This is a genomic window from Nitrincola sp., assembly GCF_048264025.1.
In the GTDB taxonomy this organism is placed as follows: domain Bacteria; phylum Pseudomonadota; class Gammaproteobacteria; order Pseudomonadales; family Balneatricaceae; genus Nitrincola.
The window spans coordinates 55,030-104,703 of record NZ_JBLXDN010000015.1 but is presented as its reverse complement, the minus strand read 5'-3'; the positions used below and the strand labels follow the sequence as shown (position 1 = coordinate 104,703).

At 51.4% G+C, this 49,674-nt stretch carries 39 protein-coding genes and 7 pseudogenes (1 of these 46 only partly in view); 23 read left to right on the top strand and 23 right to left on the bottom strand.

Going from position 1 to position 49,674, the window contains the following annotated elements; all coding sequences use genetic code 11:
* Window positions 1-239: 239 nt before the first annotated feature.
* The 5 genes from ACN0R1_RS12685 to ACN0R1_RS12665 all read right to left on the bottom strand — a co-directional run bounded on the left by ACN0R1_RS12685 (window position 240) and on the right by ACN0R1_RS12665 (window position 4,851).
* Window positions 240-632: an antitoxin Xre/MbcA/ParS toxin-binding domain-containing protein gene (locus ACN0R1_RS12685; RefSeq protein WP_417583201.1), complete on the bottom strand. Its 393-nt coding sequence runs from the start codon at window positions 630-632 to the stop codon at window positions 240-242.
* An 845-nt stretch (window positions 633-1,477) separates the two neighbouring features.
* The gene (locus tag ACN0R1_RS12680) at window positions 1,478-2,689 is read right to left on the bottom strand and encodes a type II toxin-antitoxin system HipA family toxin (RefSeq protein WP_417583380.1); all 1,212 of its coding nucleotides are present in this window, start codon (window positions 2,687-2,689) and stop codon (window positions 1,478-1,480) included.
* Window positions 2,682-2,993 carry a helix-turn-helix domain-containing protein gene (locus ACN0R1_RS12675; protein ID WP_417583378.1) on the bottom strand — a complete coding sequence of 104 codons (312 nt, stop codon included), beginning with the start codon at window positions 2,991-2,993 and terminating at the stop codon, window positions 2,682-2,684. Before ACN0R1_RS12675 ends, ACN0R1_RS12680 begins: the two co-directional genes overlap by 8 nt.
* Before the next feature lie 1,355 nt (window positions 2,994-4,348).
* Window positions 4,349-4,618 carry a zinc ribbon domain-containing protein gene (locus ACN0R1_RS12670; protein ID WP_417583390.1) on the bottom strand — a complete coding sequence of 90 codons (270 nt, stop codon included), beginning with the start codon at window positions 4,616-4,618 and terminating at the stop codon, window positions 4,349-4,351.
* Between the two features lie 11 nt (window positions 4,619-4,629).
* Window positions 4,630-4,851 (bottom strand): transposase, encoded by a 222-nt coding sequence (locus tag ACN0R1_RS12665; RefSeq protein WP_417583376.1) that lies wholly within the window; start codon window positions 4,849-4,851, stop codon window positions 4,630-4,632.
* A 7-nt stretch (window positions 4,852-4,858) separates the two neighbouring features.
* Here ACN0R1_RS12665 and ACN0R1_RS12660 point away from each other — a divergent pair.
* The 7 genes and pseudogenes from ACN0R1_RS12660 to ACN0R1_RS12630 all read left to right on the top strand — a co-directional run.
* Window positions 4,859-5,080: pseudogene (locus ACN0R1_RS12660) on the top strand (IS30 family transposase); the annotation flags it as partial.
* Window positions 5,081-5,253: 173 nt separating this feature from the next.
* Complete coding sequence (locus ACN0R1_RS12655; RefSeq protein WP_417583374.1) at window positions 5,254-5,877, top strand: hypothetical protein; 624 nt, start codon at window positions 5,254-5,256, stop codon at window positions 5,875-5,877.
* 18 nt (window positions 5,878-5,895) lie between these two features.
* Window positions 5,896-6,150, top strand: coding sequence for a transposase (locus ACN0R1_RS12650; RefSeq protein ID WP_417583372.1), 255 nt, complete (start codon window positions 5,896-5,898; stop codon window positions 6,148-6,150).
* Between the two features lie 601 nt (window positions 6,151-6,751).
* On the top strand, window positions 6,752-7,723 hold the full coding sequence (locus tag ACN0R1_RS12645) for a hypothetical protein (RefSeq protein WP_417583370.1): 972 nt from the start codon (window positions 6,752-6,754) through the stop codon (window positions 7,721-7,723).
* Window positions 7,713-8,171 (top strand): hypothetical protein, encoded by a 459-nt coding sequence (locus tag ACN0R1_RS12640; protein ID WP_417583368.1) that lies wholly within the window; start codon window positions 7,713-7,715, stop codon window positions 8,169-8,171. The genes ACN0R1_RS12645 and ACN0R1_RS12640 overlap by 11 nt, the downstream gene beginning before the upstream one ends.
* A gap of 2,407 nt (window positions 8,172-10,578) precedes the next feature.
* Window positions 10,579-11,656: pseudogene (locus ACN0R1_RS12635) on the top strand (IS3 family transposase).
* 324 nt (window positions 11,657-11,980) lie between these two features.
* Window positions 11,981-13,318: a replication initiation protein gene (locus ACN0R1_RS12630; RefSeq protein WP_417583366.1), complete on the top strand. Its 1,338-nt coding sequence runs from the start codon at window positions 11,981-11,983 to the stop codon at window positions 13,316-13,318.
* Window positions 13,319-14,045: 727 nt separating this feature from the next.
* Here the strand turns inward: ACN0R1_RS12630 and ACN0R1_RS12625 are convergent.
* Window positions 14,046-15,205 (bottom strand): annotated as a pseudogene (locus ACN0R1_RS12625) (IS3 family transposase).
* Window positions 15,206-15,539: 334 nt separating this feature from the next.
* Here ACN0R1_RS12625 and ACN0R1_RS12620 point away from each other — a divergent pair.
* Together ACN0R1_RS12620 and ACN0R1_RS12615 are read left to right on the top strand one after the other, a co-directional pair.
* Window positions 15,540-16,331, top strand: a complete 792-nt coding sequence (locus tag ACN0R1_RS12620) for a ParA family protein (protein WP_417583364.1) — start codon at window positions 15,540-15,542, stop codon at window positions 16,329-16,331.
* Window positions 16,331-17,437 carry a hypothetical protein gene (locus ACN0R1_RS12615; protein WP_417583362.1) on the top strand — a complete coding sequence of 369 codons (1,107 nt, stop codon included), beginning with the start codon at window positions 16,331-16,333 and terminating at the stop codon, window positions 17,435-17,437. The genes ACN0R1_RS12620 and ACN0R1_RS12615 overlap by 1 nt, the downstream gene beginning before the upstream one ends.
* A 226-nt stretch (window positions 17,438-17,663) precedes the next feature.
* Here the strand turns inward: ACN0R1_RS12615 and ACN0R1_RS12610 are convergent.
* Window positions 17,664-17,979 (bottom strand): annotated as a pseudogene (locus ACN0R1_RS12610) (IS66 family transposase zinc-finger binding domain-containing protein); the annotation flags it as partial.
* Between ACN0R1_RS12610 and ACN0R1_RS12605 the strand changes: the two are divergent.
* From ACN0R1_RS12605 to ACN0R1_RS12595, 3 genes and pseudogenes are all read left to right on the top strand, one after another.
* Window positions 17,975-18,526: pseudogene (locus tag ACN0R1_RS12605) on the top strand (IS66 family transposase); the annotation flags it as partial. The pseudogenes ACN0R1_RS12610 and ACN0R1_RS12605 sit on opposite strands and share 5 nt — an antisense overlap.
* Before the next feature lie 1,260 nt (window positions 18,527-19,786).
* Window positions 19,787-21,154: a type II toxin-antitoxin system HipA family toxin gene (locus tag ACN0R1_RS12600; protein WP_417583360.1), complete on the top strand. Its 1,368-nt coding sequence runs from the start codon at window positions 19,787-19,789 to the stop codon at window positions 21,152-21,154.
* Window positions 21,139-21,459, top strand: a complete 321-nt coding sequence (locus ACN0R1_RS12595; protein WP_417583357.1) for a helix-turn-helix transcriptional regulator — start codon at window positions 21,139-21,141, stop codon at window positions 21,457-21,459. Before ACN0R1_RS12600 ends, ACN0R1_RS12595 begins: the two co-directional genes overlap by 16 nt.
* Before the next feature lie 110 nt (window positions 21,460-21,569).
* Here the strand turns inward: ACN0R1_RS12595 and ACN0R1_RS12590 are convergent, their stop codons facing one another.
* From ACN0R1_RS12590 to ACN0R1_RS12545, 10 genes and pseudogenes are all read right to left on the bottom strand, one after another.
* Window positions 21,570-21,761 carry a hypothetical protein gene (locus tag ACN0R1_RS12590; RefSeq protein WP_417583355.1) on the bottom strand — a complete coding sequence of 64 codons (192 nt, stop codon included), beginning with the start codon at window positions 21,759-21,761 and terminating at the stop codon, window positions 21,570-21,572.
* A gap of 672 nt (window positions 21,762-22,433) precedes the next feature.
* Window positions 22,434-22,631: a hypothetical protein gene (locus ACN0R1_RS12585; RefSeq protein WP_417583353.1), complete on the bottom strand. Its 198-nt coding sequence runs from the start codon at window positions 22,629-22,631 to the stop codon at window positions 22,434-22,436.
* Between the two features lie 1,099 nt (window positions 22,632-23,730).
* Complete coding sequence (locus ACN0R1_RS12580) at window positions 23,731-25,242, bottom strand: tripartite tricarboxylate transporter permease (RefSeq protein ID WP_417583351.1); 1,512 nt, start codon at window positions 25,240-25,242, stop codon at window positions 23,731-23,733.
* Window positions 25,242-25,682 carry a tripartite tricarboxylate transporter TctB family protein gene (locus ACN0R1_RS12575; protein ID WP_417583349.1) on the bottom strand — a complete coding sequence of 147 codons (441 nt, stop codon included), beginning with the start codon at window positions 25,680-25,682 and terminating at the stop codon, window positions 25,242-25,244. Before ACN0R1_RS12575 ends, ACN0R1_RS12580 begins: the two co-directional genes overlap by 1 nt.
* Window positions 25,679-26,674 carry a Bug family tripartite tricarboxylate transporter substrate binding protein gene (locus ACN0R1_RS12570; protein ID WP_417583347.1) on the bottom strand — a complete coding sequence of 332 codons (996 nt, stop codon included), beginning with the start codon at window positions 26,672-26,674 and terminating at the stop codon, window positions 25,679-25,681. Before ACN0R1_RS12570 ends, ACN0R1_RS12575 begins: the two co-directional genes overlap by 4 nt.
* Window positions 26,675-26,707: 33 nt before the next feature.
* On the bottom strand, window positions 26,708-27,841 hold the full coding sequence (gene tcuB / locus ACN0R1_RS12565) for a tricarballylate utilization 4Fe-4S protein TcuB (RefSeq protein ID WP_417583345.1): 1,134 nt from the start codon (window positions 27,839-27,841) through the stop codon (window positions 26,708-26,710).
* A gap of 33 nt (window positions 27,842-27,874) precedes the next feature.
* Complete coding sequence (gene tcuA / locus ACN0R1_RS12560) at window positions 27,875-29,308, bottom strand: FAD-dependent tricarballylate dehydrogenase TcuA (RefSeq protein WP_417583343.1); 1,434 nt, start codon at window positions 29,306-29,308, stop codon at window positions 27,875-27,877.
* Between the two features lie 130 nt (window positions 29,309-29,438).
* Window positions 29,439-30,173 (bottom strand): LysR substrate-binding domain-containing protein, encoded by a 735-nt coding sequence (locus ACN0R1_RS12555; RefSeq protein ID WP_417583388.1) that lies wholly within the window; start codon window positions 30,171-30,173, stop codon window positions 29,439-29,441.
* 21 nt (window positions 30,174-30,194) lie between these two features.
* A pseudogene (locus ACN0R1_RS12550) lies at window positions 30,195-30,365 on the bottom strand (LysR family transcriptional regulator); the annotation flags it as partial.
* A 91-nt stretch (window positions 30,366-30,456) separates the two neighbouring features.
* The gene (locus ACN0R1_RS12545; RefSeq protein WP_417583341.1) at window positions 30,457-30,681 is read right to left on the bottom strand and encodes an integrase core domain-containing protein; all 225 of its coding nucleotides are present in this window, start codon (window positions 30,679-30,681) and stop codon (window positions 30,457-30,459) included.
* 45 nt (window positions 30,682-30,726) lie between these two features.
* On the opposite strand from ACN0R1_RS12545, the gene ACN0R1_RS12540 reads away from it, so the two are divergent.
* Window positions 30,727-31,104 (top strand): LysE family translocator, encoded by a 378-nt coding sequence (locus tag ACN0R1_RS12540; protein WP_417583339.1) that lies wholly within the window; start codon window positions 30,727-30,729, stop codon window positions 31,102-31,104.
* A gap of 74 nt (window positions 31,105-31,178) precedes the next feature.
* Here ACN0R1_RS12540 and ACN0R1_RS12535 read toward each other — a convergent pair whose 3' ends face one another.
* Window positions 31,179-31,904, bottom strand: coding sequence for a sulfite exporter TauE/SafE family protein (locus tag ACN0R1_RS12535; RefSeq protein ID WP_417583337.1), 726 nt, complete (start codon window positions 31,902-31,904; stop codon window positions 31,179-31,181).
* 146 nt (window positions 31,905-32,050) lie between these two features.
* Between ACN0R1_RS12535 and ACN0R1_RS12530 the strand changes: the two genes are divergently transcribed.
* Window positions 32,051-32,932, top strand: a complete 882-nt coding sequence (locus tag ACN0R1_RS12530; protein WP_417583335.1) for a LysR family transcriptional regulator — start codon at window positions 32,051-32,053, stop codon at window positions 32,930-32,932.
* A gap of 398 nt (window positions 32,933-33,330) precedes the next feature.
* Here ACN0R1_RS12530 and ACN0R1_RS12525 read toward each other — a convergent pair whose 3' ends face one another.
* Window positions 33,331-33,717, bottom strand: a complete 387-nt coding sequence (locus ACN0R1_RS12525; protein WP_417583333.1) for a PaaI family thioesterase — start codon at window positions 33,715-33,717, stop codon at window positions 33,331-33,333.
* 153 nt (window positions 33,718-33,870) lie between these two features.
* On the opposite strand from ACN0R1_RS12525, the gene ACN0R1_RS12520 reads away from it, so the two are divergent.
* The 4 genes from ACN0R1_RS12520 to ACN0R1_RS12505 all read left to right on the top strand — a co-directional run bounded on the left by ACN0R1_RS12520 (window position 33,871) and on the right by ACN0R1_RS12505 (window position 39,092).
* On the top strand, window positions 33,871-34,254 hold the full coding sequence (locus ACN0R1_RS12520) for a hypothetical protein (RefSeq protein ID WP_417583331.1): 384 nt from the start codon (window positions 33,871-33,873) through the stop codon (window positions 34,252-34,254).
* A gap of 63 nt (window positions 34,255-34,317) precedes the next feature.
* Entirely contained in the window at window positions 34,318-36,882 is a 2,565-nt protein-coding gene (secD, locus tag ACN0R1_RS12515; protein ID WP_417583329.1) for a protein translocase subunit SecD, read from the top strand.
* Between the two features lie 129 nt (window positions 36,883-37,011).
* Window positions 37,012-38,739: a potassium/proton antiporter gene (locus tag ACN0R1_RS12510; RefSeq protein ID WP_417583327.1), complete on the top strand. Its 1,728-nt coding sequence runs from the start codon at window positions 37,012-37,014 to the stop codon at window positions 38,737-38,739.
* A 41-nt stretch (window positions 38,740-38,780) separates the two neighbouring features.
* Window positions 38,781-39,092 carry a hypothetical protein gene (locus ACN0R1_RS12505; protein ID WP_417583325.1) on the top strand — a complete coding sequence of 104 codons (312 nt, stop codon included), beginning with the start codon at window positions 38,781-38,783 and terminating at the stop codon, window positions 39,090-39,092.
* A gap of 59 nt (window positions 39,093-39,151) precedes the next feature.
* On the opposite strand, the gene ACN0R1_RS12500 is transcribed toward ACN0R1_RS12505, so the two are convergent.
* Window positions 39,152-40,321, bottom strand: a complete 1,170-nt coding sequence (locus tag ACN0R1_RS12500; protein ID WP_417583323.1) for an RNA-guided endonuclease InsQ/TnpB family protein — start codon at window positions 40,319-40,321, stop codon at window positions 39,152-39,154.
* 55 nt (window positions 40,322-40,376) lie between these two features.
* Here ACN0R1_RS12500 and tnpA point away from each other — a divergent pair, with 55 nt between their 5' ends.
* The 5 genes and pseudogenes from tnpA (at window position 40,377) to ACN0R1_RS12475 (ending at window position 47,243) form a co-directional block, all read left to right on the top strand.
* Window positions 40,377-40,805: an IS200/IS605 family transposase gene (tnpA, locus tag ACN0R1_RS12495; protein WP_417583321.1), complete on the top strand. Its 429-nt coding sequence runs from the start codon at window positions 40,377-40,379 to the stop codon at window positions 40,803-40,805.
* 1,570 nt (window positions 40,806-42,375) lie between these two features.
* Window positions 42,376-43,918 (top strand): annotated as a pseudogene (gene istA, locus ACN0R1_RS12490) (IS21 family transposase).
* 11 nt (window positions 43,919-43,929) lie between these two features.
* Window positions 43,930-44,685, top strand: coding sequence for an IS21-like element ISSpu5 family helper ATPase IstB (istB, locus tag ACN0R1_RS12485; RefSeq protein WP_417583319.1), 756 nt, complete (start codon window positions 43,930-43,932; stop codon window positions 44,683-44,685).
* A 527-nt stretch (window positions 44,686-45,212) separates the two neighbouring features.
* Window positions 45,213-45,452 (top strand): hypothetical protein, encoded by a 240-nt coding sequence (locus tag ACN0R1_RS12480; RefSeq protein WP_417583317.1) that lies wholly within the window; start codon window positions 45,213-45,215, stop codon window positions 45,450-45,452.
* 300 nt (window positions 45,453-45,752) lie between these two features.
* Window positions 45,753-47,243, top strand: coding sequence for a Fic family protein (locus ACN0R1_RS12475; protein WP_417583315.1), 1,491 nt, complete (start codon window positions 45,753-45,755; stop codon window positions 47,241-47,243).
* Between the two features lie 47 nt (window positions 47,244-47,290).
* Here ACN0R1_RS12475 and ACN0R1_RS12470 read toward each other — a convergent pair whose 3' ends face one another.
* The 3 genes from ACN0R1_RS12470 to ACN0R1_RS12460 form a co-directional block, all read right to left on the bottom strand.
* The gene (locus ACN0R1_RS12470; RefSeq protein WP_417583313.1) at window positions 47,291-47,515 is read right to left on the bottom strand and encodes a DUF4160 domain-containing protein; all 225 of its coding nucleotides are present in this window, start codon (window positions 47,513-47,515) and stop codon (window positions 47,291-47,293) included.
* A gap of 328 nt (window positions 47,516-47,843) precedes the next feature.
* Entirely contained in the window at window positions 47,844-48,872 is a 1,029-nt protein-coding gene (gene dmpG, locus ACN0R1_RS12465) for a 4-hydroxy-2-oxovalerate aldolase (RefSeq protein WP_417583311.1), read from the bottom strand.
* A gap of 14 nt (window positions 48,873-48,886) precedes the next feature.
* Window positions 48,887-49,674 carry the 3' portion of an acetaldehyde dehydrogenase (acetylating) gene (locus tag ACN0R1_RS12460; protein ID WP_417583309.1) on the bottom strand. 124 nt of this gene lie beyond the right edge of the window, so only the last 788 of its 912 coding nucleotides appear in the window; the start codon falls outside the window, past its right edge; the stop codon is at window positions 48,887-48,889.

The following is a 49,674-nucleotide window of genomic DNA, read 5'->3' as shown; positions in this document are numbered from 1 at the left end:
ATCGCTGACAGCTTCAATGGTTTGCGGGGTCATGACTTTCATAGTTGTTCTCCAGATGTATGCAGGTTGTGACCAGATCTCATTCGTTCAGGCTGCGCCGACCACCATGGCGGTCATATGTATTATTCCTTGGCTTAATACCTAGATATCACTGAAATGATGTCATAGGGGCGCAGTGCTTAGAGGATTTCCGAACTGACGCCAGGCAAGCAGAGTGGATGCCTTGAAGCCGAGATGCATTAATCTAAGCTCAATCTCTGCATTATTTCATATAGATCTGCGACTTTACCCTGAGTCATCACGTCCATAGCGCTACGGCCATCAAAGAAAGGGGCGCTGTTTGGCTTCTTTACCCACCTATAGACAGAAGCCGGATCTGAAAACTGTGTTCTCAGCAGTGCATGGATATTGAGCAGATATGAAAGTCTTTCCATGGTATCCAGTGAAATATCTATCGTAACTGGGTCGCGTAGGTAATCGTCAAATACGGCTTCGGTTTCAACTCCCAGCAGTGCCATCTGCTCCTCTGTGGTGCACCCCCATTTTTCTAATATGTTTAACACTGCTAGCAATGCGGCATGACGCTGTTGCTGGGGTATGTGGCTGTTAGCTGTAAATGTTGATTCACTCATGGCTCTTGCTCTTCAAAGTGGCCTTCCCCCTGAATTGGATCCAATCAGCTGGATGAGCCGGGTGGGAGTTCGTGAACGATGAACCAGTTTTAACTTGGTCCCGCTGCAAAGGTGTTTGGTAAGCAAGAGTCTGGTTGATATACCGAAAAAATAGGTGGAATACCTGCTTCAATGCCAACCATCCTTCTATGGCAGCAAAGTGGATTGAGCCGTGCTTAACGCTGCGCCAGACTTTGTCCCACGAATATGTTGTCATATTAGCAACCTTTGCAGATCATGGTCAGAGTTCTGTGCTCTTAGAGAGCGTTTGTAAACACCACTGTCATTTAACAGTGCGCTCTGATCAGTGTTGAAAAAGTCTGGGTTTCCGATTTTTGCTCATCACCGTGTAGGTACTTCTGACTGCCGTATGAAGTGCTGCCCTGTGCGGGGTCAAACATTGTCAAAAGCCGCAATTACATCCTTAATGTTGAGAAACATGCGGTCCTCCTCACCATCAAAGTACTGAAAACCGAACTTCTCGTAGAATGAACAACGACCGCACTCATCACTGGGCTATCAGACCCCTCTGGAGTTCGCATCTGCGTTCCGGCAGCAGGAAATAGACTCAACAACCAACAACATTACTAGAAGCCGGTTGGATTAAATGCCGAGGGCAGGTCAGGGCTACCTAGAAGTGAATCGATATGCCCGAACGGGTCTGCCATGATTTACTTGAGTCCTCGTGATTTTTTCGCTGTTCCCTGAAGCTGCATGATCGATAGTCACCCTATAGCTCATGCTGGATTTCATCCAAAGTGAGACACCCTTTTCCCCCAAATATTGCTTCCGTGCCACACTTACCTTCAAATTGGTATGCTGCGCTGGTGCCGCTCGATAGCCTCGATCATGGATTGGGTCAGGGGCAAGTGCGCTTTTTCTTTCGCCCAAACTTCATTGAAGCCTGCAACGGTTTCCTTGGCTATTTCCAACACCCACTTTTCCGGCAACATGGCTTTCGCGGCCAAGTGTGATAACTCATCTAACGTGAAGTCGCTGAACTTTTTACTGCGGCTGACCTTTAGGGCCGCGCTATCATCGGGGATATAGGGTACGGTCGAAACAAAGTCATACGCGGGGGCAATCGATGCTGTGTGCTTATCTTTGTATATCACCGACCAATTTTTCAGGTGCATATCCGCATTGCCTATGAGCGTATTGAAGACCAATCGGCGGGTAAATTCGGCAATGTCTTCATCTTGACCTTCTATGCCCAGCACCTGAGCAATATTACGCATACTGGCTTTTTGGTACTTGTCGTGAGGGTATACGCCAAACACCTGGGCAAAGTCCTCAATATGTATGGCACGGCCATCCGCACGATCAAAACGCTTGATCACAAAGGCACTTTCACCAAACTGTCCGATCCCTTCCGGGATATTGGCAATCTGATTAATCGGCAGCAGCTGGGTCTCTGGCACATCGATTCCCAGCATACGTGCCAATTCCATCATCGAATATTCATTTTCGGGTACAGCTTCGAATCGAGACGACGGCAATTTCACGATCCATGAGCCGCCCTGACCTGTTGCCGGGATCGTTAAACCACCCTTTGTCTGTTGCACGGCGGAAAATTTCAACTGCACACCCGCTAATGAAAAGCGCATGGGTGCCTCACGTTTCGGATCACCTTGCGTTTCGTTGTGATAATTTGGTGGGAGCACTTCACCATTGGCTGGCTCTACTGTGATCGCACCTGGCAAGTCTTGTCCGAGTGCCCACAATAGAAAAAATTCCCGAGCCGGGTTCACGCCTGCACGCTCTGCCAAGTAGTGGCGCATCCTTTCTTCTGGCAGTAGATTAGAGAAAAATGGAAGCAATCGGGTTTGGGTTGGTTTGAAATCAGTCAGCAAGCCGCCCAGCGAATCTTTAAAGCCAAGCCCTAACACCGGTCGCGATTCATCATTGATGTAGCCATCTGTAAAAGCAAATAGCGTTCTGTCATGACCCACGTTGGTGATCGTGCCGACAATTTCGCCGTGCAGCAAAACATTCAGAGTGGACACAAGGTTAGTCATCGTCTTCCTCATCTAAAAGGTAGGCTGGCGACACGTGCTCACCTTCAACGTGATTACCGCTACTGCTTCTAATGATCGACTGTATCGCAGGAACAGACTTTTTAGGCGCAACCAATAACTCTAGGTCGAGCACACGGGCGAGTGCAATCAAACTGGACACACGTAGATCAACACTCCCTGACTCGATTTTCGAGATATGGCTTTGTGGCACCCCCGAGCGCGCACTCAGCTCCCGTTGGCTCAACCCTTTACGTACCCGTGCTTCTCGAAGGCTCGCCACTATCGGCTCAGTTATATAGCTCATTTTGATATGCCATAACGCATCACTAATGTCATGATATATATAATAGCATATCAAATTACTTGCAGGATCTAGAAATCCTCATCCGACTGGATCAGCTGCTGGTCCTGCACAATGGACATGAACAGGTTGACGAAGGCCGGTTTTCCTTACTGGCTCTAGCAAAATCTCAGCCAGTCTCTGATCGATGTCAGCGAGTTCATCATTCACTAAGGCAATTACCTTATTGGTCTCGAAAAGTCTGTTATGAGAATCCCCGAGAGTATTCAAACAAGTCCCACACGTCCTTTAGAGCTAAGCGGGACGGTAGATTAAGCAGCTGTATATTGCGGTGGGTCGGCAATGGTTCGTGCATCGGAGGTCCGTATTTGCGGTTCCGGCAATGCAAAAAATAGCCGTACACGTCTTGAGTGAGCGAGTCCATCGATATCACCTTCAGTTCACCGACCTGGTATGTTAACAAGCATACCGAAAGGGGTTACACGGCTACGCATAGGCAGGCACGGGGTCTTTGTCGAAGGCTGGATTGAGAGGCGGTCCATTCTATTAACCACTGTGCGCTCTGTACCAATGACTTCCTCGATCTCAACAAAGTGGAGTGGATGGCGAACGAAGATCAAAGCGTAAGGCGACGATGCTGGGGACGCCTTCATCCAGAGGCGTCGACCTATGATTTGGCCCTTTCAAGGAAAGTTACTAGTAGAAGCTCAAGGCTTACCAGAAACAGGAGGATGATTAATCAAGATGCACAAAGGGCTTTCCTACGGCGATGCCCCACTGTATCAAATTGCGTCTGTGCGACAGGGAAAGCAGGTCCTGATACTTGCGTCTTTGGAATCTTCATTGAGTTTCAGACAAGCATAATAAAGGCCGGGGTTCCGCAAGAGGGTGGCATCCCATATGCATCTCTAGTTGACTGATAGACCTGCAACTACTGCTGTATATGCGCACAGTTTGGTGAAACAGAAGTGGTTTTTCATGCATACATTGAATCCAAAGACTCACAGCAGAATCCATCCACTCAGAGGCGATGGTAGGTTAATGTCTGCCGGAATACAGTCGCGGGTGAGTACCAAGGGGGAGAGCTGATAGTTGTACCACGACTTCTGGGGCACTTCGGTCCAGTTAACACCTCCGCGAGCATGGGCTTTGTCTGCCTGAACTCTTGATTGGTGCTTGTATGTTCTACAGAGTTTATTAAGTTTATCAGAAGTACATAAACTGCCTAATTTGGATAGAAATTTGACATCCTCCACCCCCTTCGCGCATCGCGCCTCAGGAGGTGGATTCCCTTTAGAGGGTGCCAACTGATTGCTCAGGTGGCAGGTTCCTACTGCTGACCGCTAATGCGGTTCACTTCACAGGCGATCCGGGCGTAGTCCCGCCCTTCCTCGGATTTCGATTCCCCGAGCCAGAATATTCAGGCTGCCAACCACATCGGCTTTGTTTTCGTACCCACAGTCGATACAGACAAACGCGGATTGCGTGAGTCGGTTCAACGGCGAAACCTTGCCACATTTTGGGCAGGTTTGACTGGTGTGATGCGCCGGTACCGCCAACACCTCTCCGCCCATCCAGAGCGATTTGTATTCCATCTGGCGCCGGAACTCGCTCCAGCCTTGATCCAGGATCGACTTGTTTAATCCCCACTTCGCCCGGACATTTTTACCCGGTGCTTCAACGCTGCCCTGGCCGATGCCGATATGTTTTTCACCTGAAGATCTTCAATCACCAACATCGCGTGGCTTTGGCAGAGTGTGGTTGAAGTCTTGTGCAGGTAGTCCTGTCGGACATTGGCAATACGGGTATGTAAGCGTTGTATCCGCGCTTTGGCTTTAAGCCAGTTAGATGAGAATCGCACCTTACGGCTCACGCCCTATGCCGACCATATACCTACAATCACGGCGGATAATGGCAGCGAGTTCCTCGAGCACAAGGCGATCGCGAAAGCACAGGGGGTAGAATTCTACTTTGCGCATCCGTCCTTGTCCTGGGAGCGTGGGCTAAACGAGAACTTCAATGGACTGCTGCGGCAGTTCATTCCGAAAGGCACAAACCTGAGGCTGATCACCGATGAGGATGTGCGTCGGGCAGCCTGTAGTCGTATTCCAAGAGTACATTCAGGCGGCATAGGTGAGTGTCTAATTTCGGAGTTGAAATCGAGCTGTACTTATATTGAGAAGTGTGAAAATATTTAAATACATATACCTGTATGGGTATAGATAAGCCAACTACATAGCTAAATTTTAAAGGTATCTTTTTGATGGAAGACGATAGTGAGGAGGTTGATGTTGCGCCAAAACCTCTTAGGATATTAAAACGAGATGACGTGCTTTCAGAGCAATTGAGTGGCCCAGCTAGACAAATCCATGTTGGTATTGTCCTGATGAGGCAAGCGCTTGAGGATCGAGTCACTGAAGTACTGGAAGATTCGTTCACCCTGCCATTCCAGCGACTGATGCGGCTCAAGCCTCGTAAGGAGTTTATTCGCCCTGTTGGATACGAGCTGCGTGTCGGAGTCCACTCAGTCGCTGTGCGATGGTATTACATGGTGCCAACAGGCGGCCGAGATGCTAACGGGAAAAAGAAGTTCATCAAAAAGCGTTTTGATGTAAAAACAGATGGGAGCCTAAAACTCCGTGGTGTTCCGAACATTACCCCGGAATTGAAAGAGATTCTGGAGGACGTTCATCAGAAAATTTTGTTTCTCAATCCTATGTCTCAGAGGCTTATCAAGCTAGGGCGATCATTGCGAGAGTGTTTGCGCACGGCTGGCAATGATGGAGCATGCCTGGAGCTGACCGATGAGGAACAGGATATTCTGAAGCACGGTTACAACCCGTTGTACGAATGTGAAGTCGCCCAGTACATAAAAGACGTAGTTTAGAACTGCCCCAACGCGCGAATGGTCGATCGGGTCAGGGGCGATCAGGCTAACCTGCTATGTGATAGCCCGTCTGACAGCAAGGTGATCAAGCGCAGCCATTGGTTACTATTGCGTAACCGAGCCAGCCTGTCTGGGGAGCAGAGCATCAAGCTGGATGAGTTTTTGGACGCTAAGGCACCACTGGCAACCGTCTATCCACTGAATACCAATCTAAAGAGCTGCGGTATGCCTCCAGTGAACTGGAGGCTCGTGAGCGCTGGGACGAGTGATTAAGCATGGCGATTCAGATTTGATCTCAAACAGCTCGGAGCCTGCGGTGTTGAAATTTCAACACACAGCTCTACTACATTGGCCCCGGCACCGTCGATCAAAGTGATCAAGCGGATGACCAGGATAACGACTGCTTCCCCCTGAAGATCAAAGCCGCATTTCCCAATGAGTCTTTTTTATTTATAAGTCAGAATCACAGAGTATATGGAGTTATTCAGACTTCTTGCGGGGGCTCTATACAGGTTCACCATTGCATAAGCTTCGTCAGTAGAAGGCGAAGGAAACCAGGGCTAACAAGGGAAATTTAAGCATGAACTCACGTCATAGGAGCCAACTATAATACGGAATAATTTATAACAGACCGGCATTAGCAAAGCTATTGAACCCAACCGGCGCTCCGTAGAGCGCAAGGCACAAGGATATCTAAGTCCATATAAGGATATGTAAGGTTATTCTACACACACGGAAAGAGACAAAAGTCGAAAAATATACGTGAAATTAAGACTTAAAAAGCGGTTAATTAGTGTCGGTCTGTTATAATTCATCCATATTCGTAACTCATCAATTCAGCTATCCCGTGTCCACGCAAGATAGGAAAACCAACATGGATATGATGTCTCCGCACGTCACACGCCTGCGGGATGCCTGTCAGGCTTTGATCGATCAGGCGGCGATCGCTAAAGATGCCATCCTCGATCACCGCCGCGATATGTGGTGCACCGTACCTTCTTTTGACACCCCGGTGGACCTGGAAGGACTTCAAAACACCGAGCCTTCATCTGAGGCCTGGTACCGGATCGCCGATGAGATCACAAATATTTGGATGGATGCTGGCAGCGCCCCTCAGAACCATGGTGTTCTGGTCTGTAACGTGACGGCCGTACTCGATGTTTTATACGCACTCAATCTCATCAAGCAAGAAGTCCAACATGCCTCTCAAGCACTTAAGGACAATTTGTATCAGTCCCGTGAACAAGAAGAGGAACTTGCTCTGGATGATGATCTTCTTGATGGGTTTGCTGTTGCCCGGGCAGAGTTCTTGAATAAAGGCCGCGATCATAGCTTTCATAGGATCTTGAGAAGCCTGCAGCTACCGTCTTTGAACTTTACCCGCGCACAGAAGAGAGTCCGCGTACTGGAAAATTCCGTGGTTCGGATCGCCTACACCTGGAACAAAACGCAGTACCGTAAGAGAGTGATCGACCGCAGGACACTGCAGGCCCTGTCTGCACACTTTGATCGAAGTGGTAACCACATGCGCGGCGTCGAGATCCGTGAGGGAATTGAAAGCTACCAGGTTGATGCCGCTCCACCCTTATATCGGCTGGTCCATACACCGCCGACGCTTCGTGCTAACTACAAATGGTGGGATGAGGAATCAAACCAGTACCAGTGGTCACACTGTCTGGCAACTGGGATTCTCGTGGTGCCGCAGAACAACCGACCAGAGGTTCGCTGGAAATCGGCACCGTCACCGGCTGAAATCGATCAAGCCAAAGCAAAGTGGCTGAAGACTGCCAAATTACAACCGGTTCAAATTGCGACCCGATTGGAGCTGTTCCGTAATGCCGGATAGAAGCAATCAGGCTCAACCCAAACTGCATATTTATGGCGGTAGCGCGGCACTGTGCCTTGAAGGGACTTTCAGAGGCAAAGGTGAACTCACCGTCAATATCGATGTAGCCCCTAAGCCAGATGGCCGGAATGTGGACTGGAGTCGGAAAATCACATTACAGCTGTCACATAACGAGCTAATCCTTGTAACCGGCATCATGCTTGGATATGCGCAGACACACCAGTGTGGTCGTCCAGATAAAGGAATCAATTTTACCCGCCAGCCAGGTAAAGTTTATGTGTCTGCCAGCGCTGGAGCAGGACAAATGTTTGGTTTGCCTCTCAATTTCGGTGATACAGCCAAAGCTGCTGATTTTCTAATAGCGAGGATTGTCTCGGGAAGCTTTACAGGTTCAGTGGATGCTTGTATCGCATCTGTGAGAGGCGCTTGTGCGCTTTTACGCTATTAAAAGTCGCTAGTGTACTGGTCAACTTATCCCGGACATGATTTTAACTTTTTCTTCCGTTGTCTGAGGACTGATACGATCATTGACCTATTGAGGCAGTTGCTAATTGTAGTAGCCGATCAGATACCGATGAGTTTCCACTGTGTCTTCAGGCAGTGAGCGGTAATGTGTTTCTGGTAGGCATACCGTTTTCAGGCTTCGGAGCAGTCGCTCCATCGGGGAGTTTTCCCAGCAATTACCCCGACGGCTCATACTCTGCAGCATTCGATAGCACTAGATATGACCAGCAAGATCCTGTCCATATATAGGTTACCTCACCACACCAAGGCTGATTGGGAGACTGGACATCAAATTCACGATTCAGACGGTTGGAGATGTCCACATGTTCTATCGTCTCTTGTACTTAGATGGCCCCGGTTGCTTGCAGGTCAGGCCGGTTTCTTCCATCAGGCGGTGTATCAAATAGCGCCCAGCTCAATACCCTCCTACGCCAGTAAATCACGGATACCACGAATTCCCAAACCACTACGGCTCAACTTGAAAGTGCAGTTCACGTGAGCTTTCAGCTCCAGTCTCCGTCGGTTGATTCTGCTTCTACCACGGCGATAGTCGAAGTAGCTGGATCGTTTAGCCTGTTAAGACTGTCTTGATGGACTTGAATTCTCTCAATTGCTCTATCAGCGTATAGGTTTGAACACAGGGTTGAGGTAATGACTTTTCTTCGTATTGAACACCTCTTTGTGGCAAGGGTACTACCTATCTGGGTTTCCGGAATCATTAGACCACTACATATTTCAGTACATGGGAGATCGTGTTACTTGCCTTTGAACTACTTACCATCTACTCACTGAACACTTGTTGTCTTGTTTGTTGTTTTACTTGTTATCACATGTTTTACATGTTGATCCTGTTATAACCTGTTAGTACTTGTTATTCTTGTTTAATATTTTTAACTTATTGATTTCTAAGAGTAAAATTCGATATTTTCTGACCTTAAGGGCTTTCATCAGACTTAAAGGTCTTTGTTCTGACTAAATGGGCAGAGCTCTGACGTTAAAGATTTTGCTCTGACCTCTAGGGCTTTCAGCTGTACTTTTAAGCCGTTATTCATACCTATCGGGCAATGAACAGCCCTTTTAGGGCTACTGATCAGACTAAAAGGGTTTATCTCTTACTTTTTAGGGCGTTCGTCAGACTCTTTGGGCAGGTTCAGCTTTGACTATTGGCCCTAAAAGTCTGAGCAATACACTTTGTTCTGACTTTTAGGGCTCAATTGATGTCTGTTCTGCCCTATTAGTCTGGTGAAGCCTGCCTTTGATCATTACCAGGAGTAATTTCTGAGCCTTAGATGCCCTTTAAGTCAGAGAAAAACACTTTCTCTGACTTAAAGGGCATCTAAGGCTCTGTTGGGGGGGATTGGCTGAGATCTGGGGAAGTGTAGAGAGTCCTAACTTGATTTCCTGCCCTTTTGGTCTGATTAACACACCTTAATCTGACTTTTAGGGCATATTTTTTGTTCAAGAATGCCCATCAGCTCCGAAAAAAAGTACTAGATCCTTCACTGGCTTATTAATTTAGCCCTTTTAGTCAGGTTAAGGGAGCTTTCTCTGACTTAAAGGGCAAATCCCTGCCCTATCAAACACCTTTTGTGTGCTAAGAGTCTGAATAGACACTGGGAAGTTTAGGTATTTCTGTCAATGTCGTCCTTTTAGTCAGAGAAACAGCTTTCCTCTGACGCTTTGGGCATCAACTAGTTAGACTAATGTCCCTTTCAGTCAGAGCAATACGCTTTCTCTGACCAAAAGGGCTCACTTACTGGTCTAATTCAGTCCCAGGACCATGCTTGTCAGCTTATAAGGACATGAATGAGGAAACTGGTCATCATTATATGCCCTAAAAGTCAGAGAAAGACGTTTATTCTGACTATTAGGGCACTTTCAAGTGTGACTTCAGCCTTTTTAGTCAGAGGAAATTATCTATTCTGACCTTTGGGGCAGCTATCTACGGCTCTGAATGCCCCAATTAGTCAGAGGAACGTATAGATGGGATACCAGGATCTAATGATCCCTAGAACATCATCGCCCTTTTGGTCAGGAAAAGCTTTTTGATCTGACTTATTGGGCAAAGTTGATGCTGTGGTGCTGACTTATTTTTTCTGATTATTCGCTAGCATTTCTTAGCTTCCTCTGCGGAAGCTAAATTTTTTGCCCAATTTGTCAGAATATGTGCTCTTCCTCTGACCTTTTGGTCCTTAGATTCAGCTAATTAGCCTTTTTTGTCAGATTAATAGCTCTTCTCTGACTTATTGGGCAGTACGGACTTTGTTTTAATGGGGTAATGTGGGACCTGCTCCCCACTTTCTAATCCACCAAGCTCTTAGTCATGTTCATCACAGAAAAGGAAGATGAACATGAAGAAGCGATTCACTGAAGAACGGATCATCCCGATCCTGCAAGAAGCGGAAGCAGGCCTGCCAGTCAAAGAGCTGTGCCGGAAGTACAGCAGCTCCGATGCCACTTTTTATACGTGGCGCAAAAAGTACGGTGGCACGGAGGCCCGTCTGCTGAAGGCACTAGAAAATGAGAATGCTCGACTAAAGAAGCTTCTGGCGGAGTCGATGCTCGATACCGAGGCCTTAAAGGCGGCGCTGAACCGACAGTATTAACCGTCGGGAACAAGCGTGAGGCCGTGCGTACGATGCGATCTGAAACAGCAATATCGGACGCCGGGCCTGTTCACTCGTCGGGTTATGCCGCGCCACACAGCGCTATGAGCCTCGCTACTCCGTCGAGAATGATGCGTTAGCCGAACGGATCCGGGAGCTCGCGTTGGAGCGACTGCGATTTGGCTATCGGCGCGTCCATCAGCTCTTACGTCGAGAAGGCAACGAAGTGAACCATAAGAAGGTCTATCGGTTATACCGGCAGGTTGGGCTAGCCGTTCGCAAGCGTAAACGCGGTAAAGGCATCATACTGGAACGTCAGCCACTGATGCTGCCTGATCGACCCAACCAGACTTGGTCTATGGATTTTGTTATGGACTCACTCTCGAATGGCCGACGCATCAAGTGTCTGACGATCGTGGATGACTTCACCAAAGAGTGCCTGGATATACCGGTTGCGCTGGGTATATCCGGCGAACAGGTCTGTCGCGCACTCGATGCTATAGCGGCTTTCAGAGGCTACCCGAAAGCTGTCAGAACGGACCAATGGCCGGCTTTACAGGCAAAGCACTGGACCAGTGGGCCTATGAGAATAAGGTGGAACTGAAGCTTTAATGGCAAGTTCTGGGATGAATGCCTGAATGAGCATTGGTTTGGGGATTTGGCTCAGGCCCGGCAGCTCATCAGTGAATGGCGAGTCGATTATAATGAACAACGACCGCATTCATCACTGGGCTACCAGACCCCGCTGGAGTTCGCATCTGCGTTCCGGCAGCAGGAAATAGACTCAACAACCAACAACATTACTAGAAGCCGGTTGGATTAAATGTCGGGGCAGGTCAAAGTGTGAGATACGTCTCGCTTGTGGTCGATAGATATCTAGTTGACGCGCTCTTTGTCTCCAAGCTTATGGCTAGTGGTCTCTGAAAGACGCTGTACTCCCTTATGGCTAGAGGGCCGAGTTAGGAGCTGGAGTTCAAGACAACTTCCCTTTTTGTCAGAGCAAGATACCCAATCTGACTTTTTGGGCAGGTGTGGAAATGTTTCTCTGACTTTTTGGGCTTAGCTCTGTACAAGACTCTTTCGAGCCAGTAATTTCACACTTTATTTGCTCTGACTTTTTGGGCTAATCAACAAGGATACGCCGGACATGCAGGATCTAGACGCAGATCAACTTCCTTCTGGAGACAACACCCCTACCCTAGATCCCAGTCTGGTTCCTTACACTAACCCTGGCGTGATTACCCTGTCCAGGAACGCCGATACTGACCGGATGCGGGTTACCAAGTCTAATCGCTTGGTCGACGCTCTAATCCGTTTGGGCGCGCGTGAGCAAAAGGTCCTTGCTGCGTGCATTGCTGTTATCAACCCAGCTGGGCATTACCCAAATGGGTTGAAGGTCCAGCTTACGGATGAGCAGCTTCAGGGACTTACGGGAATAGAGAAACGCCACCTGTACCGTTTTATGGATGAAGCTGCACGCAAATACCACTCTGTCCCTATTGAAGCGCCTGGAAAAAAGAAAGGTACAGTCGACTATATCAACATCGCTCATCGGTCTGTCTATGACCCCGAAGAGCGAGTATTCACTATCACCTTCCACTCCGATATGGAGGAAGAGCTCCTTAAACTGCAGATCTATACGTCATATACATTGTCGCAATTGACACGAATGACATCTAAGTACTCGATGCGGCTGTTTGAGCAGTTTGAGAAACTCTATAACGATAAGCGTGGAGGGATGCAGCATTTTAAAGTGCCGCTGGAGGAGCTCTACTTCCCCCTTGGACTCAAGGACTCAAAAGGAACTGTGCTGGTTCCTAGCTATATCGCGGACTATGCCTCTTTCCGCAGAAAGTGTCTCGAGCCTGCAGTATCCGAAATCAATGAGAAGACGGACTTTGATGTTGAATTTGCCCCTTACAAGGTTGGTAAAAGCTATCGGGGTCTAAATATTTCATTACGGCGTACGTCGAAGCAACTAAAAATTGGTCGGTTAGATGGCGAGCGACAAGTGCCGCTGGAAGAGCGACTACTCAATGTTATGCCCAACAAGCGCATTGCTGATCGTGTGTTCCAGGACTATGGGGCAGAAGTTGTCGAGGCGAATTTGGATTATATGCAGCGAATCGTTGAGAATGGAGCAGACATCCGTTCTCCAGCTGCTTACCTGATCAATCTGTTGAAGTACAACATCGCGGGCCTGCCACCCGTCGCCAATCCTTACAGTGATCGCTACGACAGGCTATATGTGGTCAAATCTTTTGTGTACCACATACTTATGCCATCCTGGTGGCGCCTGAATGACGATCAGCGGGATCTGATCCAACGATTTGATGACATCACTTCCAACCCGCTCACTGCAGATACTTATGCTTACTTTGCGCAGTTAGTTAGAGATGGCTCATCGGCTGAAGAAGCTGTGATGTTTATGGATCTTGATGACTTTCTTGTTGAAGTTGATTTGAAAGAGAAAGGTCTAAAGTGACTATCTTCGGGATGGGCTTTGCCCTCCCCTTCTTTTCCTTACTGTCTATTTTAATGTTTGTATGCACTTACAAACATTTGGTTTTCGTTTATTCTAGCTTTTTCGGCTCATCGAACTTTACCGTGAAATTCGACTTTTAGTCATTCCAAGCCTTAGTGATGTGAGTTTTATGGTTTCTATCATACCTCAGCTATCAGCCCGTTTGTTAAAAACCACATGGTCCCTTACGCTGCTTTACTACAACAGGACCTCCAAGGATTATTCCAAGTGTAAAAATTTTTACACTCACTTACCCTAGCTGTAATAGTCAATTAATCCGGATATGGTTTGATGATTTTTCCTCCTCCATTGGATGGATGCAGCCAATAGCTGGGTGAGATCGTATTAGATCCTACCAATATATGCATCCAATAGGTTACGTCACCACTGACGAGCTATCCTAGCAGTTTCCGCAAAACTCATTCTTATGCCATTTCCTATGAGCATAACTTAAGACAGGCTTGCACCTTTTCTGATCCTGACCTGCTACCTTCGGGCTGCCCATGCATGCTCCAAGCGCTTAATAGTTGCGGTTGTTGTGGATACACTGAACCACAGCAAATCTATGAGTGTAAAAATCCTCTACACCGACTGGACATGATGACCGGCGGCTAGCTAAAGTGTTTGGAAGGTGTAAGGATTCTTACACTCAACTAGCCTCCCTTGAATTGGCAGTTATTTTTAGTGGTCAACTAAGCTCGGACACGATTTTAAGTTTTTCTTCCGCCGCCTGAGGGCTGATACCGCCATTGGCACGGTGAGGCCGTTGCTGGTTGTAGTCGCCCATCAGATACTGACCAATATCCACTTTTGCCTCAGGCAATGAGCGGTAGCTTGTTTCTGGTACCCATTCCGTTTTGAGGCTTCGGAACAATCGTTCCATCGGAGAGTTATCCCAGCAATTCCCCTGTCGGCTCATGCTTTGCACCATTCGATAGCGCCAGATCCGTTGGCGGAACTTCAGACTGGTGTATTGGCAGCCCTGATCGGAGTGGAACATCACGACCCCCGGGTCGTCCTCGCCGTTGCCAAGCTTCATCCAGGGTCTTTGTGACCAGTTTCTTTGCCACCAGAGTTTGAGACTGCCCAGCCAATAACCCTACGGGCATAAAGATCCAGCACAACAGCTAGATATGACCAGCGAGATCCTGTCCAGATATAGGTTATATCACCAGACCTGGTTGGTTTGCTGGACAGCAAATTCACGATTCAGTCGGTTGGGGATGTCCACATGCTCTACCGTCGCTTTCTTGTATTTATGAGGCCCCGGCTGCTTACAGGTCAGGCCGGACTCTTTCATCAGGCGACGTATCGCATAGCGCCCGGCTTCAATACCCTCTGACGCCAGTAGATCACGGATACCACGACTTTCCAGCCCACTACGGCTCAGTTTGAAAGCACGGTTCACGTGCGCTTTCAGCTCCAGCCTCCGTCGGTTGATTCTGCGCTTACTGCGGTGATAGTCGTAGTAACTGGATCATTTAATGTCGAATGCCTGACAGCCCTTCTTGATGGGCTTGAACTCTCTTAAACGGTCTCTCAGCGCATACGTTTGAACTCGTCTGACATCAAGAGAGCGGAAGCCTTTTTTAATATGTCCTTTTCTTGCTCCAGTCATTTAACCTGGGCTTCTAACTCCGGAATGCGCTTCTGCTCTGGTGTCATGGCTTTGCTGGTGGGTGTTTCACCATCTCGCTCTGCATGAAGTTGGTCTACCCAACGCCTCAGCGCTGTTTCGCCTACATCAAGCGCACGACAAGCTTCGGATATGAAATACCCCTGATCAAGGGCGAGGATCGCAGATTCAAGTTTGAACTCAGGGGTAAAGGAACGACGCAGTCTTTTTATTGAATACACTTTTAGTGTGGCAAGGGTACCACCTATCTGGGTGTCCGGAATCATTAGGTCGCTACAGCGTTCACCTAATCGAACAGAGGTGTAAAAATTCTTACACTTGCCAATCGAATCAAGGCTTCATAAATGGGTTTTCTGGCCATAAAAGTGGAAGTTGACTTGGTTGTTTTTTAGAGCCGTTATGTGTCTTAGTTGCTTGTGAGAATTTTTACAATTTTTTTTAATGCAACTGGATTGCTGCTTATGAAATTAATGATAGAATTATTATAAATTTAAATATTTAATATTTCTGAAGCTCGTTTTCAATATTTTAGAAAAGGGTGTCGTCATGAATTCAGGTAAGATCATAGTTGCGGCTAGCGGTGGTAAGGGGGGGGTCGGTAAAACATCCATGCTGGTTAACTTGGCCGGGTTAACAGCATCCAAGGGATTCAAGGTCTGCTTAATAGATAGCGACACTGGAGAAGAGGGGGATGGTTCTGAAGGAGCCCACGGCGCCTCAACGTTCGGAATGCTTCGAAGTCGTGCCATAGAGCAGGGGCAGGAGATTGCTCAAATTGAAACCTATGGAGCAAGCAAAGATGCCAGTCTGACCAGCAAACTGAAGGATCTCTCATCTATCTACGACTACGTTTTTGTTGATACCCCTGGATCCACCTCAAAGGCTCTGAGTTCTGCTATTGCTATGTGCGATCACTTACTACTTCCTATGGATATGCAGCGTGATGAGTTTCTTCCTCTTCCTCCGATTCTTCGGCTTGTTGAATCATTAGAGGAAAACTTCGAGCTTGCCGGGATTGATCGTAAGATCGATACACTCCTCGTCGGCACAAGAATTCCGAAGAACTATAGAATCTACACCAGCATTAGCGCACGAGAAGAGTTTTTAACCTGGTATCAGAAGCGTGCTCAGAAGGTAGCAAGCCTTGCACAGGTTATCATCCCGGGAGTAGTGCCGTTCAAAAAGACCGTGAGCTATGGACGGACTATTCATGATCTGGACGATAAAGATGCTCGTCAATATCGGGGCTTTGTGGAACGCCTGATGGATGAGATAGAAGGTCGGAGGGATAGATTCGCAACGAGGATACTTAGCAATGATGAAACGGAGGTCTCCTGATGGCTAAAAGCGATTTAGATAGTCTTGAGGCTGCTATGAACTATGAGCCAAAGCCTCAAAAGTCCGCTGCCGAGCTTGACCTTGACGTTCTTGAGCAAATTTCCAGCGGAGCTAGCTTTAAGGGTAGGGGAGCTGGTTCTGGAACAGTCAATCCCAAAGCTACCGCCAGTGAAGCCAAAGAGAAAGAGACTACCTCTGTAACAGCGATTGCGAATGATGATGAATATGTAACCGTTCAGGGAATACAGTACGAAGTTGGGAAAATAATCACCCTATCTCCTGATCTTATTACCAAAGTATTTGGCGGAAATAAGAGAAATAGGGAGCGACTTCGCAATATTGGTGACTTGGCTGACAAAATTATCGAAGCTGGCCGTAACACAGAGGCTGTAGCCCTAAGAGCGCTTCCAGATAGCTCTGGCTTTGAACTGATTAAGGGTAACCGCCGAACTGAGGCATATCGCTTGGCTACTACCATGACGGATAAGCCACTGGAGTACCGCGCTTACATCACCAAAGCGAATGATAGAGAAGCAATTATTGATGCTGCAATGGAGAACCTCAGTCGAGAAGAAATGGACCCATGGGAGCATGCAGATACATTGCAGGGTCTACTTGATGATGGTGTTGTTGGGCGAATCGAAGACCTGAAACCATTCCTTCCTGATGGCAAAAAGAACATTCATCGTGCAGGTGTCTACCAATACCTGAATCCAGCCAAAGTGCCCAATGAGGTACGCCGATATATCGATGAAAGTTTGCCTGTTCCGCTAAGCAAGATTGGTTCACTGAAACAGCTGCTGGATAATAAGCTACCCATTTCCGTTCAGGAGTTGGGAGAGCGAATGAAAGATCGCTTTAAGCTAGCGCGTCACTCAGTCCAGGAAATCACCGGCTTTATCGAACAAGATGTGCTGAATAAGCAGCAGGTAGCGCGGGAAATCCAGCGGGAAATTTCAATTACAGGGGGGCACGGCACCAGTAAGATCTCTTACAAGGTTTCACCCACAGGAAAGTTCAGAGGCGACTTTGGAAAAGACCTATCACCGGAGAAGGTGGCAGCAGCCTTGGAGATTGGCTTGAAGAGCCTGCAAGACGAAGGATAAGTAACTTCGTAACTGCTCACCGCCCGGAAGAGACTTCCAAGTTCTCAGGCCGTTGCCGGTATATGACCGGGCATACGCAAGCCTCCATTGGCAGGAACCGACAGGCCTGCGACTCGTGGTTTGATAATGCCTTGCTGGCGGATATTGATCGCGGCATCAAATGTCGCGGTCGTTATCTAAACACCCTTAACCTGCTAGTGATTGAATGCCTTCATATATACGGCAGGTCCGCGCGCAACACCGCTTTTTTGAGGCGGATATCGCGCAACGCATAGATCAGTGGCTGTAGCTGTACGCCGCAGTCACAGATGCATTCAGCCAATGTGAAGCGTGCCAGTACGATGTCGGCCGCCTGGATCAACCTAGCACTGATCACAGACAAACTTGCCCCGGATATGGTGCTCTACCGTGAACACGCCGGGCATATAGTCGAGCTTCTCACTGAGTTCTTCGCCGATGCGCTTGAGCTAGCAGTCGCAGATGAAGCGGGTATTGTCCGGCTCATGGCGTATCTCAGTACAAAGTAGCTCGGGTGGGAGTGGTAAACTGGTCTGTGATGACTACAGTGGTTATAGAGGCAGCTTTGCCAAAGGGGTCACCTAGATCGGCTGTATGGCCCATGCTCGTCGCAAGTTCGAGGAACTGGATATCAGCGGTAAAATTCAGATCGCCGACCAAACCGTCGAATACATCTGTGAACTCTATGAAATCGAACGGGGCACAGCCCACATTTCAAACAATGAGCGCCATTGAATCCGGTAGCACCGTGCAAAACCGATCACCGATGATCAGCGCACGAAAGTCCCCAATGGAACGGCCACGGCAAAGGCCATGGACTTCAGCCTCAAACGTTGGGCACTGGGAGGCTCCTAGCGCAGTGGCCAAAGAGCGGCCAATGTTATGAGTCTGATCCAATCAGAGAAGCTCAATTACTATGAGCCCTAAGCCTATCTGAAAGACGTTCCGGCCCGATTGCCAACCCAGAAAACCAGCGCGATCCATGCACTGCTACCAGTAGCACTGGTCAACTGGCGCATGAAAAGACGGGGGAGTGCCGCTGTATCCTTTCAGCCTCAGACACATCCTTGAAAGGTGGCGGAGGCTTTAGTCCTTAGAGTACAAGCCTCTGTCAGATGGGAAATCGTGTGCATCTCCACACCTGTGCTGCATCAACTGGAGCTGGATCAATTACTGATGGCTTACGAGATCAAGACGTAACCACCGGACGGTTACCATCCAAAGTGTTGCCTTAGGCAACATTTTGGGTTGATATGGCGGTGAGCATTCACGCTAATTTGGCTGAGTAAGAGAGGCTGTCATGGCTGCGTTCTAATCTAGATCAATGGTACTTTTTAACCCTAAAGAATGGGCTTAAGTATCGACATGTCTTGTTAGCAGCGATGAGCGATGCTGACCTCTCACAGTGGCTAATGTTTGGAAAATCTGTTTTCAAAGAGGTCTACCACATATAGCTAACTATCGTAGGGCGATCCGTATTCTAGAATGTACCTGAAGTACATAGAGTTGCGGTTCTTCGGTATAAGAGATGAGTATACTTTTCCTCAGCAATCACAGACCACGCCTCTGGCTTGGCTACTAATGTATGCCCTCCAGCATCATAGAGTGTTCTGCTGGCGGTGCTTTAACAAGCGCGTAACTTATTCCAATGGCCAAATTTATAAAACTGCAGTTTACAGAGTGTATGTGATATCCGATTTGTCGCCGGAAGTGGACTTGCTCGGCCTTCGGTGACACATCCCGGCCTTCGGTGACACATCCCGGACCTTCGGTGACACATCCCGGCCTTCGGTGACACATCCCGGCCTTCGGTGACATATCCTGGACCTTCGGTGACACATCCCGGACCTTCGGTGGCACATCTCGGACCTTCGGTGACACATCCCGGCCTTCGGTGACACATCCCGGCCTTCGGTGGCACATCCCGGACCTTCGGTGGCACATCCCGGACTTCAGTGACATATCCTGGACCTTAAGGTATAGCTCCTCTGGAGCACTAGCCAGTACAAAACAGTGGATTTGATAAGGATGTAAATCGACTATAAATACTGATGGCCACACATAATGCCTGCGAGTCAGATGCTTACAGTGTAATTGTCTTACGCCTGCGGCGATAGCGGTGTTGCCACTGGCAACATTGCCAAATAGAAGAACACCTCTTCACAAGTAAGCAAATTCCAATAGAAACACCTTCTCTTCATCTGGACCCCAAGAATCCTCTCACTCAAACACTTCACCATATTTCATCTTTGGGAAAAAATTTGCACATATCGTATATCCCGAAGCTTTAATGAGCACATAATTGCTCAATAGCTATAAGCCAGCTATATTATGAGCAAAATACTGCTCACAATAGTTATGAATCTATCAATAGAAATTTTCCATGGCGGTCAGTGGACCCAAGCGGCCAGCCTGCTAATAGAAGACCCTAAAAAGGGACGTCTCAGCCCTGCACGCATAGACTACAACCAAAGCTATGCCGTGGACTGGATGTTCAATGATGACGCGCATGCGTGCAGTCTCAATCTACCGGTGGAATTGTTTCTATCTCATGAATCAAGTCATTGGTTTGGCTTTCTTGATGACATAACCCCTTCGGGCGCCAGCCGGCGTTATTGGATTGAACACCTCGGAATTGGAAACCTATCGGTTGGCGAGCAGGATTCAATCCTGCTAGAGAGAGGCACCATTGCGCCGGTAGGTAACTTAAGAATAAAAGAGTCGATACCTCAAAAGCCAGAAGGACTACTTAAACAGCGCTTTTCAATTCAGGACGTGATCGACCGTCACATTGACTTTCTTGAGTATGCTCAGGAGATGGGTGCTGTAAGTGGAGGTGCAACAGGTGCGGCAGGTGAAGCGCCAAAGTTGTTGATCCGCTGCACAGACCAAAATGAGATATGGATCGATACATGGCAGGATGATTCAGAGAATCTGGATCAACACTACTTGGTCAAATTCCCCAGAGGGAAGGGTACTGAACGTGATGCAGACATTCTTCGAGCGGAGTTTCATTTCTACCATGAGCTAACAGCTCTTGGAGTGGATACGATCGATACATCAAATATGAAGTTACTAGAGGGGGACCGGTACCCATCTCTGTGGCTTCCTCGCTTCGATGTTCGATACGATGGCGGCACAGTCGAACACTTCGGGCTTGAATCAATTTATTCAATTCTCGACAAAGCACCCGGCAGCCACCTCAACCATTTTAATGTGTTGCGTGATATGTGTGCAAAGCTCAACAAGCAACACAGGGTAGCCGAGCTTAAGGAGCCGTTTGATCAGCAGCTTTTCGTGGCTCAATGGTTAGAGCGCGATCTTTTGAATTTGATTTTTGCAAATTCAGACAACCATGGTCGGAACACAGCAATCATCAAGAAGCCTGAAGGACTTTGGCTTGCCCCAGTCTACGACTTTGCCCCAATGAAGGCTGATCCAGAAGACATATTGCGCACAATGAAGTGGGGCATACCCTATGAACAAGGCGGTCAAATCGATTGGACTGGGATAACACAAGAGCTTGCCGATCTGGCTGATCCTGAATTCTTGAGGCATGCCTTGCAGGCTTTAGCGGCCAAGCTTGTTGGTTTGAAAGGTCGGCTTATTGATAGAGGCGTTTCGGAGTCACTACTTTCGATACCGGCATTGGGTATGGGTACCATAGAAAAACGCCTACAGGCATGGGGGCTGTTATGACTCAATTGACCAACCAAGATCGAGAGAAATTGTTAATCAAGCTCCTGTTGGAACTATATAGCGGTCAAATAAGCGAAGGGGCTTTGCTTAGGAGACTACGTAAAGACGTCCTGGGCCTTAATCAAGAGGGCTACGCCAAGCTTGTAGGCGTCAGTCGTCGTACTTTGTCTGATGTAGAACGTGATCAAGGCCAACTCACTATGAGTGTCTACGCTGCTGTATTTAAGCCTCTTGGGTTAAAGCCTGGACTACTTCCACGAAGTGATAGGCTTCTTAAATCAATGATCAGCACGCTAGGCCAATAGCTGGTTGCTTTCGATTTTGTTGCCACTGGCAACATTGGGCAGGAAAGAAGAGTCGGGCGTACGAGAGGAGGTGTTGCCACTGGCAACACTTTATCAATATTTTGTAATTGTTACCTGGACGTTAAGGCATACTGTCCGCGTTTGCCTTTGTAGTCGATACTCAGGTGTTTAGCAACGGTACTCATGGAGTTGAGTTTTAGAACATGCTGTACTTGGGCCAGGCGTCCAATCCGCGCTTGGCCGACTACTGACTCAACATATTCCTTAGCCCAAACCTGCCTTAGATTACGATGATGAATCACGTTGGCTAAGCCGGCATCAATAGTTGCTTGCCGTACCACTCTGGCGAAGTACTTCGGGCTTACCGTCCTTTCACCAAAAAATCACCTGCGCGATCAGACCTGAATATTAGGTCAGTGGGCTCCAGCTGACAGCGCTTCATCTCGTACCTAATATCTTCCATAACGCTCGCAGGAAGCTCCACAAGAATGCCGGCAGGGCCCTGCAATGGCGTATCCAATACATCAGCAAATCGCAGCTTGAGTAATTCTTGCTGTTGGTACCATAGATACGACGCCAGCTGAACATAGAGAGCTGACTTAGCATTCGGGCAATTGGCTACAACCGCATTTACAACGTCGTGTGTGAAAAGTGTCATCGGCATCACTCGGCTGGTGTTGCCAGTGGCAACACCTATAGCCGTATTCTCGCATAAAAATGCAGGGAGGGCAGGGGAGAGAAAAGTGTTGCCACTGGCAACACTCTGGATCAGTCGATATCCAAATCAGGGATCTTGACTTCCTCCCTTCCGTTTACAAGGGGCTTTTCGCGCTAATTGGTAACATTGCTCCAACGACGACCACCCAAGACCAGTCGCTGGCGTATAGCTGCTCGAATTAGGGCAGGGCGTAAAGATTTCGAATTTTCGAGACCCAGTCTGGAGATATTAGAAACCGCTGTCGCCAGAGCTTTATTTACACCTGCAGGCAGGATGATGACATCCGGCTGGGGGTCTTCATTCGCTCGTTAAGTGAGAGCATCGCACGAAACACTTCTTTCGCTTCATAGGGCTCACTCCAGTTCGCAGTCTTGTAGGTTTCTCGCCCCAGCAGATCCTCCAGAGCCTCTGCTATCCAGGCGCTTTTCTCTTTAGGCTTATGATAAGCCTCCATTTTCGAAATCAGAGATTGCGGGAGGCGAACAGAAATACGAGCAGGAGGATTTTCATCTGCTTGCGCAACGGGCGTTTTGGGCCTAACAACTTCACGCACTTGCCTTTGACTCAATCACTGACAGGATATGCTCCAAGATCTCAGCAGGATCTGTCACATCATCGTTAAGATCGGCCAACAGGTGAGGAGCACTGCTTTTAAGTACATTGACCAGGCCTGGGACTGCAACTGGGGATGCAGCCACTTTTTTCAAACGAGGCCGGGGCTCAGAAGGTTGCACAATGACTGACTGACCCTGATCCTTTTGTTGCTCCGGTTGCTCCGGTTGCTTCGCTTTTCCTCGAATGGCGCTTATGGCCTGGCTCTGCACTATTACGACTTAGCCTACCATCTTTGCCTATACAATTTGACGGAAAAGCCTACCACTTCTGCCTATACACAATGACGATACATCCCATGCCCACGGATATCTGAGCAGAAAGAGCTCAGGAAGAGTCCTCCAGGTAGTGGCCATGTATACCGATTCGTACTGATATCCCCTAGGTGAGAACGGGTAGGCTATAGGCAGTTACGGCGTGAGATCAAAGCGGTAGGCAACACACGGAAGAGTGGTAGGCTATACACAGTCGTTAGCCTACCGCTTCTGCCTATGCAAAACGACGGAAAAGCGTACCACTTCTGCCTATACACAATGACGATACACCCCATGCCCACTGATATCTGAGCAGAAAGAGCTCAGGAAGAGTCCTCCAGGTAGTGGCCATGTATACCGATTCGTACTGATATCCCCTAGGTGAGAACGGGTAGGCTATAGGCAGTTACGGCGTGAGATCAAAGCGGTAGGCAACACACGGAAGAGTGGTAGGCTATACACAGTCGTTAGCCTACCGCTTCTGCCTATGCAAAATGACGACACTGAGAAGGGATAACTATTATAAATCAGTCGTTACTGCTCAAGATGGATTAGGCGGACGCTTACGGAAAATCGTTCAGGTTGAGGGATTCTGTAGACTAGCCTTTGCAGGGTAATGCACAAGGGTCACAACCAAAAAAAAAAAGGAGGCTCTAATTTAGAGCCTCCGATACATCCGTGAGAGGTTTAGTCAGCTGTACGCCGCATACGAGCCCGCAGAATTGGTCCAATAATGGTTGGTAGAACAAGTCCTGCAAGCGCGATGCACCAGAGTCCAATAGATAGGCTACTTTCCCAGAGCATGGTCCAGTCGCCATCGTGAATCTGCATTACATGACGCAGGTTTTTCTCCATTTCAGGCCCCAGCAGCATGCCAAGAATAATCGGCACAAGTGGGATTTCTGCTTTGCGGAAAATATAACCCATTACGCCAAATACGATCATGAAGCAGAGATCAAACGCTGAACGGCTGATAGCATAGACGCCGACGAAGGCTATCATGGTGACGATGGGCAGCAAGTAGCGCGGAGGTATCGACAGTAAGCGTACAAAAATGCCTACCAGAGGTATATTCAGCAGCAAGAGAAGGATATTACCCAGAAGCAGCGCCGCAATGACCCCCCAGACAATGTCGGCATTCTGGGTGAACATCATCGGGCCAGGAGTGATATTGAACGATACCAACATGGCTAGCAAAACTGCAGTAGTTGCACTGCCGGGAATACCTAGCGTGAGCATGGGAACTAAGGCGCCAGAAGCTGCGCCGTTGTTGCCTGCCTCGGGAGCTGCGACCCCGCGAGGGTCCCCTTCACCGAAGGAACCTTTGGAACCCACAATCCGTTTTTCCAGAGTGTAGCTAACAAAGCTGCCCAAAGATGCGCCGGCTCCCGGCAGAACACCGGCGATAAAGCCAAGCAAACCGCCACGCAAAGAGGTTGGCAGTATCTGCAGTACGCTTGCGAAGCTCAGGCGCAGCGGGTTCATTTTGACCTCGCTACGGGGCGTGGATCCCTGGTGTGCTTCGATAAATAGCAGCAGCTCGGATACTGCAAACAAACCAACAATTGCGACGATAAAGTCTATACCTTCAAAGAGCTCCAGCACATCGAATGTATAGCGCTGAGTTCCCGTGGAAAGGTCAATGCCCACTGTCGCGATGGCCAGACCAATGCCGGCGGCAAGTGCTGATTTAACCGGATTCTTGCCCGTAACGCCGCCCAAGGTAGCGAACGCGAGTACAAAGAGAGCGAAGTATTCCGCAGCCCCGAAACTGAGTGCGAATCGCGCCAGTACAGGTGCTAGGAAGATAAGGCCGATAGTGGCAACCAAACTGCCTATAAACGAGGCCAGTGCCGAGAGCGCCAAGGCTTCGGCGGCCTTGCCCTGACGCGCCATCGGATAGCCATCCAGACAGGTCATCATGGCAGGCTCATCCCCCGGGATATTAAGCAGAATTGAGGAGATGCGCCCCCCATACATCGCCCCGGCGTACACGGAGGTGAGCATGATCAAGGCAGTTTCCGGTGGCAGGCCGAGTGTGAACGCCAGCGGAATCATGATGGCTACACCGTTGGCCGGTCCTAGACCTGGCAAGGCGCCGATAAGGGTGCCGATAAAACACCCGAGTAGTGCGTAAAGGAAGTTTTCAAGGCTCAAAGCCGTATTGAAACCATCCATCAACAAGCCCAGAGTTTCCATCACACCTCCCAAGGCCCAATGGGCAGCGGCAGTGCCAGCCCGAAGTGGAACAACAGAAATACCAGTGTGCTGCTGACGATGCCGGTCACGCTTGCATACAACGGCTTAACGCCCATACGCCAGCACAACACGGCAACCATGAAGGCTGTCGACAGGACAAAACCGAGAGGCTCCATCAGGAATACGTACAGCACCAGCACGGCGAGGACCAGAAACAGTTCCGGCAAGGCCTTGTACTCGAAACCTTCTTCCAGAGAGTCGGGCTTGATAAGCATGTACAGGCTGCAGGTGCCGACTATGAAAGCCAGTATTTTGGGAAAAGTTGCGGGTCCGACACTTTCCGGCCCCGCAAAAGCGACCGGAAAGTTAAACGCGCCCCAGCCGTACGCAACGGCCAGGGTGAGCAAAACCAGACCCAAAATGCGGTCCAGGTTTATCATTTGATGATTCCAATTTCTTTGGAGATAAGGTTCAGGGAATTGACCTGTTTGTTCACGAATTGATCGAATTCCTCACCAAACAAGCTGAACGGTTCTAGGCCGTTTTTCACCATGGCCTCTTTCCACTCATCGGTTTGGCTGGCAGCTTTCAGCGTGCCGACCCACCACAGGTACTCTTCTTCAGAAACGTCTTTGGGCATATAGAAGCCCCGCCAGTTGCTGGCTTCAACGTCAACGCCCAATTCGTAGGAGGTCGGAATTTTGTCTAGAGGGGGGCTTAGATGGTCACGTCCGAGCACCGCTAGTGGTTTGAGATCACCTGACTCAATGAACCCTTTGGAGGATGAGGCAACGCCAACCAGTACATCGATATGGCCACCGACTACTTGGGTAACGGCAGTACCACCATTGTTGTAGGACAGGTATTTGATACGCTTCAGGTCAGGGACACCGGCAGCGTGCGCGGTCATGAGAATCTTGAGGTGGTCCCAGCCACCAATGGCACTGGCACCGGCAAACGTTACTGAACTGGGGTCCTGCTTCAGCTTGTTAATGAGGGTTGCCAGGGAGTCAATTTCTGACGCCTGATTCACTGCAATAATGCCAGGATCTGTACCAATAGCACCGACCCAGCGCACCATATCCGACTTCATGCCTGGGAACTGATTTTGTGCCAGGCGAGCCGTTGTGGCGGTACTGGCCGCGGCGAGCACCTTGGCATCATCGCTGCGCTTGGTGATGACATGGGCAAACCCGACTCCACCACCAGCGCCAGGCATGTTCAGCGTTTGTACCGTGATTTCGCCGTTGGTGAAACTGTTCAGTAGGCGACCGATGCTGCGGCAGGTGAAATCCCAGCCCCCGCCAGGACCTGCTGGTGCAATGCAATCGACTTTGCCGGCAAGCATGGGGTCGGCCGCTATGGCCTGTGTGCTGGTTAAACCGATGAGCAGTGAGGCGGTTGCTACGGCCAGCTTAGCTTTATTTTTCATTTGTTGATCCTCGCTGTTGTTCTAGTGACAGCGTTAGTTATTGGAGTTATTGTCATTTCGGGCTTCAAGATAAGACTTGAATAGTGAGGCACAGCGGTAGAAACCATGTGCAAATTTGCTGTAGGGCATGGTCAGGAAGAAGGCCATGACAAAGCCCAGGTGTAGCGCCAGCATGAGAGGCATCAGTGTGGTTTCTCTGAGGCCCAGCAGGAGCAGTCCGGTCAGGCTGATCATAAACAGCAGCATGATAAAGGCGCGATCCATGGGGCGTTGGGCCTGGTCTCCATGCTCCGGATGGCGCTTGTAGTTCAGGTAAAGCAACCCAGCAGGGCCGACCAGCAGGCCGATGCCTCCAACGACGCCAAGTAAGACCGGCACACTGAAAATGGGATAGGGTGCCACCCAACCCATGATGTAGTGGTACAGGGTTGCCACTGAGGTCGCTGCAAAGCAAAGCATGAAGCCGTAGAAGGTCAAGTGATGGAAACGACGTCGCGCCAGGGTGAAGGCATCGTCCTCGTTATTACATCCCTGACCGTGGCCACCATCCAGATACTTCAGTGTCAGAGCCGCCTTGCCGGTCTGCAGCATGGCAGGCACAGCCTCTTGCACTTGTTTCTTGCCCGGAGCAACCTTGCGCCAGAAGTGAACCACACCCAGTAGGAGTGCCAGGGTGGAAAACCCGAACACCGAACCAAACATGGCGACCAGTGTGTTGTGTGGGAATATCTGATAAAAATCACCACCTTGAATCTGACTGAACAGGTTGCCCTGGACCAGCAGTGTCAAAATCAAGAAAAGGCCCAGTGCGAGGGCACTGGATAGAGCCAGTGTCAGCCCGTTTCGCTGGTAGAGCGCGCCCAGTTGGCGTGGCCAGGTATAATCGGTATAGGTATGCAGACGTACCTTGGCCATGGACTTGGGGATATTGACGCCAAATTCATGTGGATCTGCATACTGGCAGGCGTGCAGACAGGCACCGCAGTTATGGCACAGGTTGGCCAGATAATGGATATCCGCTTTGCCGAATTCCAGCCGCTGGGTCATGGCGGGAAAGACAGCGCAGAAGCCTTCACAATAACGGCATGCATTACATATCTGCAGCTGTCGATTGACTTCTTCTTCGTCGGTATTCAGGAGTGGAATCAGGTTGCTTTTGGCGTTCATGACAAATTCACTTATTCTTGAGCGGTCACGTATTTAGGCAACTGAAGCGGGTTGCCCACCCAGGCTGGCCAAGGCTGCATTCCGGCCAGCGATGCGGCCAAAAGCCGTGCCTATCGACATACCTACGCCGGCGGTATAGCCTTTGCCCAGGACATTGCCCGCCATCATTTCTCCAGCTACGAACAGGTTGTCGCTGGGATTCTCGGCAAAACGGACGGCAGCGGTTTCATCTGTTTTCAACCCCAGATAGGTAAAGGTCACCCCAGGCCTGAGTGCGTAGCCATAAAACGGTGGGGTGTCGATGGGACGTGCCCAGTGGGTTTTTGCAGGGGTGACGCCTTCGGTAATACAGTCATCCAGCTCTGTATGATTAAAGGTGCCAGGGCGGCAGGCCCGATTGTAATCTTGCAAAGTACGCATGAAGGTTTCACGGGGCAGACCGAGCTGGTCAGCCAGCTGCTCCAACGAGTCAGCTTTATTACCGGGAAAAACTGGGGGCATGAAGTTGCCAACTGCTTTGCTGTCGATAATGGAGTAACCAACCTGATCGGGTTGTTGGGCAACTAGGCGTCCCCATATGGCGTAACGTTTGGGCCAGAAATCTTCGCCCTCATCGTAGAAGCGTTCGCCTGCGTTGTTGACCACGACACCGAGGGATACACAATCGATACGGGTGCAGATGCCGCCATCGTAGAGGGGCGCGCGTGCATCAATGGCGACCATATGTGCCTGTGTAGGGTCGCCGATGCTATCGGCGCCCAGGTCGATCATGCGCTTTAGCAGGGTACCTTTGTTGAAGCGGGTGCCGCGAATCAGGAAATTATCGGACGGGTATTCCCCTCGTTCATTTTGTCCCCAAGCTTCGCGGAGCCATTCACGGTTGGACTCGAACCCACCAGCGGCCAATACGCAGCTTTTTGCTTCAATGCGTTCTGCAGCCAATCGATTACCGTTGACTTCACGCTCAGGCACTAGGGCAGCGACAAAGCGCCCATCCCGAATTTCCAGGTCTTCAACCGGGGTGTCGTATCGTACCTGCACGCCCAATTGCTCGGCACTGCGATAATATGCGTTGACCAGCGCCTTTCCACCGCCCATGAAAAATGCATTGGTACGTGCGACATGCAGTGCGCCTGATAGTGGCGGCTGGAAATGGACGCCGTGCTGGCGCATCCAGTCACGGCAGCTGGATGACTCTCTAATGACCAAGCGGGCAAGTTCTTCATTAGTCTTGCCACCGGTGACCTTCAGTAGGTCTTGCCAGTATTCTTCTTCCGGATAGGCATCAACCAGTACATCCTGGGGAGCGTTATGCATACATCTGAGATTACGGGTGTGCTGTGAGTTGCCCCCACGCCATTCACGGGGCGATGCCTCGAGTAGCATAACGCGGGCACCGGCTTCACGCGCCATAAGTGCGGCGCATAGAGCGGCGTTACCACCACCAATTATTAGAACATCGATCATAAGTTCTCCTGTGACATGAGAAGCCGCATGGCTTTTCAGGGCATAGGGATAACTGTATTGCGTCAATTGGAGGGGCGACAGGAGGGTTTGATAGATGGGTGTTTAGAATTATTAAATACTTTGTGCAACTCTATCCTATCCAATGAGCACCGGGCCAGACATTGTTTTTCACCAAATCCTTCGCCACTTTGGCTATCACCACCCGTGTGGCCAGTGCACTGGGTGAAAGGTCATCGTCCGGCAGGCTGACAAGGAAGTTACGGCGAATAACCTGTTTGTCTGCGATACGCCGAATGCGCAGCCCACTCTCGCCCAAACGTGCAGCAGCAGCACCTGGCTGAATGGTGGCGCCATAGCCTTGGCGTACCGCATCCATCAACAGGGTTAATCCATCGATTTCCATGATGACATTGGGTTGTATGTTGAAGCGCTCAAACGCAGCCATAAGGTTAGTGCGCAAACCGTGCAAACCGCTGGGCATAATCAGTTTAACGTCCGCCAGATCCTTGATTTGGACAGATTTCAGCGCAAAACAGGCATCTACAGCCGAGGGTGACGAAATAAGAAACAGGTCTTCATCGAGCAATGCTCGGGTACTCCAGCGGTGAGCGCTGTCTGCATGAAAGACTAGTGCCAGGTCCAGCTGACGCGCGTTTAACATGTTGGCCAAATGGCCTGAGAGTGTTTCCACAATATGCAACTGGATATGGGGATAGAGCTCATTCATCACCTGAATGAGAGGCAGTGCCAACACCGTGGCGGTTGTAGGTGGCAGACCAATGCTGACATAACCGCTGGTACGCTCTTTTTGGGCTGCAATAGCAGCTTGTTCTGCTTGTCGCAGAGCGAGCTGTGCATGATGCATAAATGCTATGCCGGCCCTGGTCGGGAGTGCGCCTGTTGATGTGCGAGTTAATAAGCGTGTAGCTAACTCGTTTTCTAATTTTGATATCTGTTGACTTAGTGCTGAGGTACCTACATCTAGTTCAAGCGCAGCTTTACCCAAACTGCCGCATTCTACTACCTTTAAAAAATATCTAAGCTGACGAAGTTCCATATTAACCTCCTTCTTAAAGGCCTGAACTCTTAATGGTTCAAGATAATGTTCCCTTGATTCTATTCAGCATGAGAGGCTCTAGCTGTGAATGCTAAACACGTTGTTCACGCAGTTTCGGTATTCGAGACATCGGCGGTAGATTTCCGATACTGCCATGAGGACGCTGTTTATTGTAATGATTGAACTTATCAGTCAGTGCCCAAGTCCTTGATATGTCGTGTGCGTAGGGTACAGCATATGCCCATTCCCGGATCATGGTCTGTATAAAGCGCTCGACTTTGCCGTTCGTTTTAGGCGTGTATGGACGCGTGTACACATACTGGATCCCTTCTAATTGTAAAACTGCATTGAGCCGACGGGAATGATGGGTGTGCTGCTGCGGGCGTCGGAACTGCTATATACAGCGGTGAAACTGGGTGGTGCCGTTTACCTGATCTGGCTGGGGGTAGGGCTGCTGCGCAAGCCGCGTCAGCAGATTAGCGGGGATATGGAGCGCCTTTCGTTGGGTTCACTGGCAGCTTTTCGTCAGGGGCTCATTACAAATCTGCTGAACCCCAAAATCGGAATTTTCTACGTTTCATTTATTCCGCAGTTTATTCCGGCGGAGACGAATGTCGCGATCTACTCCTTCTTCCTGGCCAGCGTTCATACGGCCAGCTCGATGCTCTGGTTCCTGGCGCTGATCCTGGCGGCCTATCGGCTGGGCCGCTGGCTGCGAAGCCCGCGGGTTATCGGCTGAATGTACAGACTCACTGGTGCTGTCTTTATCGGTTTCGGCATGAAACTCGCCCTGTCGAGGCATTGAGCGAGTGCTCAGCTAAAACCGAACAGTTGAATCGCGGCGACAGTCGACATGCCTCGGATCAGCCATTTGATGTGGCGGAACTGCAGCCGGCGGATCAGCCAGTAGCCGATTGCGCCACCTACGGCCAGCCCCGGCAGTGCCTGCAGACCCAGCCAGAGTGTGTCCTGGTGCAGCAAGTCCAGGTGCAGGAAGAAGGGCACCTTGAACAGGTTGATTAGGAAAAAGGTCCACACCCGTGTGGCGATATAGCTCTCTTTTTCGAGCTTCTGTTCCATCAGATAGAGGCTGACCAGAGGGCCGGCCGAATTGGCGGTGATGCTGATAAAGCCGGTGATCGCCCCCATCAGATGGCCGATAATCGGCAGTTTCATAAACTGGGTATCACGAAAATCCAGCAGGATGCCGAGCACCAGCATGCCCACAATCAGGCAGCCGAGTAGCGCCCTGAAATGTCCGTTGGAAAGGCCCGACAGCAGCCAGGCACCGATGGCAACACCGACCAGACAGAGCGGCAGCAGGCGTGTCAGTGCACCCCAGTCGATATGTTTGTGATAGGTAGCGGCGGCGATAATATCGGTCAGGATATACATCGGGATGGTGATTGCTAGAACCTCCGGGCCGGGAAAGGCGATCAACAGAATTGGCAGGATAAGCACGCCCATGCCGCCAATAGAAAATTTCGAAAATCCGGTTATCAGACCGGCTACCAGCAAACACACCAACGTAATGTCCATCGCCTCTCCTTAATCAATTCAGGTGGTTAGGTTACGCCTTGGAATGATTTAAAGATAACGATATGTTGTTGTATAGATGATCGTTAAAATCGATCATTTACGCCGCAGTCCTAGAGTTAACAGAAAGTTAACAGCGAGTAGAAACGATGACCAATGAACAGCTTCGAGCCTTGGTAGCGGTAGTGGAGTGGGGCAGTTTTCGTGCGGCCTCCAGCCATCTTTTCAAGACCCAGTCCAGTATCAGTGCCTCGGTACGCGCGCTGGAAGAGGAGTTCGACCTGCAGCTGTTCGATCGCAGCCATTATCGGCCGCAACTGACGGCAGAGGGCAAAACCTTCTATCATCAGGCGCGCAAGCTGCTGTCGCAGGCCGATGAACTGGAGCAGCTTGGGCACCGCCTCGCCAGCGACCCGGCACCGACGCTATCCATCGCCCTTAGCGCCATGTGCTCCTTGCCGCCGGGGCTGGATATTATCCGCCGTTTTTGCAGCGCCCACCCCGAGCTGCGCTTCCATATACATACCGAGCATTTATCCGGGGTGCTGGAGCAGCTGCATCTGGAGACTGCCGAGATCGCCATAGGACCACATCGAGGGTTGGATCAACGCTATGACTTTGCCGAGATCTCACGCATCGAAATGGTCACGGTGATGGCGCCGGGGTTTCTGTCCGAGCGGCCGGAAGGGCAGGTGCCCCAGGCGTTACTGCGATCGCGGCCACATATCCTGATTACCGACAGCGGCTCCCGAGCTCCTTTTGATCACCTCAATGTGATACCGGGTGGCCATATCTGGTATGTCAGCGACTATCAGATGAAACGTGCTCTGCTGCTGGCGGAGATGGGCTGGGCGCGGGTCCCGCTGCATATGGTGGAGCAGGAGTTGGCCTCTGGCGAGCTAGTGCAGATCAACATCGAAAACTTTCCGTCGGAAAGCGAGATCCCGATCTACCTGATCCGCCTCAACGAGCACCCGCTGAGTCGCGAAGCCTATGAACTCTGGCAGGCGCTGCTGGAACTGCGTGCTTGATGGAGGTTGTAAAGAAGGGGGGGAGTTAGGGTTTGAGCCGGCCGGTAAGAGGCGAGCGGCGTGAACAACGAACAATGTGCAGTTGCTTGACGGGATGCAGGCTCTATCGAGGATAGTAGCGGGTGCAGGACTATCCTGTTCTCAGGATCGAGATGTTTTGTTGTAGGGGCCAATCCATCTCGCTTTAGGGCGAAACTCAAGCAGAAGATCGGGAAGTGTGGACATCTCGAGAGCGGTCATAGAGAAGCGCTCGACCTACGGCAAGAACTGCGTGCTTCCTTGGTATCCTATAGCGACCTTTCGCTCGGTCGCCCCGTAGTGTCATTACCGCGCTTTCGATTGTTGCAACCATCTTACCGTCATCACGAAAGACTTCTCAGCGGTAGTGACTGATTGTCCTACCACGATGTGTTGCAAAAGCTCTGGCTGTCTAAGCAAGACAGCCAGACAGGTCGGAGAAACTTCGCTTTCAAATCGATACTCGTAAAGCTCTCACCTGCGTCCATGCGGGTAGAGTGAGCCGTACCTATTGCCGCATCGGCCAACTCGCACAGCAAACCACCATGAACAGTGCCTTGTTGATTGCCATGGATGGTTGCGTCTGCATCAAGCGTAAGACTGGCCGTCGCTTCACCGATTGCCACAATTCGAAAGCGAAGCAACTCAGAGATGGCGGTCGGGTAGCGCATGTATGTTGTATCACCTTCTCTGAGGGTACATTCCAGCTGGCGTTGTAGGTATTCCAATACCAGGAGCTGAGAGCCTTCTGATGGGGGCGCTGACATCATGTTACCTTTAGGTAGGGCATCAAAGGAATGGACGAAAAGATAGTCCAAGTGTGATCAGGAAGAGTAATAATGCAATTGCATGCAGGCACGCTAATTTGACGCCGCACCCCCGTAAAAGCTAGAGTGTCGGATTACCTAAAAGATAGAAACATGTCTGTTATCTCCAGCTCAAACATTCAGCGTACGCGATCAAGCTCGGTAGTGGCGGTGTCACTGCTGTTGCTGATGTTCGCCTTACTGTCTTTGCTGGTGCATCAGGCATCAACGGCGTCGCCTTCTCAAAGCGGCTATCTTGGCAAGCTTGAGCTTGTGCTGGTTGGCTCGACCAATGAGTCGTTGAAGGTCGTCCAGCGCGACGATGATAGCGAGCCTGATCATCCCTGGGATATCGATCACTGGCTGGCCGCCATCTGTTACGGCCTGTTGCTTGCTGAGCCTGAGGTTCAGAAACCGGATCTCTCTGCGCAGAGCCGTGCGCTTGTTTCGGGCTACAATCTTCTGGCGCCACCACTAAGGGCGCCCCCCATCGCGTAAATATCAACGTCTTCTTCGCTTGGCATTTTTTGATGCCATTCGTTAACACCTTGAGTATTACGCATGAAATCCTTACGTTCTCGAGCTGTTATATACGGCTTGGTGGTCGTGCTTGGCTTGCTGAGTGCGCTACCCAGTGTATTGCCTGATACACTCTCTAAACACCTGCCTGCCTGGTACACCCAGAGTGCAGTTTCCTTGGGTCTGGACCTGCGAGGCGGATCGCACCTGCTGCTTGCAGCCGATGCGGATGCCTTGGTTAACGATCAACTGCAATCAGCGTCGGATGAGCTGACGCATCAACTGCGTGAGGCGGGTGTTTATTACCTGCCGCCCTCCATTCACGATCAACGCATAGAGTTGGCCCTGCGCAAGCCTGCACAGATGCAGGCGGCGCTGGATATCGCTAACGCATTGAATGCCCATTCTGCCGACGGCGTCCGGCGCTTCAGGATCGAGCAGGTTGATCATCGGCTGGTTGTGCAGCTTACGGAAATGTGGCGCCAGGCTCAGCTTCAGGATGCGCTGGACCGCAGCCTTGAGGTAGTTCGCCGCCGTTTGAACGAAACCGGGTTGGTGGAGCCCAGTATCACCAAGCAGGGCGATGATGGCATTTTGGTACAGATGCCGGGTGTCGCCGACCCGAGCGAGATCCGCAAGCTGCTGGGGACCACTGCCAAAATGTCGTTCCACTGGGTAGCTCAGGCGGGTCGCGAGGGAAGTGCGGGCAGCACGGCGACCATCGATCTGCCGGGCACCGATACCGGCTCTGCCTCTGCCTCTGGCACAGACAGCGCGCGTCGCTATCACCTGGAGAAACAGGTCGCGATGGAGGGCAAGCATATCCGCGATGCGCAGCTGGCCTTCCAGCAGGATAGCGGCGAGCCCATAGTGACTTTCAAGCTGGACGGTGAAGGCGGTCGCCTCTTCGGCGAGATCACCCAGCAGAATATCGGGAGACCACTCGCGATCGTACTGGACAATAAGGTGATTACTGCGCCGGTGATTCAGAGCACGATCGCTGGCGGCAGTGGCCAGATCAGCGGCCAGTTTACCTCTCACGAAGCCAGTAACCTCGCACTCCTGCTTCGGGCCGGCGCCTTGCCTGTGCCTTTACACGTGATCGAAGAGCGTACGGTCGGGCCTGATCTGGGCAGTGATGCGATAGAGATGGGGTTGCTCACCGGGCTTGTCGGTGCCGCCATGGTGATTGCATTCATGGTGGGTATATATGGGCGCTGGGGGCTCATCGCTTGTGTTGGGCTTGCGGTCAATATCGGCCTGGTGTTTGGAGTGCTTAGCCTCCTAGGGGCGACGCTGACCCTGCCCGGGATTGCCGGCATTATTCTGACGATTGGGATGGCGGTGGATGCCAATATCCTGATCAACGAGCGGATACGGGAAGAGAGTAAACGGGGGCGTTCGGCAAGGATGGCATTGAAGGAGGGGTTTGATCGAGCCTATAGCACTATCCTGGATTCCAATATCACCACGCTGATTGCGGTCAGTCTTCTGTTCCTATTCGGTAGCGGGCCGGTTAAAGGTTTTGCGGTGACGATCGGTATCGGCTTGCTCACCTCGCTGTTTACAGCCATTGCGGTGACCCGTCTGCTGATGGAGTGGAGTGTGCGTGGCAAAGAACGCACTCCGCTGAACATGAGAGGAATTCGCTGGATCGAACAACTTACTGCCAAGCGCGTGGATTTTTTGCGTGGGCGTGTCGTCGGACTGATCGCTTCTGCAGTGTTGTCCATCGCATCTGTCGGTCTGTTTCTGCAGCCTGGGCTGCACTACGGGGTGGATTTCACCGGCGGGACGGTTATTGAGGTCGAAGCCCCCGAGGTCAGCGTCGACCATCTCAGAACCTCGCTGCTGGCCGGATCACTTGGTGATGCAACAATTCAGGAGTTTGCCGAAACTGGGCATTTCCTGATTCGTCTTCCCGTAGACAAGGAGCAGCCCGGCAAGACCGCCGAGCAGGTTGAGGCGATCAAGTCGGCGGTGACAGACCTGCAGCCGAGGGCAGAGTTCCCGCGAGTCGATATGGTTGGTCCCAAGGTCAGTGGTGACTTCAGCGATATCACCATACTCGCTATTTTGGCGGCGGGGGTAGGGATGCTGGTTTATCTCTGGGTGCGCTTCGAGTCACATTTTGCGCTGGCAGCAACCCTGACCATCGGTCTGGATCTGACCAAAACCATCGGCTTCTTTGCGCTCACCGGTGTTGAGTTCAACCTGACCGCCGTTGCCGCACTGCTGGCGCTTATTGGCTACTCTGTGAATGACAAGGTGGTGGTGTTTGACCGCATTCGAGAAGGATTGCGACAGACACCGGACAAGCCGATTTTGGGGATCCTGAACGATAGTATTACCTCAACATTGAACCGGACCCTATTCACCTCAACGACCACCTTTCTGGCGCTGCTGCCGATGGCGGTCGCCGGTGGTGCCGCGGTCGCAAGCTTTGCCTTACCGATGTTGTTTGGCGTGGTGATCGGGACGAGCTCATCAATTTTTATTGCCTCACCGCTACTCTATTACCTGCATCAGCGGCGGGTACGCAAGGGGTTGGCACCTTTGCGTCCTAATGCGGAAGCGGTGCAGAAGGAGCTGGCATTGATGCCATAGCTTGTGGTGATGCACTGCATGGCTCAGGGCTGTAAACACCCTGTGCTTACAGTGCGTCACCCAGCCATTTTTGCCAAATACTATTCTGGCCTGCGGCAGGTCTGCCGGGCTGTAAAAAGGGAAGCGTTTATGTTCGCTATTGACCACATCATTCTGTTGGCCGCCGTGTTGATACTCTTCGGCATCCTTTCCAGCAAACTATCGGCCCGGCTTGGGTTGCCTGTGCTGGTGCTCTTCCTGCTGGTTGGCATGTTGGCCGGTGAGGACGGTATCGGCATCGCCTTCGACAATGCGGTCGAGGCGCATGCGCTGGGTACTCTGGCGCTGGCGATGATTTTGTTCGATGGTGGTCTGCAGACCCCCTTTGCCTCGATCAAAAGAGTGTGGAAACCGGCATCGCTGCTGGCCACCTGGGGGGTGTTTGTTACGGCGGCCATCACAGGTATGGCCGCCGCGTTTATATTGGACCTGCCGATTCTGGAAGGCTTGTTGCTGGGAGCTATTGTCGGTTCTACCGATGCAGCGGCGGTATTCTCGCTGCTGCGTAATGCCGGTATCCACATTAATCCGAGGCTGAAAAACACCCTGGAGATCGAGAGTGCCTCCAACGACCCGATGGCGATCTTTCTGACTGTCGGCCTGCTGGATATTCTGGTAAAAGGGATGCAGCCGGGCATTGGTTTGCTGCAGCTGTTTGTCATGCAGATGGGCATAGGTGCGTTGGTGGGGCTTTCGATCGGCTGGATCGCGGTCAGGGTAATCAATCGGATTCAATTGAGCGCGTCCGGGCTCTACCTGGTCATGGTCACCGCCTTTGGTTTACTGGCATTTGGCATTGCGGCCAACCTGGGTGGTAGTGGCTTCCTGGCGATCTTTATCGCCGGTGTGATGATCGGCAATACACGCTTCGTCTTTCAGCGCAGTACCTTCCTGTTTCACGATGGTTTGGCATGGCTCAGTCAGATCATGATGTTCGTTGTACTCGGGCTGCTGGTAACCCCTGAGTCGCTGCTGGATGTTTGGCTGCAAGGTTTGGTGATTGCGGCGGTGCTGATCCTGATAGCCCGCCCTTTGGCGGTGGCGCCGGTCTTGAAACTGTTCGGTTTCAGTCGCAATGAGATCGGCCTGGTTTCCTGGGTCGGGTTGCGCGGCTCTGTGCCGATCATCCTGGCGATATTTCCGTTGCTCTACGGCTTGCCTGGCGCGGAGTTAATCTTCAACGTGGTGTTCTTTGTCGTGCTCATCTCTGCAACCATCCAGGGTTCGGCGCTGCCTTGGGTGGCGCGTAAGCTCGGTCTGACGGAAGCGCCGCCACCTGTATCTGCGGCAACACTGGAGATTACATCACTGGGCGATGTAGATGCCGAAATCGTCGAGTATATCCTGGCCGACAGTCCCAGGGTTAACGGCTTGCTACTGTCCCAGATGGCGCTGCCTGATAACACGATAGTGGCCATGATCAGCCGCGACTCAGCGGTGATCCCGCCACGTGGATCGACCCGGCTACGGGCGGGCGACCACCTGTTTGTCGTGCTGCGGCCGGAGCAGCGGCCATTTGTGGATCGTGTGTTCTCTCCTACCCTAGGTACTGATACCAGTGTCCTTTTACAAACCGCACTGAACCTTAAGGGCAGTACTCGTATCGAAGAAGTTCAGCGTGCTTATGGCATCCGTTTATCTGACGACAGCAGCCTGACCCTGGAGCAGCTGGCGAGAAACGCTCTGGAGGGTGAATGTGAATGCGGTGCACAATTCACTATAGGTGGGGTGCAGCTGCAGGTAGCGGGAATGTTGGATGCCAGGGTAACCACTGTTCGTCTATCGATGGATAAAAACGACACGTTGGCAATACACTAACGGCTTTGGAGCCGCCAGCCCGAGCAAAATTCAGTCAATCAATGGAGTTATTCAATGGTGCGTTATCGCTGCCCGTTATGGCGGCGCTGTTCTCTGCTGTGCCGGTTCAGGCGGAAACCGTAGAGGAAAAATGTGTGCAGATCGGTGATATGCATCACCGGCTGGAGGAAACCCTATTCGGTGGCAGCGAACTGGTCTGGGAGGCGGCGGTGGAGAACCACTGCGACCTCCCCGTTGACCTGGTGCTGAACCTGCATCTGCAGGATGCACAGGATAAGCGTCTTTACAGCGCCCGCCAGGTGCTCATCGTCGTAACGCTTCTTTATTTCGAGATCTCCATCTCCGTAGGGTAAATCGAGGTCATGCGTGGCTGTGACTGCTCCCCGCCCTGACGGGCGAAGCTTCCAACTTCTTAGGCCGCTGCCGGTTCGTGACCGGGCTTACGCAAGCCTCCATTGGCAGGAACCGACAGTCCTTCGGCTCGTAGTTTGATAACACCCTGCTGGCGAATATTGATCGCAGCATTGATGTCCCGATCTCGTTCCGCATGGCAGATAGGGCAAGTCCAGTAGCGCACCTTTAGTGGCAAGGAGTCTACCTTGTGTCCGCAGCAGGAACAGGTTTTAGAGCTGGCAAACCACTGGTCTATTTTGACCAGATGCTTACCTTGCGCCTTGGCCTTATACTCCATCTTCTGAATCAAGCTGAACCAGCTGGCATCAGCAATATGCTTCGCCAGTTTCCGGTTCTTCAGCAGGTTTTTCACTTTCAGTGTCTCGACTACCACCGCTTGGTTTTCGTCAATGAGTTTTCGGGACAGATTGTGTTGGAAGTCAGCACGGGTATTCGCCAGGCGCTCATGCGCTTTGGCAAGTTTCAGCCGCGCTTGCGCACGACCCTTGCTTCCTTTCTGGCAGCGGGATAAGGCTTTCTGTTTGCGACGGAGATTCGCCTGAGCGCGTTTCATGAAACGGGGATTCGCCGTCTTGTTGCCTTCGGAGTCGATAGCGAGGTGGGTAAGTCCCATATCGACGCCCAGCACCGTATCGACAGTTTGAAGGGGTGCCGGGGCTTCCAGCCCGTCTTCGATCAACAGTGAGGCGTAATACTTCCCTGAAACAGTGCGCGACAAGGTTATGCTCTTGAGCTTTCCGTCCAGTTCGCGGTGAATTCTGGCCTTGATCGGCTTCATCTTCGGTACTTTGATCCAGTTCTCACCCGCACTGACGCTCATGCAGTGGTAGCTGGACTGCTTCCCGTGCTTGCGCTTGAACTTCGGGTAACGCGCAGGGAGTTTCGGATCAAAGAAATTCTGGAAGGCTTTATCGAGGTTGATACACGCTTGCTGGAGTGCAATGGAGTCGAAATCTCCGAGCCAGTGATACTTTCGGGACTTCTTCGCGACTGCAAGTAGCGGCTTGAGGTCTTTCTTGGCGCGGAGTTTCGAACCATGCCGTCGAAACTGTGAGCTGATGATATGTAGCGCCTTGTTGTACACGAACCGCGTAGCACCGAACTGACGGTTAAGGAACTCCGCCTGCTCAGGTGTCGGGTAGATACGTACTTTAACGGCCTTTAACACTTCAGTGCTCATAGCTAGAATAAAGCAATTATAGGCTTTATAGGGTCAATTTCAAATGAGTGTACAAGATCATACACCATTGAGTGACTACCTTAGAAAACGTCACAGCGTTACGAAGTTAGTGGTACACCTGATCTTCACGACCAAGTACCGCCGTAAGCTGTTTGACGGTTATATGATTGGACAACTGCGCGAAGCGTTTGAGTCGGCCTGCGAGAAACTGGAGTGTGATCTGGTTGAAATGGATGGCGAGGCTGATCACGTTCACCTGCTCGTAAGCTACCCGCCCAAGCTGGCAGTGAGTGTGTTGGTGAATAACTTGAAATCTGTATCGTCACGCCGGGTACGCATTCTCAATACGCACATACCACGGCAGAGCAAAAGTGGGGCGTTGTGGTCACGCTCATACTTCGCATGTAGCGCCGGAGGTGCGACCATTGAGACTTTGCGAGAGTATGTGCAGAGTCAGGCCACGCCAGATTAGAACCGCTGCGCGGTTCCCGTTTGTATCCCCGCTCCATTTGGGCGAGGGTTTACGCGGGATTTTGCTAATTCAGGGGGATAGGTGATCAGACACTAAATCTTGAAAACGTACCAAAAAAGTAAAATTTCAGTGATTCATCACTGATTTCAAACGACAGTGATGTGATGAACGGAATTCTCAGTTTCAGGCACTAAATCTTGAAAACGTACCAAAGTCGTAAAATTTCAGTGATTTATCATTGATTTCAAACGACAGTGATGTGACGGGAAGAGTTCAAGCATTCCGTTCAGGCTAGAAATCTTGAAAACGTACCAAAGTCGTAAAATTTCAGTGATTCATCACTGATTTCAAACGACAGCGATGTGATGCGCGGAATACAGACACTCTTACCCCTCCGTTCAGAAAATTAAATGCTGAAAATGCGTGCAACAGCGACTCATCGCTGCTCTAACCCAAATACGTTGTTTTTTAGGATTCATGATTCGCAAAAAACAAGAAGTATCCTAGTCTCTGTGAGATTAACAACGGAACCGATATTTCCTACTATCGATCAAATGCGTTCAAAATTTATGACAACGCTATTTGGGAATAGATATGGCGAGCAGCTATGTATTTGGGAGTGCGTAACTCTACCTCTGATTACGAAGCTGTTCGGGTATAGATATAGCAGCGACGGTCCTATTCGGGATTCAATTTTTGGATTTTTATTAAATTTCCAATTTGCAGAGCTGTTCGGGTATAGATAGGAACTTAAAGTAATTTTTGGTTTCGCGATTCTAGCCAAAGCCTTCCCAAATACAGAGCTGTTCGGGTAATAGATAGATATATCCGTAGAGCGAGGTCTAAATATTGACGAATTCCCTGTCTGAAAAATATGAGGGGGCGCGACAACTCCGAAGTGCGACACCCGCCACAGCCTGAATGTACTCTTGGAATTCGCCTTCAGGCTGCCTGAGCTCGAGGCGCTTTCGGGATGAACTGCCGTCTCAGTCCATTGAAGTTTTCGTTTAGCCCACGCTCCCGGGACGAGTACGGATGCGCAAAGTAGACATTCCACCACCTGATGGAACAATATGACCTAGCACGCCAAATCTTCGATGAGGTCAATCAGTTGCTGTCAGAGGCGAGTGTTCTGCTCGAGGAAGTCTCTCTGACCGACGCAACAATGATTGAAGCCCCCAACTCCACTGAGAACATGTAGTTCTCCTAGCAGGAAACCTGCCTAAACGCCCTCAAAACAGCCCTATAAACTAATATCTCCTCTGTTGGTGAGCGTTGGGACAGGTGGGCAAAATAGTGGAAATACAGGCAGAATAAGCGCCGAATATGGAGTTTTGCCCGCCTCGTATTCCAGACCAAGGTTGCCACTGATTCCAGACGAAGCCTGCCACCCATTCCACGCGAAAGCTGCCACTGATTCCACGGCAAAGCTGCCACTGATTCCACGGCAAAGCTGCCACTGATTCCACGGCAAAGCTGCCACCACGACAGGCTGCCTGACATCCCCATCAAAACGTCCGGCGCGGGATAACTAACGGTACTCTGACCCTTTTCATCCGGAGAGGGCCCGATGCCAGCGAAGAGGTTATCCATGCGTAAAATCAAAGAAGTCCTTCGCCTCAAGTGGGAGCGAGGGTTGAGCAACCGTCAGGTTGCCGCCGCCTGCGGCATCAGTCGACCCACCGTAAGCGAATATCTCCGACGTGCCGCCTAAGCAGATCTTGGCTGGCCATTACCAGAGGGTCTGAGTGAAGCCCAGTTGGAGCAGCGATTGTTTCCGCCACCACCGGCTTTGCCTGCACAGGCCCGAGGCATTCCAGACTGGCAGCAGATCCACGATGAGCTCCGAGGCAAGCACGTCACCCTGTTCCTGCTCTGGCAGGAGTACCGGGAAGCCAATCCGGATGGCTACCAATACAGCTGGTTCTGCGACCATTACCGGGCCTGGCAGGGTAAGCTAGACCTAGTCATGCGCCAGGATCACCGGGCCGGGGAGAAGCTGTTCGTAGACTATGCCGGACAGACCGTTCCCGTCATTGACCGCACCACCGGTGAGATCCATGAGGCGCAAGTCTTTGTGGCGGTGATGGGTGCGTCCAATTACACCTATGCCGAGGCTATCTGGAGCCTGACCTTACCGGACTGGATCGGCTCCCACATCCGGACCTTCGAGTTCCTAGGTGGAGTGCCGGAGCTGGTGGTTCCAGACAACCTCCGCTCCGGCGTCAGCAAGGCCCATCGCTACGAGCCGGATCTCAACCCGACCTATCAGGATATGGCTGGCCATTATGGCGTGGCCGTTGTCCCGACAAGAGTTCGCAAGCCCCGTGACAAGGCCAAGGTGGACGGTGGTGTACTGATCGTCGAGCGCTGGATCCTGGCGGCCCTGCGTCACCGTCAGCACTTCTCCCTGGGGCAGCTCAACGCCACCATCCGTGAGCTGCTGGAGCGGCTCAACAAACGCCCCTTCCGCAAGCTGCCCGGGTGCCGGCTCGATCGCTTCAAACAGCTGAACCAACCGGTTCTACAACCGTTGCCGGCAGAGCCGTATGTCTACGCCGAGTGGAAAAAAGCCCGGGTACACATCGACTATCACGTCGCCATCGACGGGCATTACTACTCGGTGCCCTACACCCTGATCAAGAAAGAGGTGGAGGTCCGGATCACCCACAACACCATCGAATGCTTCTACCGGGGTGACCGAATCGCCAGCCACCGTCGTTCGGATCAGAAGGGCCGGCATAGCACCATCATCGCTCACATGCCGGAGTCCCATCGCCAGGCCGGCGAGTGGCCACCGGAACGATTAATCGCATGGGCAGCCAAGATCGGACCGGCAACCGAAAAGCTCATCCGCTCCGCGTTGGGGACGCGAAAGCATCCACAACAGGCCTATCGGTCCTGTCTGGGCATTCTCCGGCCGTAGCCAAAGCTACGGCGAGGCACGATTAGAACGTGCCTGCCAACGTGCCCTCATGCTGGGCAGTTGCCGATACAAGAGCATCGAATCCATCCTCAAACACCGTCTGGATGAGCAGCCACTGGAAGAGCAACAGGAACTGGCCTTGCCTGATACGCACGACAACATCCGCGGCCCTGCCTACTACCACTGAAGGAATCTGACATGTTGAAGCATCCTACGCTGGATAAGCTCCACACCCTCAAACTGACCGGCATGGCCGCCGCCCTGGCGGATCAGTTGGCCACCCCAGACATGACCGATCTGAGCTTCGAGGAGCGCCTTGGACTGCTGGTCGACCGGGAAATGACCGAAAGAGACAACCGGCGCATGACCAGCCGGCTGCGCCGGGCCAAGCTACGACACGCCGCGATCCTCGAAGACATTGATTACCGGAACTCACGCGGCCTGGATAAAGGACTTATCCAGAGCCTGGCCAGCTGCCAGTGGGTGAAGGAACACTTGAACGTGCTCATCATCGGTCCCACCGGGGTCGGGAAAACCTGGCTGGCCTGTGCTCTGGCACACAAAGCTTGCCGGGAAGGTTACACCGCCCAATACGTCCGCCTGACGCGACTGCTACGGGAGCTAATCATCGCCAAGGGTGATGGTCAATACTCAAAGCACCTGACCAGTCTGGCCAAGGTCGACGTACTGACCCTGGACTACTGGGGGCTGATGAAGCTGAGCGCCGAAAACCGGCGAGACTTGTTGGAGGTGTTGGAAGACCGGCACGGCCGGCGCTCCACTATCGCGACCAGCCAATTACCCATCGAGGAATGGCATGGCGTGATCGGTGACGCCACTCTTGCGGATGCCATCCTGGACCGACTCGTACACAACGCCTACAAGGTCAATCTGCGGGGGGAGTCCATGCGAAAACGGCAGGCAAAGTTGACGGGCACTGAGACTTCGGAGTAAGAAGAGAAACCCCGCGTCGCTACGCCCCGATGGGTGGCAGCCTTGCTCCGGTCCGGGTGGCTGGCTTCACGTGGAATGGGTGGCAACCTTCAGCGGTTTACGCACCTGCGTTGTGGCAAATGCTCAATTCACCACCGCGCCGGGGTTTCAGTCGGTGGAGGGGCTTGGACTCGTTGTGTTGGCGCCAGCGCAAAAGTGGTTGAACGGAGGAAGGGACTACAAATAAATTGAAATGCGTTGTCGAACGATGTTCGTGCAGGCCTAGCAATTGGTACAGGCGCTACCCCCCCTTAAATCGAATTTTTGTGTATAGCGAGTCAATGCTCACCACAGCGGACTAAAATGGATTAGAGAGCAAATGAGTGCCGTATACGATGCATCCCAGCAGGACGGATGCTAATGTGTTGTGCTCCTACCCTAAAAAAGGGGCCTAAGCCCCTAAACGTCTCAACCAACCACGGTCATTGAGGCAAGTTTGCCAATACTTACAACAGTGTTCAGTGCAGCAGTTGGTTATCGGTGCGCTCATGAACCACTCACGTGCGATGGGCACCGTCCTTCACAATATGAAACACGCCGCTATTGGTGTTCACCTGATCGTAATACCGCTAGGCGGTTGTACAGGTGTGCTAGCTAGCCGTGCTTGTTACCAATGGATTTACTGGTGTGAGGGCGATCGACGCCACAATCGCCAACCGGCGCAAAGACGCCTTGTACAAATTCAGTCGCTAACTGGTGAATCGCTGCGGCGTGATCATCGTCGGTGATGTAACGTCTCGTTCATTCACCCGCACGAATAGCGCCAAGTCGGTGTACGACGCTGGCTGGGCGCTGCTGAAACAGTTCCTGTCCTATAAGTGCGCTGGCGCCGGGGTCCTGCTAAGGTCATGTCGCACTTGATGTTGAATTCACGTGCTAGTAGTGATAAGCAATAGCCTCTCGGAGAGATTTTCTTCCTCCCGGGGGGCTTTTTTTATAAAAAATGATGTTTGGAAAGATTTTCTGCATGTTTGGACCGGACGGGGGTTAAGACTGCTTTGGCGAATGGATTGATAGGTTATGCGTACTTGGCCAATCTTGAGGCTATTCAGGCCGTGGAGCTTGAGGTGGAGTGCCAGGTAGCATCCGTGAAGAAAAAAGAGATCATCGGTGGTGTTATCGCCATACCCGGGATATTCATGCCATCGCCTGCCGACTCGATATTGGGCCACATTCTGTTTGCGCTTAAACATGAAGGGGTGAACCTCCAGATTCTTGCCCAAGGCCTTCCGCAGGTTTCCGCAGAGGATATGTTGTCAGCTTTTTCGGCATCGCCTAACGGAAAGTATATTCGTGTGGCGTGCTACCTGTGGGAGCACTTCACACAATCTGTTCTGGCCCGTGACGCCGAGGATATACCAGGTAAGTATCAGCCACTGTTTGACCCAACGCAGTACATCACTTGTGAGGGGGAGCGTAATCGCCGTTGGAAGGTGTTATTCAACGGTTTGGGGACTATAGATTATTGTGTCACGGTTCGAAAAACAGACATGATACAGGCTGGTATCTCAATGCAAGTGTTGGATCGGGTACAGGACTTCACCGAGCAGCTCGACCCTCAGATGCTGCATCGAGCACTGGCTTGGGCGTATTTGAGTGAAACAAAGAGCTCGTTCGAAATAGAGAAGGAGATCCCTGATGATTCCAAGGCCCATAGGTTTGTGAACCTTCTGAAAAAAGCGCATGAGAAGCGTTTGATTGATGAAGATTTCCTGATCGACCTGCAAAACCAGGTTATCTCCAATAAGTTTGATTGGGCAAGCTCCTTCCGATTGGAGCAAAACCATATGAGCAATGGCTATGGGGCCGCTGGCGTAACCTATATACCGCCACCGCCGGATTTGTGCCGCGAGCTCATGGAACAATGGATGAACTTTGCGAATCATCCCCCCGCAGGGTCTGTTGATCCGATCATCACCAGTACTATCGCCTCCTTTGGGTTTGTGTTTATCCATCCATTTATGGATGGAAATGGCCGTATATCGCGTTTCATGTTTCACCACGCTCTGTGCCAACAAGGCGTGTTGGATAATGGATTGATACTTCCAGTATCGGCTGTACTGCGTGATCGTGAGTTGGACTATTTGAACGCGTTGACTTCATTTTCGGAAAAGACCCGGCGATTCTGGAACGTGGAGTGGATAAGCCCTGATGAAGTTCACTGTACTTTCACAGGTCATGACGCTATTTATCGCTACTGGGACGGTACCGCCTGTGCTGAGCTGATGTTCAGTGCCAGCGAAGAGGCTGTTGAGCAGTATATGAAGAAAGAGGTTTCGTACCTCACACGCTATGACCAACTTAAACGTCGCATTGATCGGGAGTTCGATGTCGCAGATAAGACCCTGTCCGCTTTGGTCATGCTATGCCTTGATCAGAAAGGTAGGGTTTCAAAAAAGCGGCGTGCTCAATATCAGTATAAAGTACCGGAAGATCTCTTTGATGCAATGGAAGAAGCGTATCGAGAGTTGTTCCGAGGAGAGGACGGCAATGAAGTTGCTGCTGATCAGCCCGAGTAGTCTTCATGTCGCTACTCCTGCGGTTCAATCTTTTTGAGTGGTTGGTGCTATTCCGCCAACTCCCAGTCCCTGGCCAGATCACTGCGGTGCTCAACGGACCATTCGATAACCATAGCTTTGGCTCGTTTGGGCGGGGTGCCTTCAAGCACTTCCAGCGTTTCGATAGAGATCAACTCTTCGTGCTCGCCATAGATCGCATGGAAATGAGGCTGGTTGTGAGCGTCATAGTACATCCGAATCAGGATGCCGAAGAGCTCACTAATTGTTGGCATTATTTGCGGCGTCCGCTTGGGGATGATTCCAATCTTGTTATTACTGCTGCCTTCATTCACGCGCCCGTGTTTAAAGTTTCCTATCGCGCTATCAAGTATGTATTCCAGAAGCTGACGATAACGGGTTTCAATTGAGCGCTGGCCTTCTTTCCAGTAAGGCGGCCACTAAGGAAAGGCCACCTTACTGGAAGAAAATGTTACCGAAGATTCTTTTCAGGTTCGGGATCAGGTACTTCGTTACCCGCAATATTTACCCCAAACAGTCATTTCAATCGTCACTTGGTTGGATTTAGACGCTTTTCGGTGATTTTTCATTTTGTATTAAGGTCTAGATGAGACTTCTATCCTTCGCCATGGTCAGTGACAAGTCTTCAATCATGTCTTCCTGACCACCCACGGTACCGCGGCGGCCAAGCTCTACCAGAATGTCACGGGCCTGGATGCCATACTTCTTCTCCGCACGCTGGGCAAACAGCAGGAAGGAAGAGTAAACACCCGCATACCCCAGAGTCAGCGCATCGCGGTCGACACGGATCGGCTGATCCATGATCGGGAAGACGCGGTCTTCGGCTACATCCATGATCTTGTACAGATCGATACCGGTCTCGACGCCCATGCGGTCCAGTACGGCACAGAACACTTCCAGTGGCGTGTTACCGGCACCAGCACCCAGGCCAGCAACGGAACCATCGACGCGGGCAGCACCGGCTTCAATCGCGGCCAGTGAGTTGGCGATCGCCATGCCCATGTTGTGGTGACCGTGGAAACCGATCTCGACGCTGGCCGGCAGTTCGGCGCGCAGCAGACCGATCTTGGCGCTGACTTCATCCGGCAGCATGTAGCCAGCAGAGTCAGTGGCGTAGATGCAGTTGGCGCCGTAGCTGACCATCAGTTTGGCCTGCTCCAGGATCTTCTCCGGGCTGACCATGTGGGCCATCATCAGGAAGCCGACGGTGTCCATTTCCATCTTGGCCGCCATGCCGATGTGCTGCTCGGATACGTCCGCCTCGGTGCAGTGAGTGGCTACACGAATAGTGGATACGCCACAGTCCTTGGCCATTTTCAGGTGATCGACGGTGCCAATGCCCGGCAGCAGCAGTGCTGACACCTTGGCATTTTTCATTTTCGGCACGACCGCGTTGAGGTATTCCTCGTCGCTGTGGGCCGGGAAACCGTAGTTCACGGAAGCACCACCCAGGCCGTCACCGTGGGTGACTTCGATCAGCGGCATGCCGGCTTCATCAAGACCAGTCGCGATGTTGACCATCTCGTCCAGGCTGATCTGGTGACGCTTGGCGTGCATACCGTCACGCAGAGACATGTCGTGCAGCGTGACTTTTTTACCGTTCAGATTCATTGTCATTTCCTCCGTTAGCCACGCTCAGGCAGGGTGATGGTGCCGTTGGCCGCTTCTTCAGCGAACATCTCGGCAGTGCGCAGACCGGCCGCGGTCATGATGTCCAGGTTGCCGGCATACTTGGGCAGGAAGTCGCCCAGACCTTCCACTTCCATGAAGCAGGAGACACGGTTGCCATCGAACACGGGGCCGTTCACCAGGCGGTAGCCCGGCACGTACTTCTGCACGTCCTTCACCATGGCATGCACGGATTCGGTGATGGCGGCCTGGTCCGGCTCGCCCTCGGTCAGGCAGTGGATGGTGTCACGCATGATCAACGGCGGCTCAGCCGGGTTGATGATGATGATCGCCTTGCCCTGCTTGGCACCGCCCACTTTCTCCACGGCACCAGCGGTGGTACGGGTGAACTCGTCGATGTTCTGGCGTGTGCCCGGACCGACGGAACGGGAAGACACAGTCGCGATGATCTCACCGTACTCAACCGGCTGTACGCGGGAGACAGCGGCAACCATCGGGATCGTCGCCTGGCCACCGCAGGTAACCATGTTGACGTTCATCTCCAGGTTCTTGGCGTGGTCGGCCAGGTTCACCGGCGGTACGCAGTAGGGACCGATGGCGGCCGGCGTCAGGTCGATCATGATCACGCCCAGTTCATTCAGCTTGCGGCTGTTCTCGGCATGAACGTAAGCAGAGGTGGCATCGAAGGCCACGCGGATATCGTCTTCGATGATGTGGGGCAGCAGACCGTCCACGCCGGTAGAACAAGTTTTGATGCCCATCTCTTCGGCACGCTTGAGGCCTT

What these genes read in the sequence shown, in the direction of transcription:
- dmpG (WP_417583311.1), bottom strand. Translation starts at nt 48,872, where the DNA reads ATGAATCTGAACGGTAAAAAAGTCACGCTGCACGACATGTCTCTGCGT.
- ACN0R1_RS12585 (WP_417583353.1), bottom strand. Translation starts at nt 22,631, where the DNA reads ATGGAGGCTTATCATAAGCCTAAAGAGAAAAGCGCCTGGATAGCAGAG.
- ACN0R1_RS12480 (WP_417583317.1), top strand. Translation starts at nt 45,213, where the DNA reads ATGAACCACTCACGTGCGATGGGCACCGTCCTTCACAATATGAAACAC.
- secD (WP_417583329.1), top strand. Translation starts at nt 34,318, where the DNA reads ATGAAATCCTTACGTTCTCGAGCTGTTATATACGGCTTGGTGGTCGTG.
- ACN0R1_RS12580 (WP_417583351.1), bottom strand. Translation starts at nt 25,242, where the DNA reads ATGGAAACTCTGGGCTTGTTGATGGATGGTTTCAATACGGCTTTGAGC.
- ACN0R1_RS12510 (WP_417583327.1), top strand. Translation starts at nt 37,012, where the DNA reads ATGTTCGCTATTGACCACATCATTCTGTTGGCCGCCGTGTTGATACTC.
- ACN0R1_RS12620 (WP_417583364.1), top strand. Translation starts at nt 15,540, where the DNA reads ATGAATTCAGGTAAGATCATAGTTGCGGCTAGCGGTGGTAAGGGGGGG.
- ACN0R1_RS12630 (WP_417583366.1), top strand. Translation starts at nt 11,981, where the DNA reads ATGCAGGATCTAGACGCAGATCAACTTCCTTCTGGAGACAACACCCCT.
- istB (WP_417583319.1), top strand. Translation starts at nt 43,930, where the DNA reads ATGTTGAAGCATCCTACGCTGGATAAGCTCCACACCCTCAAACTGACC.
- ACN0R1_RS12470 (WP_417583313.1), bottom strand. Translation starts at nt 47,515, where the DNA reads ATGCCAACAATTAGTGAGCTCTTCGGCATCCTGATTCGGATGTACTAT.
- ACN0R1_RS12505 (WP_417583325.1), top strand. Translation starts at nt 38,781, where the DNA reads ATGGAGTTATTCAATGGTGCGTTATCGCTGCCCGTTATGGCGGCGCTG.
- ACN0R1_RS12595 (WP_417583357.1), top strand. Translation starts at nt 21,139, where the DNA reads ATGGGGGCTGTTATGACTCAATTGACCAACCAAGATCGAGAGAAATTG.
- ACN0R1_RS12575 (WP_417583349.1), bottom strand. Translation starts at nt 25,682, where the DNA reads ATGATAAACCTGGACCGCATTTTGGGTCTGGTTTTGCTCACCCTGGCC.
- ACN0R1_RS12600 (WP_417583360.1), top strand. Translation starts at nt 19,787, where the DNA reads ATGAGCAAAATACTGCTCACAATAGTTATGAATCTATCAATAGAAATT.
- ACN0R1_RS12570 (WP_417583347.1), bottom strand. Translation starts at nt 26,674, where the DNA reads ATGAAAAATAAAGCTAAGCTGGCCGTAGCAACCGCCTCACTGCTCATC.
- ACN0R1_RS12535 (WP_417583337.1), bottom strand. Translation starts at nt 31,904, where the DNA reads ATGGACATTACGTTGGTGTGTTTGCTGGTAGCCGGTCTGATAACCGGA.
- ACN0R1_RS12520 (WP_417583331.1), top strand. Translation starts at nt 33,871, where the DNA reads ATGTCTGTTATCTCCAGCTCAAACATTCAGCGTACGCGATCAAGCTCG.
- ACN0R1_RS12650 (WP_417583372.1), top strand. Translation starts at nt 5,896, where the DNA reads ATGGTCGATCGGGTCAGGGGCGATCAGGCTAACCTGCTATGTGATAGC.
- ACN0R1_RS12680 (WP_417583380.1), bottom strand. Translation starts at nt 2,689, where the DNA reads ATGACTAACCTTGTGTCCACTCTGAATGTTTTGCTGCACGGCGAAATT.
- ACN0R1_RS12655 (WP_417583374.1), top strand. Translation starts at nt 5,254, where the DNA reads ATGGAAGACGATAGTGAGGAGGTTGATGTTGCGCCAAAACCTCTTAGG.
- ACN0R1_RS12525 (WP_417583333.1), bottom strand. Translation starts at nt 33,717, where the DNA reads ATGTCAGCGCCCCCATCAGAAGGCTCTCAGCTCCTGGTATTGGAATAC.
- ACN0R1_RS12640 (WP_417583368.1), top strand. Translation starts at nt 7,713, where the DNA reads ATGCCGGATAGAAGCAATCAGGCTCAACCCAAACTGCATATTTATGGC.
- ACN0R1_RS12645 (WP_417583370.1), top strand. Translation starts at nt 6,752, where the DNA reads ATGGATATGATGTCTCCGCACGTCACACGCCTGCGGGATGCCTGTCAG.
- ACN0R1_RS12675 (WP_417583378.1), bottom strand. Translation starts at nt 2,993, where the DNA reads ATGAGCTATATAACTGAGCCGATAGTGGCGAGCCTTCGAGAAGCACGG.
- tnpA (WP_417583321.1), top strand. Translation starts at nt 40,377, where the DNA reads ATGAGTGTACAAGATCATACACCATTGAGTGACTACCTTAGAAAACGT.
- ACN0R1_RS12615 (WP_417583362.1), top strand. Translation starts at nt 16,331, where the DNA reads ATGGCTAAAAGCGATTTAGATAGTCTTGAGGCTGCTATGAACTATGAG.
- ACN0R1_RS12685 (WP_417583201.1), bottom strand. Translation starts at nt 632, where the DNA reads ATGAGTGAATCAACATTTACAGCTAACAGCCACATACCCCAGCAACAG.
- tcuA (WP_417583343.1), bottom strand. Translation starts at nt 29,308, where the DNA reads ATGATCGATGTTCTAATAATTGGTGGTGGTAACGCCGCTCTATGCGCC.
- ACN0R1_RS12555 (WP_417583388.1), bottom strand. Translation starts at nt 30,173, where the DNA reads ATGCATCATGCACAGCTCGCTCTGCGACAAGCAGAACAAGCTGCTATT.
- ACN0R1_RS12530 (WP_417583335.1), top strand. Translation starts at nt 32,051, where the DNA reads ATGACCAATGAACAGCTTCGAGCCTTGGTAGCGGTAGTGGAGTGGGGC.
- ACN0R1_RS12540 (WP_417583339.1), top strand. Translation starts at nt 30,727, where the DNA reads ATGATGGGTGTGCTGCTGCGGGCGTCGGAACTGCTATATACAGCGGTG.
- tcuB (WP_417583345.1), bottom strand. Translation starts at nt 27,841, where the DNA reads ATGAACGCCAAAAGCAACCTGATTCCACTCCTGAATACCGACGAAGAA.